Below are 57,671 nucleotides of genomic sequence, written 5' to 3'. Positions count from 1 at the left end.
TTAAAACAAATGGTAGAGAGTGAAGCATCGGATTTATTCGTGTCTACATTCTTGCCTGTAAGTGTAAAAGTTAATGGCGAACTTCGCCCGATTGGCCATTCAGATTTAACTGAAGAAGAAGCGTTAGAGCTCGTTGAATCGGCAATGACCGGCAAGCAGAAAACCGAATTTCACGAAACCAAAGAATGTAACTTTGCGATCGCACGTGATTCGGGTCGTTTCCGTGTTTCGGCTTTTTGGCAGCGCGACAAAGCGGGCATGGTTGTTCGTCGTATCGTAACTACCATTCCGGAAGTACACGACCTTGGCTTACCACCGGTTTTAACCGATGTGATAATGTCAAAACGTGGCTTAGTCCTGTTTGTGGGTGGTACGGGTACCGGTAAATCAACCTCACTTGCGGCACTGTTAGGGTATCGTAACCGCAACCAGCGCGGTCATATCTTAACTATTGAGGACCCGATTGAATTTGTTCATGAACACCAAAAGAGTATTGTAACGCAACGCGAAGTGGGACTGGATACTGAAAGTTTCGAATCGGCACTAAAGAGCTCTCTACGTCAGGCTCCTGATGTAATTTTGATTGGTGAGATCCGCTCGCAAGAAACTATGGAATATGCGCTTTCATTTGCTGAAACAGGTCATTTGTGTGTGGCTACACTGCACGCAAACAACGCGAACCAAGCAATCGACCGTATTATGCACTTAGTGCCAAAAGAAAAGCACGACAAGTTAAAGTACGATTTAGCACTTAACTTGCGTGCTATCGTTGCACAGCAACTTGTGCCGACCAGTGATGGTCATGGTCGTGCAGCAGCAATTGAAATATTGCTTAACTCGCCAATGGTGGCAGAACTAATAAAACGTGGTGAAGTAGGGGCAATTAAAGAAACCATGTCTAAATCGCGCGAAATGGGTATGCAAACCTTTGACCAAGCGCTCTTTGACCTTTATCAGCAGCATCGCATTAATTATGCCGATGCACTACACCATGCTGACTCACCGAACGACCTGCGCTTAATGATTAAATTACGCAATAATGAGCAACAAGGTGCAGGCTTTTTACAAGGTGTTACGGTTGATGGCCTTGATGGAGACAAAAACCAGTAGTAAGTGATACGCTTATGTTGAAGTTAAGTCGTTTTAAAATTTGTTTTTGTGTATTAGCGAGTATGTTATTTGGTTTTGCGGCGAACGCTGCGAATTCAAGTAACACCGTTGATATGTATATTCGCGATGATGTGTATGTTGATTTTCAGGCTTTTCTAGCTGGACGTGATGTACATCAGATTACCTCGTTTAGCGGTTATCGCATGCGTCGCGACGTAGTGGATATGGTGCTTGCCTTGCAAGCATTAAAACTCGGTGGTTTTGATAAAACATTCAACTACCAAGTGGGTAAAGTAACGCTGCGCAACACCAATATTTTAGAGCGTGGTAAGCAATTACTTAGCTTTGACACATACTGGTACGCAGATGCAGAAAAAATAGCAGAGCACGCTTATATTTCTGCAGCTGTGTTTAACAAAGGTGAGTACCTAGCAGGCGTATTCGCTCATCCTGAAAACCGAAAAGTCTTTGCAATTGACAGCCTAGATGATTTTTCTCAATTCACATCGATTTCAACTCCCCGTTGGCACGCCGACTGGCAAACTCTTAAAAGCTTAAAGTTAAAAAAGCTGTACAAAGATGATGAATGGTTACAGCAAATTCGTGCAGTTGATAAAAAGTGGGCGGACTTTGCTTTGTTGCCGTTTATGCCTGCTGTTAACAACCACTACAAACTGCATTCGTTAGAGTTACTTGCTGTGCCGGGCATTGCACTTACATTTGATGATAGTCGTCATTATGTGGTGAGCAAAACCCACCCTGACGGTAAGGCGGCGTTTGACGCGTTACAAAAAGGGTTAGCAATACTCGCAGCGCAAAAACGCATTAAATCGGCATATATTGAAGCGGGTTTTATTCCTGAAAAGGGCAGTGTGAAAGTGCTAAATAGTGAGTTAATTAGTAAAGACTAAGCGAGGCGCTTAGTCTCCATACAAGCTTTCAAAATAGCTTTCTAAGATAATTTGTGCCGACATGCTATCTACTTTATCTTTAGCTAAATTTCGGTAGCCACCGTGATCAAACAAGCGTGCTTTTGCATCCGTTGTGGTAAGGCGTTCATCTTGCACTTCAACTTGATAACCGAACATGCCATGCAATCGTTTTGCAAATTTTTTGGCTTTAAAGGTTACTTCTTGATTGGTGCCATCCATATTGAGCGGTAAGCCGACTATTAATAAATCAGGTTGCCATTCATCGAGAATTTTTTTTACGTTGTCCCAGTTTGGAATACCGTCTTTTGCAGCGACAGCGCTCAGTGCGGTTGCCGTACCTGATATTTCCTGACCTACGGCAATGCCAATACTTTTGGTTCCAAAATCAAAACCAATTAGTGTACGTTGCCCGATAGGGTTTTTACTCATTTACGCATTTCCTGAATAGAGAGAAAGTTTATCGATATCAATACCTAAACTCTCTATTGCTTTTTGCCAACGCAAGTGCGCTGGCGTATTAAAAATAATCTCAGGGTCAGCAGGTACGGTAAGCCAAGTATTTTCAATCAGCTCTTTTTCAAGTTGACCGGGATCCCAACCTGCGTAGCCTAAGGTAATCAGAAATTGATCTGGTGCTTCATGGCTTGTCAGCTCGTGAAGCACATCTTTTGAGGTAGTGATCATAATATCAGAACTGATATTCGAGCTTGAACTATAACCCGGCTTAGTACTGTGTAATACAAACCCGCGATCAGTGTGAACTGGACCACCTGACATTACCGCAACACTGCTGTTACTAGCCATTTTGTTATTCTCGATATCGATTTGGTCGAGTAATTCGCCTACTGTAAGATTAGTAGGTTGATTAATAACAAGGCCCATTGCGCCTGATTCATTGTGCTCACAAATGTAAGTCACGCTGTGTTTAAAGCGTGGGTCGGGCATGTTTGGCATTGCAACTAAAAAGGTATTTTGTAATGACTGGGTTTGATTACTCATTGATTGCACCTTTTGTATTATCTTCAGCTTTAAGTATGCGCCACTTTTTGCTCAATTGCGTCGAATAACTTACCGGTAATAGAAATATCAAATGCCGCTTCAATTTCTTTTACGCACGTTGGCGCTGTGACATTAATTTCGGTGAGCTTGTCGCCAATAATATCAAGACCGACAAAAATTAAGCCTTTTTCAATTAATGTTGGCGCCACTGCTTCGGCAATTTTGCGTTCTACATCGGTAATAGGGCGCGCTTCGCCTCGACCGCCGGCAGCTAAATTACCGCGGGTTTCGCCACCTTGTGGAATACGCGCTAAGCAATAGGGAATAACTTCACCGTTAACCACTAATACGCGCTTATCGCCATCTTTGATCGCTGGAATGTAATTTTGTGCCATTGCATATTGGCTGCCGTGTGCTGTTAGTGTTTCGCAAATAACGCCAATATTTGGGTCATCTTGTTTAACGCGGAAAATTGACGCGCCGCCCATTCCATCAAGGGGTTTTAGAATAATGTCTTTGTGTTCTTCTAAAAACGCGCGGATATGTGACTGCTCACGGGTGACGAGAGTGTCTGGTGTATGTTCATTAAACCACGCAGTAAATAGTTTTTCGTTAGCGTCACGTAAACTTTGCGGTTTGTTAATTACGAGTGTACCCGCTTGCTCGGCGCGCTCTAACAGATAAGTCGCGTAAATATATTCAGTATCGAATGGTGGATCTTTACGCATTAAAATCACGTCTAAATCAGCTAGAGCAATGGTTTGCTTGTCTTCAAGTTCATACCATTTTTCTGTATTATCGAACACGGTAGCAACAGATGACGTTGCGAAACTTTGCCCACCACGTAAAAACAAGTCATTCATTTCCATGTAATGAATTTCATAGCCGCGTTTTTGCGCTTCGAGCATCATGGCGAAGCCGGTGTCTTTTTTGATATTAAATCCAGCAATAGGATCAGAAATGATGCCAAGCTTAATCGTCATGTTAGTTTCCTTTATTTTCAACTCTCTATGTTATGGGGATGCTTGCAGCTTAAATCAAGCTAAATCACCGTAGACAAGCTGCAGCGCAGAGAGCACAGTAAGTGCTGCAGTCTCAGTACGCAGTACACGTGGTCCCAACTTAATATCAACAAAGTCTGCGGCTTTTGTTGCAGCAATTTCGGCATCGGTAAATCCGCCTTCTGGGCCGACCACAAAGCGCATTGCTGTTGCATTAAAACTCGCAAGTTTATCGATGGTTTTAATGCTGTGCTCAGCTCGCGGGTGCAGGGTTAGCTTAGTTTCGTCGCTTGGCTGGGTTAGCCATTGCTCTAATTTTATTGGCGGGTGAACAACGGGTACAAAGTTACGACCTGATTGCTCTGCCGCCGCAATTGCGATTTTTTGCCATTGCTGGTGTTTCTTTTCAAGGCGTTCACCTTGTAATTTAACACCGCAGCGCTCGCTAAATAATGGGGTGATTTCAGTAATGCCAAGCTCCACTGACTTTTGAATGGTGAATTCCATTTTTTCACCGCGCGAAATACCTTGCCCTAAGTGGATTTTTAGCGGTGACTCACTGGTGACATCGTGAAATTCATCAACGCTAACGTATACATTTTTTTTACTGGCTTGTGAAATGGTGCATAAGTATTCGCCACCTTCACCGTTAAATAAGCTAACCTGTTGACCTGGTTGCATTCTTAGAACGCGGCCTATGTGTCCTGCGGCATCATCGCCGAGTTGTAATTCTGTGCCGACTTCAATTGTGCCAGCTTGGTAGATATGGGGAATGCGCATAATGACTCTCAGCGATTAATATGCTTATATGGTATGAAAAGCGCAATAACAAAGGCAAGTAATAAAGGTAGTTATGACAACAATTCTTGAGGTTAAGCAGCTTAGTAAGCATTTCTCAGACTTTTGTGCAGTCGATAAAATTGATTTCAAAGTGACTAAAGGTTCGTGTTTTGGTTTGTTAGGACCAAATGGTGCGGGAAAAACCACTACCATTGAAATGCTTGAAGGGATTTTAACGCCAACATCCGGTGACATTTTATTTAATGGTCAGGGCATTACACGAGAAGATTTTCAAAAGCTGGGTATTCAGTTTCAGCATACCGCGTTGCAAGATTATTTAACGGTACGAGAAACGCTAAATTTGTTCTCGTCGTTTTATAAAAGGACGGTGCCAATCGATGACCTTATTACGCAATGTCAGTTAACTGACTTTATTAATGTTGATCACCGAAAATTGTCGGGCGGGCAAAAGCAGCGTTTGCTATTGGCGCTGGCATTAATTAATGACCCAGAGCTAATTTTTTTAGATGAGCCAACCACCGGACTCGACCCCCATAGCAGGCGTTTATTTTGGGATTTAGTAAATGATATTAAAGCGGCGGGCAAAACCATCTTATTGACGACTCACTACATGGACGAAGCCGAGTACTTATGCGACCAAATTGCGATTATGGATAAGGGTCAGATTATCGCGATGAATAGCCCTGAAAACCTATTGAGGGAACATTTTAAAGGTTCATTAATATCGTTACCAAAACAGAATGTAGCGTCACAAATTTCGTTCGCGAATGCCCATTACAGCCAAGACAGTGTGCTTATTCATAGCGATAATACCGAGGCCACATTAGCTCAGTTGTTAACGGAGCAAATTTCATTGCAGGGACTGCAAGTTAAGTCGGCTAATTTAGATGATTTATTCCTAAAGTTAACAGGTCACGCATTACACACTAACGAGGAAAAAACAGATGTTTAAACGATTTTTTGCTGTTTTGGTGGCGCGTAATTTAGAGTTCTTCCGCGACCGTTCGGCGCTCGGTTGGAATTTAGCATTTCCTATTTTGTTAGTGGTTGGTTTCGCCTTTATCTTTAAAAATGATAACCCGACACTGTTTAAAATTGGCTACGTAGGTGATTTACAGCAACACAATATTAGCCAATATAAGCATTTAGAATTTATTGAGTATCAAGATGAAAGTGTGGCAATCGAAAAACTACGCCAACATAAACTGGATTTACTGGTGAGCTTTGATGCAAAACAGTATTGGGTAAATTCAAGTTCTGCCAACGGTTATATTGCAGAAAAATTGCTACTTGCTGATACAACACAAGCAACCGCGCCGTTTGTAAAAGAGGCGATAGAAGGCCAAGAAATCCGCTACCTAGATTGGGTTGTGCCCGGAATTTTAGCGATGAATATGATGTTTTCTTGTTTGTATGGTGTGGGTTATGTGATTGTACGTTATCGTAAAAACGCGGTGCTAAAGCGTTTAAGTGCCACGCCATTAAAGCCGGTAGAATTCCTAGCAGCGCAAATCGTTTCGCGTTTATTGATTGTTGTGGCATTAACGTCTGCCATATTCGTAGCCTGTCATCTTATTTTTGATTTTTATTTAATCGGCAGTATGTTGTGGTTATTAGTGCTGTGCGTACTCGGTGCGTTTTCACTAATTTCGCTATCGTTACTGATCGCGTGTCGTTCTGAGTCGGAAGAATTTACCGGTGGCATTCTCAATTTAGTGTCATGGCCTATGATGATGTTGTCGGGAGTGTGGTTTTCACTTGAAGGCAGCCCGGCATTTGTACAGGTAATTTCTCAGGTATTTCCGCTTACGCAAATGTTGATTGGTGCGCGTGCCGTGATGTTAGAGGGGGCAGGGTTTGTTGAAATTGCACCACAGCTGTTTATTCTCATCGGGCAAAGTGTGGTGTTTCTATTGCTTGGCGCTCTATTCTTTAGCTGGAAAGGGCAAACGCGATAAACCGCGCTTGCTCAAATTCCAATTAAAGCAGATGTTACAGCGAGAACAAACGCAGTAGTAAAATTCCTATAGCAATATGAACAGCAAGCTCAATACTGGCGATGCCGATGTTGTCTTGTTGTTCCACTTCAATGTTGTTTTGTACTTTTGGTAGCGCCAGTTTTAATACCAATAATGCGGTAATTTGGTGCAGTGCAACAAACACAACTACGTTTAATAAAATCATAATGATATTGTCGATAAAGTTACCGGCAATAAACTGAATGCTGGCAAGTGCCGCAAAAATTGCTAGCGATAATGCAATCATGCGTGACGCAAAGCGCAAGCCTATTGACGTGTTGTCGTAGGCAAAATAAGTTTGCATTGAAGCGCCTTGATTAGTCGCGGCAAAGCGTTTTTCTTGCCAGCGAGTATGCAGCAAAATAATAAATTGAATGGCAATAAACGCGATAATATCAATCAGTAAAGTATTAAAGTTTGTCGCTTTAGACCATTTGTAAAGACCAAGCACAATGATTGAATTTGCCAGCAATACGCCGGTATCGATGAGTGCTGCGCATACATTGCGCTTTTCTATTGCCCTTGCTTCATTAAAATCTCTTAGAATGAGGCGGTTATGGATCCACTTGCCAAACCAAATAAACACTAATGCGAGCGCGAGTGCGAGTGCCATGTGCGGTAAACTTTCTTGCCATTGCGACAAGTCAAATTCCCTTGCAATAAAACTAACAACTAAAATAATGCTGAAAATAGAAGACGCATAACTAATGCCCATAGCAAAGTTATCTTTTTTCGCTAATTCATCCATTAAATCATGTTCGCTGCTGTCGGCTTGTAACTGCTTTTTAACCACCATTAAGACAACCAAAACCAATAGTCCGGTGATGGCGAATGCGACTAAAAGATCGTTAGATAGACTGATATAAGACATAAAAATAGCTTTCTTTTTTGCTAAGATACTGGATAGCTTTAGAATTAAGTTTAAGAGTGTAAGTAAGTTATGGAGTTAGCACAAGGTTTACAACAACTGGGGCAGCAGCGATTTAATGAGATTTTTGCTGATAAGCAAGCTGAACCAAATGTAGTGGCACTATTAGCGTTGAGCGACTTTGCTTTTCGTATATTGGCGCAGCATCCACACTTTATCGACTATTTACACAATGACCAATGGCTTGCATCACGCGATACCAGCGCTGTTTTTGATACGCAGTCACTTGCTAAGATTGCAGAAAGTGATGCATTTCAAACGCTCAGAGAGTATCGCAACTTGCATTGGTTAAAGCTCGCATACCTTGATCTTGTGCTTAAAAATGATATTCGCGACAGCATTAGTTACACCTCTCAATTAAGTGAACAGTTAATAGATTCAGCGTATCGCTGGGCATATGCCCAGGTTACTAGCGTTTGGGGTAAGCCTACTGATGACAAAGGGGATGCCATGCCGATGCTGATTTTAGGCATGGGCAAGCTGGGCGGTTATGAGCTTAATTACTCGTCAGATATCGACCTGATTTTTACCTATCCATACCAAGTTGAAACCCAAGGTGGACGTAAATCGTGTGAAGCGCAGGTTTTCTTCACTAAAGTAGCGCAAAAAACCATTGCCGCATTGAATCAGGTCACACCTGAAGGGCAAGTTTTCCGCGTTGATATGCGCCTTCGACCGTTTGGCGACAGTGGCCCATTAGTTATGAGCTTTAATGCAATGGAAGAGTATTACCAAGAGCAAGGTCGTGATTGGGAGCGCTATGCCATGTTAAAGGCGCGGTTACTTGGCACTGAATCAAGCTATTGGCAGGAGTTTTACGATTTACTAAGGCCTTTTGTTTATCGTAAATACATAGATTTTTCGGTGATTGAATCGCTTCGAAAAATGAAAGCACTTATCGCACAAGATGTGCGTCGTAAAGGGCTTACTGAAAACATTAAACTTGGTGCTGGTGGTATTCGTGAAGCCGAGTTTGTGGTGCAAGCACTGCAAATGATCCGAGGAGGGCGCGAGCCAAGTCTACAGGTGCAATCATTTTGTAAAGCGCTGGAAGCATTAGCAACGCTTAACGAAGTACCACAAGACGTTGCCAATACATTAACTGACGGGTATTTGTTCTTACGCCGTATTGAGCAATATTTACAGCAGTTTGATGACAAACAAACACAAACATTGCCACAAGATGACCTTGGCCAAATGCGTTTAAGTGCGTTGTTAGAAACGTCAAATTATGGTGATGCAACAGCATTGATTAACCAACAAATGCGACTTATTCACGATGAGTTTAATGCCATGATAGGCGCGGAAGATGACGATGAACAAGATGTCGATTCGCGCTATGAACTGTTGTGGGAAAAGCCAAGTATCGAGGTGATTAGTTCGCATTTGTTGTTTGGACAAAATACCGAGTTTTTTAATATCGTTTATGATTTTAAAGTGTCGGGAACCAAGCGCAAACTGGGCGGGCGCGGGCGCGATGTGCTTGATAAATTGATGCCGCTATTACTACAGCAAGCAGATAAATGCGGTTGTGAACCGAGTATTCTTAAGCGCGTACTCGCTGTGGTAGAGAAAGTGATTTCACGTACAGCCTATTTGGAGTTATTACTAGAAAACCCAGGGGCACTCAATCAGCTATTTAAACTCTGTGCGCATAGCAAATGGATAGGTGAACATTTAGCTTGTTATCCTATTTTGCTGGATGAATTAATTGACCCAGCCCAGCTTTATAAAACCTTGCCATTAAGTGGCTATGAGCAGGAAATCCGTCAGTACTTTTTACGTATCGATGAAAATGACTTAGAGCTGCAAATGGAAGCATTGCGTCAGTTTAAACAAACGCATCAATTACGTATTGCTGCGGCAGATGCCACCGGTGTGCTCGATGTTATGAAAGTAAGCGACCACCTTACGGCATTATCAGAAGCGATAGTAGCTCAGTGTGTAAATCTGGCTTGGCAGCAAATGGTAACGCGTTTTGGCTATCCACCTGAGGCTAGTGATGATGAAAAAGGCTTTGCAGTTATCGCGTATGGCAAAGCGGGTGGGGTAGAGCTAGGCTACGACTCTGATCTTGATTTGGTATTTGTGCATAACTGTGATGGTGTTGGGCAAACTAATGGCGATAAACAAATCGATGCGCGCCAGTTTTATTTGAAGTTAGCACAGCGTTTATTGCATTTATTTAATACTCGTACCGCTTCTGGCATTCTTTATGAGCTTGATACACGCTTACGCCCAGAAGGGGCGTCTGGCTTATTGGCTATTAATATTGAAACTTTCCGTGAATATCAGTTAAAGCAGGCGTGGACATGGGAACATCAGGCGCTGGTGAGAGCGCGCATGACCTATGGGCAAGCGTCGTTACTCGCACGTTTTAATGAAATTAGAAATGAAGTGCTGTCGCGTCAGCGTGATGAACAAAAATTACGTGAGGACGTCGTAAACATGCGACAAAAAATGCGCGACCATTTAATTAAAGCCAGTGGTGCTGAGTTTGATATTAAACAAGGCGTAGGGGGCATGGCGGATATTGAGTTTTTGGCGCAATATTTTGTCTTAAAAAATGCCTATGCTCAGCCAAAAATAACTCAGTATTCCGATAATATACGTATATTTGCCAGTGCAGCAGAGCATGGGTTTATTGAGCCTATTGAAATGCAGCAGCTAACATCAGCATATTGCGATTATCGTGAACTGTACCACCAAGTGAGTTTACGCCAAGAAGCGAAGCTAGTGAGCCTTGAAAGCGTGCAAAACGATGTGAACGCCGTTACGACAATTTGGCAAAAGTATTTAGCTTAGAGAGTCGCTTTCACGCAGTTATCACGCACATAGCGAGTTGGATTTTCAGTGATAACTGCGGTGCTGTGTTTGTAACAGAAAAAGCCGTACACCGTGTTTTCGAAGTCACTGTCGATGGCTTTAGAAACTTGGTACAGGGTTGTTATAAAGGTTTCGTCTACGCGAAAGTTATCTTTAATGACGTAATCTTTGTTGAGATACCACAAAAACTCGATGCCTTCTTGCTTGGCAAAATCTGACATCACTTCTTTTAATGTATCGCCTTTCGCGAAGCGGCGCGCTTTAATTTCACCGCGCCAATGCGCTGGAATTTTGTTTGAGGTACGACGTTGCCTTAGTTGCTCAGCTAACGAGCTGTCGGGTTCGTCTAATTGAATGACGTATTTCTCGCGTTCAGTCATCGAGCTTAAGGTACTGCGAAAGCTATTATAGAAGTTAGATAAGCCCTCTGCTGCTGCATTTGATTTGTTAGCTTCTAATACAGGCCCTTTGCCAAGTAGAAGATACAGTGCGGCCGCAATTAAGATAAAACCCAAAGATAAATGTTTAATCCAAAACCACACAACGACACTCACAATGATTAAATATAAAGCAAGTCAATAATAGCTGTAACCTAATACTAATTTGCATAATACTTAATTCGTATTTTTAGGTGATAAGTTAACACTGATAACACTTTATCTGTTTTTGACAGAGTTAAATGACAAGCCGCTTTACAATTTGAAGCGTAAAGCGGCTATGTATTATTTTTTATAGTACGACTGAGCGTTTGGATCTTTTTGCGTTTTAAAGCGACGGTGAAGCCACAAATATTGTTCAGGTGCTTTGGCTATAGCCTCTTCCATAGCCTGGTTGACACGTGTTACATCGTCAATATCGTTCCCGGTTGGGAAGTTTTCAAACACTGGGCTGACGTCAAGATAGTACTTATTATCCTTACGGTAGGTAGATAGTGCGACGGTTTCACTTTTCTTGCTGCTGGCAAAAATAAGCGTGCCAGTTGTAGTACACGTTTCTTTAACCGCGAAAAACGGTACAAATTCAGAACGTTTGCGGCCATAGTCTTGATCAGGCAAGTAATAGCATAACTTTTGTTGGCTTAATGCTTTTAATAAGCTCTTTACATCGCGCTTTGTCACCAGTGCTTCACTAAAGCGTAGGCGACCATTGACAATAATGTATTCCATTAACGGGTTATTGTGAGGGCGATAAAATCCAACTCCGTTGTTTTGTATTCCCATCATGCGGCCCGCAACTTCTAAGTGCATCATATGAGGAACCAGCAACAATACGCCTTTGCCATTATTAATCGCTTTTTCAATATGGTGATAACCAGTAATGCCACCAAAGTGCTTTTTTGCACGCCACTGAGGCCACCACCACGCCATACCCGATTCAAAAATCGCAATGCCGGTATTTTCTAAGTTCTCTTTTACTAATTTTGCCTGCGCTGCTTTGTCTAGTTCGGGAAAGGCTAACGCAATATTGACTTCGGCGATTTTACGGCGTTTTTTTACAAACCTATAAACTAGGCGACCTAATAATTTACCCAGCCAAATTTGTAGTCGATACGGTAACCAAGACAGAAGATACAAAATCAGCACACTTAACCAAGTAAGCCAATATTTTGGAGCAAGAAAAGAATATGAAAATGGCGCTTTAGTGATCACAATATTCGAAGGAAAAAGTAAAAATTAGCGCGAGTATAACAAAAAGAGAGGAAAACGTGGGAATTGATTTATTCCCACGTGGCATTACATCACCGAGATTAGTTTAAACCGCGGTTAATTGCTTCGATATCACTGCGCGACAGTGTACCTTCAGCAAGTTTTAAGCCCAGTGTAGAAACTACGTAACGGTAACGTACCGCAGATAAATTACGGCTCGCGTCATATAAGTTACGTGTACTTAGCAATACGTCAACGATAGTACGTGTACCTACTTCAAAACCTGCTTCAGTTGCTTGTAATGCACTTTCTGCTGAAACAACCGCTTGCTCAAGGGCGCGGTAAGTAGCGATATCTGACACTACTTGGTTGTAAGAAGTACGTACTTGCTTATTTACATTGCGGTATGCGCTTTCAAACTCTTGGCTTGCAGCAACAAAGTACTCAGATGCTTGGTTTACAGCAGCTTGTGTACCGCCACCTTGATAAATCGGCACAGTGAAGTCTAGACCAACTTTTGTTTGGTCAACACGGGGGCCAGTTTCACCTAGTCCATCACCATAAGACGCTGATAACGTAAGCTTTGGATAATGCCCCGCTTTTGCTTGTTCAATTTGCTCTTTCGCAATATCTACAGAAACGCGTGACACCTGCAGTGAAATATTGTTTTCTTTTGCAGATTCAACAAACTCAGTGCTCTTACGCGCTGGTTTTACCGTTGAGAACTTGTCTGTATTAAGTGCGTTAAGCTTTTCGTGATATTTACCCGTGATTTCACCTAGTTCTTCACGTGCTGTCTCAACATCGTTAAGCGCCACAATTTCTCGGGCTACTGCGTTATCGTATTGTGCTTGCGCTTCGTGTACATCAGTAATAGCTGTTAAGCCTACCGCGTGACGTTGTTTTGTTTGCTCTAACTGACGCTCAATCGCACGCTTTTCAGCGCGCACAAACTCTAAATCATCTTGGCGTGCTAGTACGTTAAAGTAAGCATTTGATACGCGTACAATCAGGTTTTGCTGCGCTAATCGGTAGCTTGCATCAGCTTGTAGCGCTTGCTTTTCTGCTATGTTTAGTGATTTCCATGAGCCTAAGTTGAATAGGTCTTGGTCTAGTCTAACGCCGCGGCTAAACGTATCAGAATCGCCAGCATCGCCATCAACTTTTTCATAACCCATTGATGCGCCAATTTGTGGTAATAAACGCGCCATTGCGATGTCAGTGTTGTAGTCTTGTGCATCACGTGTTGCTTTTGCTTTTAGTACAACAGGATCGTTTGCAAGTGCAATTTCGTATACTTGCATAAGGTCTTCTGCATTAGCGTTTGTAACTGAAAAGCCACAGCTTAATGCAACAAGCGCAGATAGTAATTTCTTTTTCATAGTGGTTGTCATCCCCAGACAATTTTTGAAAGCATCTTAGCGTGTTTTTTTATTGATTAGAAAAACAATACAGTAAAACAAAGTATTCAAGTGTAACAGAATATGAAAAATTCGTTTTATTCACTTTATCAGCTAAAATACCGAAAATTCGATAGATTATCGAATAGATTTTAAACTAATTAATCACCTTTTATATGGCCAAAATTACAAAATTCAAGCAATCAGACGTAGAAATCGTCGCGAAAAAGCGCACTTTTAACGGTTTTTTTAAAATTGATGAATATCACTTTCGTCACGCATTATTTGCCGGTGGGCAATCCGATGTGATTGTGCGAGAAATATTTGAACGCGGTGATGCAGTAGCTGTCTTACCTTATGATCCAAAATTGGATGCGGTGCTGCTTATCGAACAAATACGCATTGGTGCATTTAACGATGATAAATCGCCATGGTTGCTTGAAGTGATTGCAGGTATGACTGATGGCATTAAAGATTACGAAGCCGTGGTAAAAAAAGAAGCGAAAGAAGAGTCTGGCATAACACTTGATAATATTAAGTTTATGCTGTCGTATCTTTCAAGCCCCGGCGGAACATCAGAGCGTTTATACTTATATTATGGTGAAGCGGATTTATCGCGAGCTGGTGGCATTTATGGCGTACCTGAAGAAGGTGAAGATATTAGGGTACATGTAATCCCAATAGAAAAGGCGTTTCAATTACTTGATGAAGGTGAAATGGATAATGCAGCCACCGTAATTTGCTTGCAGTGGCTTAAATTAAATATTGATGCAATAAGAGAGAAGTACAGTACGTGTTAGCACAGGCTTATCGACAAAATTTACCTAAGTACATTCGTTTATGTGAGCAAAACTATGCACGCATAAACCGCCTGATGCCAAAAGAAAATGATAGAGGGGCGGTGAATAAGGTATTGGTAGGTGGTTTTGAGTTTACGCTTACCGTATTAGAAGCATCTCCTTATACTAATTTAGTCTCGCTTAAACAAACAGACCACCAAGTGATAGGGTTTACGCGACCTGATTTAAACGTGCGTGTCTATCACGATGCCAAAGTTGCAGAAGTAGTATGTAAATATTATCCCAAACGGGTTAAACCGGCCTATGGTTACCCAAACCCTGATATGCATCAAAAAGATGAAAAATATCAATTGAATGCATTTTTAAAAGATTGGTTAGAATACTGTATTAACCAAGGGCGTAGCACTTTCCACTGGGATACCGATCATGACATGGTTTAGCCAACGCGAACACTTTGATAAAGCGCAATTAACACTGGTTCATATCACCGATAGTCATGTTTTTGCAGAACCAAATGGTGAATATTTTTGTGTAAATACCGCAAATAATTTAGCAAAAACATTGGCGTGTATTAAATCAATTGAATGCGATGCTATTATTTTTGGCGGAGATTTAACACAAGATCACAGTGAAGCGTCATATCACTTGTTTGCTCACTTGGTACAACAAGCAGGCCTCGCTGATAAGTTGTTTTGGCTACCGGGCAATCATGACGAAATAGATATTTATCGCGAGATTTTTAGTCAGTATGGCATTCGCGACAGCAAAGTGTTGGAAAATGATCACTGGCAAGTGCTATTGGCTAATTCTAAAGGGCCAACGCCTGCAGGGTGTGTAAGTGAGATGCACCTCAACGAGATAAAACATGAGTTAACGGGTAATACCAAGCATGCTTTGCTGTTTACTCATCATCACCCAATCCCTATTCAGGGTTACCTTGATAAACATATGTTGGAAAATGGCGAAGCACTGCTTTCACAATTAACCCAATTTAAAAAGGTGAAAGGGTTAATCCATGGTCATGTTCACAACGAATATAGCTGGTTGTTTAACGAGTTTGCAGTATTTGCTACGCCTGCCACCTCGATACAATTTGAAAAAAATACCAGCGATTGGCAACAAGTCGACTTAGGTCCTGCCTTTCGTATGATACGATTACAGCAAAATGGCAGTTTAAACACTCAGGTAGTATGGCTAAACAACGCGTAATATATATTCATGGTTTTAATAGCTCACCAGAATCATTCAAAGCACAACAATTTGGTCAGTATTTAGCGAAATATCATGATGTTGAGTATTTAGTACCAAAACTAAACCATGAACCGCGTGAAATTTTGCTGACGCTCGAAGCGCTAATAACGGCCAATACTAAATTGATTGGTAGTTCATTAGGCGGATACTTTGCGACTATTTTATCCGAGCGCTATCAACTGCCAGCGGTGGTTGTTAATCCGGCGGTTGCACCATTTGACCTAATGCATGATTACCTAGGTACGCAGTACAACCCATATCAAGATTACTATTACGTTGTGACTGAACGTCATGTTGACCAGTTAAAGCAGTTTTACATTGCTAACTTGTCACAGCCTGAGTTGATTTTACTTTTACAACAGATGGGTGATGAAGTATTAGATTTTTCACAGGCGGTCGATTATTATAAAAACTGCCGTCAGCACGTTGAATTTGCTGGCGATCACAGCTTTATAGGGTTCGAACGTTATTTTCCTGTTATTGTAGATTTCCTGAAAATATCGTAAAACAATAGTGATAAGGGAATAACCTATAAAAACGCGCTAAAACCTAGTAAAAAAATACCCAGAAAAGGGCAGCTAGGTATCAAAGATAATTAATATAAAAGAACCGCATTTCATGACGACACAAGATTATAATGCAGAAGCCATTGAGGTTTTAAATGGACTCGAACCGGTAAAGCGCCGTCCCGGCATGTATACCGATACCACACGTCCAAACCACCTTGGCCAAGAAGTTATCGATAACAGTGTGGATGAAGCCTTAGCTGGGCATGCATCGAAAATTGATGTGATCCTGCACGAAGACAACTCGCTGGAAGTAGTCGATGATGGCCGTGGTATGCCAATCGATATCCACCCCGAAGAAGGTATTCCAGGCGTTGAGCTTATTCTTACCAAACTTCACGCCGGTGGTAAGTTTTCAAACAAAAACTATCAATTCTCAGGTGGTTTACACGGGGTAGGTATTTCCGTTGTAAATGCCTTATCAACGCGTGTATTAGTTACCGTACGACGCGATGCAAAAGTGTATGAAATTGCGTTTGAAAACGGTGATAAGGTACAAGATTTAACCGAGGTCGGTACCGTGGGCAAGCGCAACACCGGTACGTCAGTACACTTTTGGCCTGATCCAAGCTACTTCGACTCGGCAAATTTCTCGCTATCAAAGCTCAAGCATTTATTAAAAGCCAAAGCGGTTCTGTGTCCTGGCTTAAAAATCCGTTTTATCAATAAACAAACTAAAGAAACCATTGAATGGTTTTTTGAAGATGGCTTAAAAGATTACCTTGCTGATGCGTTAAAAGAATACGAAGTCTTACCGAAACAACCATTTACCGGTGAGTTTGCCGGTTCTACTGAAGGTGTTGATTGGGCGGTATTATGGTTGCCTGAAGGCGGCGAAGGGGTTTATGAAAGTTATGTAAACCTTATTCCAACAGCGCAAGGTGGTACCCATGTAAATGGTCTGCGCCAAGGTTTGCTAGAAGCAATGCGCGAATTTTGTGAATTCCGCAATTTATTACCGCGTGGGGTAAAACTAACACCTGACGATATTTGGGACCGCTGTAGCTATGTGCTCTCGGTTAAAATGCAGGACCCACAATTTGCAGGTCAAACTAAAGAAAAATTATCGTCACGTGCAACCTCAGCATTTGTTTCGGGTGTGGTAAAAGATTCGTTTAGCTTATGGCTTAATGAGCATACAGATATTGCAGAGTTGCTTGCCGAAATTTGTATTAGCAACGCGCAAAAACGTATGCGTGCGGCGAAAAAAGTAGTTCGTAAAAAAATCACCTCAGGCCCAGCGTTACCCGGTAAATTAACCGACTGTAGCACGCAAGAAAGCGAGCGCAGTGAACTCTTTTTAGTAGAGGGTGACTCGGCGGGTGGTTCAGCTAAACAAGCACGCGATCGTGAGTTCCAAGCGGTAATGCCACTGCGCGGTAAAATTCTTAATACGTGGGAAGTTGAGTCAGGGCAAATTCTTGCGTCGCAAGAAGTGCATGATATCTCTGTGGCGATTGGTATGGATCCAGATTCAAAAGATTTAACTAATCTACGCTATCACAAAATTTGTATTTTAGCGGATGCGGATTCCGATGGATTGCACATTGCAACCTTGTTGTGTGCGCTGTTTGTAAAACACTTTCCAGTGTTGGTAGAGCAAGGGCACGTATATGTAGCAATGCCACCGCTTTACCGAATCGATGTGGGTAAAGAAGTATTTTATGCCCTTGATGAAGATGAAAAGACCGGCATTTTAGACCGTATTGAAGCAGAGAAAAAGCGTGGCAAGGTGAATGTGCAACGCTTTAAAGGCTTGGGTGAAATGAACCCAATGCAGCTGCGCGAGACGACAATGGATCCAAATACTCGCCGCCTAGTGCAATTAAGCTTAGAGGGCGACGAAGAAACGTTGGAAGTAATGGATATGTTACTTGCCAAGAAGCGCTCAAGCGATCGTCGCGAGTGGTTAGAAACCAGTGGCGACCAAGCGGATTCATGGAACTCATAACTAGCATTAAAAAATTTAGGTAAACGAGCATGTCAGATCTCGATACCCTCGCGATGCAAGGGATAGAAAAACAAACAATGGCGCAGTTTACGCAAAGCGCCTATTTAAATTACTCAATGTACGTAATTAAAGACCGTGCCTTGCCACACATTGGCGACGGTTTGAAACCAGTACAACGTCGTATTGTTTACGCGATGAGTGAACTAGGCCTATCGGCAGCGGCAAAATACAAAAAATCAGCCCGTACCGTGGGTGATGTACTTGGTAAATATCACCCACACGGTGATAGCGCCTGTTATGAAGCCATGGTACTTATGGCGCAGCCGTTTTCTTACCGTTATCCGCTGGTGGATGGTCAAGGTAACTGGGGTGCGGCAGATGATCCTAAGTCTTTTGCGGCAATGCGTTACACCGAAGCGCGTTTATCTAAGTTCTCTGAGGTTTTATTAAAAGAACTAGGCCAAGGCACAGTCGATTGGATCCCTAACTTCGATGGCACCATGAAGGAGCCGGAAGTACTGCCAGCACGTTTACCGCATATTTTATTGAATGGTATTACCGGTATTGCAGTAGGTATGGCAACTGATATTCCGCCGCACAATGTACGCGAAGTGGCAGATGCGTGTTGCACATTACTGGATAAACCAAAAACCGAACTTGAAGAGCTACTTGATTTAGTACAAGCACCGGATTACCCAACGGATGCGGAAATCATTACGCCTAAGGCTGAAATTCGCAAAATCTACTCAAGTGGTAAAGGCTCTATCAAAATGCGCGCGGTGTATACTGAAGAGCAAGGTGATATTGTCATTACGGCGTTACCTCATCAGTGTTCTGGTGCGAAAGTGTTAGAGCAAATAGCTACGCAAATGCGCGCTAAAAAGCTACCTATGGTGGCCGATTTACGTGATGAATCCGATCATGAAAATCCAACGCGTATTGTGATTGTACCGCGTTCAAATCGCGTTAAAGCTGAGCCACTTATGGCACACTTATTTGCGACCACCGACCTTGAGAAAAACTACCGTGTTAACTTAAACATGTTGGGCCTAAACGGCCGTCCTCAAGTAAAAGACTTAAAAACAATTCTATCTGAGTGGTTAGTGTTTAGACGCGAAACGGTTCGTCGCCGTTTACAATACCGCTTAGACAAAGTATTGGCACGTTTACATATTTTAGAAGGCTTATTGATTGCCTTTTTAAATATCGACGAAGTAATTGAAATTATCCGCAGTGAAGATGAACCAAAGCCCGTTTTAATGGCGCGTTTTGGTATCACTGAAACGCAAGCGGAAGCAATTTTAGAACTTAAACTTCGCCATCTTGCTAAATTAGAAGAAATGAAAATTCGCGGTGAGCAAGACGAGCTTGCAAAAGAGCGCGATAAGCTTGAATTAACCCTTGGTTCAGAGCGTCGTATGTCGACGCTACTGAAAAAAGAAATTCAAGAAGCTGCTGAGCTTTATGGTGACGACCGTCGTTCGCCTGTAGTTGAGCGCGGCGAAGCTAAAGCCTTAAGTGAAAAAGACTTAATGCCATCAGAAAGCGTTACTGTTGTGCTTTCTGAAAAAGGCTGGGCACGTTTTGCTAAAGGCCATGATATTGACGCGGAAGGCCTGAGTTATAAATCAGGTGACAGCTTTAAGTCTCTTGCTAAAGGGCGCAGCAATCAGCCGAGTGTATTCTTAGATAGCTCTGGCCGAGCATTTGCAACCGATACCCATAGTTTACCTTCTGCCCGTAGCCAAGGTGAACCAATGACAGGGCGCTTTAATGTGGCACCTGGAGCGAACCTTGAACACGTGGTTATGGGTGAAGAAAAAGCCAACTTCCTGATGGCATCAGATGCAGGTTATGGCTTTATTACCGAGTTTAACGACTTGGTGAGTAAAAATAAGAACGGTAAAGCACTGGTAACGATTCCAGAAGCTGCATTATTAATGACACCACAGCCAATTCACGACATTACGACAGATCGCTGTTTAGCAATCTCCAACGAAGGTCGCATGCTGATCTTCCCAATTCGTGATTTGCCAAAACTAGGTAAAGGTAAAGGAAATAAGATCATTTCCATTCCGAGTGCCCGTGTTAAATCACGAGAAGAGTTTGTTAAAGTGCTGGGCATCGTGCCAGATGGCGCGTCTGTTACCTTACATGCAGGTAAGCGTAAACTAACGTTAAAACCAAGTGATTTAGAACATTACTACGGCGAGCGTGGCAGACGTGGTAATAAGTTACCGCGTGGTTTACAGCGTGTAGACTTAATGGAAGTTGAGTTTACTGCCGCACAAGAATTGATCGACGATGCTATTGATGCGGAAAATAGCGAAGATTAGTGCTTCTTTGCGTCGAAAAGCGTTAAAATAACGAAAACCAGTCTCAATATGCGGCTGGTTTTTTTATAAACCGTGTTTTTTAGCTTACACATGTTAGCTAAAATTCGTATAATGGCGCGCTTAGTTATTGGAGACGTTATTTTGATATTTGCTGTTCGCTTAGTACTACTTGCGATTTTTATCTTTTTTAGTGCGATCTTTGGCTTGCTATTATGTTTAGTGATGCCGTTTAACCGCAACCATGTTCATCGTTTTGCTTCTTGGTATGGCAGCATGCAGGTGTTATTGGGCGCAAAAGTTGAAGTGAAGGGATTAGACAAACTGGATAAAAGTAAATCCTACGTCTATGTTTCAAACCATCAAAATAACTATGATTTGTTTACGGTTACCAATGCGGTACCAGAAAATACCGTAAGTATTGGTAAAAAAAGCATTCGCTTTATTCCATTTTTTGGCCAGCTGTACTGGTTATCAGGCAATATTTTAATTGATCGCAATAATAAATCGAAAGCAAAAGGCACAATTGATAAGGCCGCATCAAAAATTAAAAACGATAAGATTTCTGTGTGGTTATTCCCTGAAGGTACGCGCAGTTATGGCCGCGGTTTATTACCATTTAAAACAGGCGCGTTTCACACGGCTATGCAAGCCGGTGTGGAGGTTGTGCCGGTTTGTATGAGTACAACAACAGGGCGTATTAAATTAAATCGTTGGGCTAACCCAACCATTTATGTTGAATTACTTGATCCGATTTCGTTGGAAAAGGATGTATCGGCAAGAGAGCACGCAAAGCGAATTCATGCTATGATGCAGAGTAAAATTGAACAGCTAGATGCTAAAGTAGAGAGCGATTGTGGAAAACTGGCGCGAAATAAGTGAAGACATTGTTGAGTCGTTATTAGAAGACGGCTCAAACCCAGACAAACTGTACGAAGTAGAACACCACTTTGTATGTGAAGATTTTGATAAGCTAGAAGAAGCGGCGCTTGCTGCATTCAAACTTGGTTTTGACGTGGAAGACCCAGCTGAACTTGAATTAGAAGATGGCAGCAAAATTTGGGGCTTTGACGTTGTAGTTGAATGTGAACTTGACGCAGAACTTATTCTTGAAGATGTAGATAAACTTATCGATCTTGCTGCAAAAGCTGGTGTGGAATACGATGGCTGGGGTACTTACTTTCAAGAGTAAGCTTCTGTGTTGTATTGACAAATCGAGTACCAAAAAATAGCGCCAAATGGCGCTATTTTTTATTGCGGCTTATCTTGTGAGAGTTTGAACGGGGAGAACAATAAGACAGGCACTAAAATCAATGTGTGAATTGATAACCAAGCAAGGGTTCCTTCATATACGCCTAACGCTGTAACTGCTGTAAATAGGGCTAGTGCAGACGATACGACCGCCAGCAGCCAATAAAGACCTATCGGACTATTGCTATCAAAGCGAATACTTTCAGCGCATTGGTTACTTTTGAAATAGCACGACATTGCAATAATTACCGTAATAAATGAAAAAGCAATCAAAATAACTTCCATGGTTTTTCCCTGCTAGGTTTACATGTTGGTTAGATTATACTGCGCAGAATTGCAAGTCAATAAAAATGATAATGATTATCAATTAATTCGATCGTAAATGTATAAGTGCCAATAATCATAAAGTCTTTTGTCTTTTAAGGCGTATAGTTTAGTGAGTGTAGTGGCAAAGCTGTCAAACTCTCAACACTCCACGTTTTTAATGAAAATAATGATTCAATATTTGCAGGGTTAAAGACGTGTATAAGGCTGCGTTTTTTAACAGGTAACAATGGCGATAGAAGTTGTACAGACTGTGAAAGATGTTAAATCTATACAGTCGCAATAAACACAAAAGTTGTTTTGGCTACATTTGATGAAAAAAAGGTTAACAAAGGAGGAATTGGCAATGCTAAAAATGACTTGTGCGAATGAGCTTCAAGATCACAATAAATAGAAAACACGCTTTAGCGCGTGTTGGTCACCTCAAAACGAGGTTGCGATTTTAAACACTTTACCTGCAGCTAACTTTTGCTGCGATATTGAAACCGTCTAATCGTTTAACACCGATAAATGTTCAAGCTCACGATAAAGCTCTTCTTCATCTCCCATATTGAGTTCGATAAGGCGTTTTAAATGCGTCACACTGTCAATTTCAATTTGCTCACAGCGTAGCCCCAATTGGTCACTTTCAACATGTGCCAGCGACACCAGCATCTCAATCGCAATATCGCTGTTAGAAAGTTGAAACACTAACTTGGCGTGATGCGAAAGATCACACGCAGTAGGCCAGTTATCAGGCTTATTTAAAAGTGCACCTTTAAGCGATAAATCAAGGATTTCAGCGTTATACTCTACGCCCATAAAGGTTAATTTTGCAGGCGTGCGGTAAATAATACGAGTGAAATGTCGTCTTTCTTGCATTAGGAGCGCTCCTTATCGTCATCTTTAAAGCATAGCCGATTAACAAAAAATATTAAATATTTTCATGCTGATATGTTTAAATAGCGGGCGCCACTTATGGAATTTATTTTTAAAGGGAAAAACAATGCCAGAACACGCAGAAAAACAAAAGATTGATCACGGTGAATTGAAAAAAACCGGATTTTGGTTAAATCAGGCGTTTATGATTGTATCGACAATTGTTGGTGTATATTTAGCTGCACAAAGCGGTCTTGAACAAGCGCTAAAATTCGATACGTTAAGCAAAATGGAAGATAACTATTATCTGCGCATGTCGTTATACGATGAATTAGATGACGCGGTTAAAGAAATTGAAACGTACGCAAAAGTCCTCGCCAAAAGCCCGCCAAAAGTAGTGATTACAGAGCAGCGTCCAATGCTCGACAAATACGTTTGGCAAACCATGAAGTACAATCCCACTACCTTGGAAACGCCGAGTGAAATTCTTTCTGAAGTGCGCCGCTTTTACGGTAAGGCTGACCGCACCATCGATCAGGTAGGTCGCTGGGCCATTGGTTCACGCCATGCATCAAAATTATTGTTAGAACAAACGGAATATTTTAAAAATGGTCCGCTGTTAAAACTTAAAGACAGTGCTGATGAGCTAAAACGCTTATTAGCGAAAGAAGATATTCAAATTGGCGTATTAAAAGGAGAGTAATGAGCCATGACCAAACGTTGTCCAAAGTGCGTTAATGTAGCACTAGAAGTTACCCATTATTGCGGTGAAGAAATTGATGTTTGCCGTCAGTGCGGCGGTTTATGGTTTGAGAAAAACCAAGTTAATCGCATGATTGAAGAGATTAATGACGGCCCGATTGGCGAGTGCTATAGCCATCACTTTGGTGAGCCTCAAGGTAGCACAGAATTAAACTGCCCTGATTGCGGCAGCCATTTAGAAGCGGTGCACTTATTAAAAGATTATCAAACTGAACTGGATATTTGTCGTAAGTGTGATGGTAGCTGGATTGATAAAGACGAACTTACGTCAGTGGAGAACAGCCCTGAGTTACGCGGTGCACTTGATGAACTAAATAAAAAAGTATCTTGGAAAACTTACTTATTCCAATTCTTAACGCAAATGCCAGTGGAATATAACTTAAAAACCAAGTCAAAACCTTGGGTAAACTGGTCTTTAATTGCGATTAATATTCTGATTTTCTGTGCGTATTTCTTTAATATCGAGAGCTTTGGTTTTGTATTAGAAAACTTTGCACTAAGACCTGCAGATGTTAACAACGGCCAAGAGATTTGGACTTTATTAACGTGCGTTTTTTTACATGGCTCTGTGATGCATTTAGTCGGAAATATGTATTTCTTATACATTATTGGCGATAACTTAGAAGATGCGCTCGGCCATAAAAAATACCTTATGTATTATTTAATATGCGGCATAGGTGCATCGCTGTTTAGCTTAGTTATGTCACAAGACCCGAATATTCCATCGGTTGGCGCCAGTGGTGCAATTGCAGGATTATTTGGCATGTACTTAATGTGGTTTAGACACGCTAGCTTAACCTTTATGTTTGTTATTTATCAAAAGAAACTAAGCGCGGTGTGGTTCTTTGCGATCTGGATAGCAATTAATATTTTCGGTTTAATTGTATTACAAGATGGTGTTGATTATGGCGCGCACATCGGTGGTTTTGTTGTTGGTTTAGTGATTGGTTACTTCTTAAAAGAGAAAGTGCTTGCTGAAAACCCATTAATCAAACTGCTCAATCAGCCAGAAGCTGTGCTAAAACGTTAATAACGCTTATGCATTAAAAAGCCCGCACATTGCGGGCTTTTTTGTATAGTGTGAAAATCAATTAACCGATTTTCTTGTACTTAATACGCTTAGGTTGCGCCGCTTCTGCACCAAGCGTTTTCTTAAGCCATGCTTCGTATTCTGTGTAGTTACCTTCGAAGAAGTTAACTTGACCTTCATCACGGTAATCAAGAATATGCGTAGCAATACGGTCAAGGAACCAACGGTCGTGCGAGATACACATTACACAGCCTGGGAATTCTAAAATCGCATTCTCAAGGGCACGCAGTGTTTCAACGTCGAGGTCATTGGTAGGCTCATCGAGTAAGATCATGTTGCCGCCAGCTTTTAACAGCTTAGCTAGGTGAAGACGGTTACGCTCACCACCTGATAAGTCTTTCACGTATTTTTGCTGGTCGTTACCTTTAAAGTTAAAGCGCGATACATAAGCACGGCTAGCAATTTCAAAGTTACCAATTTTCAATACGTCTTGGCCTTCAGATAATTCTTGGAATACGGTGTTTGAACCATCTAAATCGTCACGGAACTGGTCAACTGTTGCAAGTTCAACGGTTTCACCTAGTTCAAATGAACCTGCATCTGGTGTTTCTTGACCGCCTAGCATACGGAATAAGGTTGATTTACCAGCACCGTTAGCACCGATAATACCAACGATTGCACCTTTTGGTACTGAGAAGCTTAAATCATCAATTAGTACACGGTCGCCGTAGCCTTTTTTGATGTTGTTTACTTCTAGTACTTTATCACCTAGGCGAGGACCTGGTGGAATAAATAGCTCGTTGGTTTCGTTACGCTTTTGGTAATCAGAATGTTGTAGTTCTGAGAATTGTGCCATACGTGCTTTCGATTTAGCCTGGCGGCCTTTCGGGTTTGAACGTACCCACTCAAGTTCTTGCGCAATTGATTTCTGACGTGCTTTTTCCGCTTTTTCTTCTTGCTTCAAACGCGCATCTTTTTGCTCAAGCCATGATGAGTAGTTACCTTCCCACGGAATACCTTCACCACGGTCAAGCTCTAAAATCCAACCTGCCACGTTATCTAAGAAATAACGGTCGTGGGTAATCGCCACAACAGTGCCTTCGTAATCGTGTAAGAAACGCTCTAACCAAGCTACTGATTCAGCATCTAAGTGGTTAGTTGGTTCGTCGAGTAATAGCATGTCTGGCTTTTCAAGTAATAAACGACAAATTGCAACACGGCGACGCTCACCTCCTGAAAGTACTTTAATTGGCGTGTCCCACTCTGGTAAACGAAGTGCATCGGCAGCACGCTCTAGTGCATTATCTAGGTTGTGACCATCGTGCGCCTGAATAATTGCTTCAAGTTCACCTTGCTCTTTTGCCAATGCGTCAAAATCTGCACCGTCCATTGCGTATTCAGCGTAAACTTCATCTAAACGTGCAAGGGCATTCGTTACTTCAGAAAGGGCTTCTTCAACTGTTTCACGTACTGTTTTGTTTTCGTCTAGTACAGGTTCCTGTGGTAAGTAACCAATTTTTGTATCAGGGAACGCGCGCGCTTCACCTTCAAACTCAGTGTCAACGCCCGCCATAATACGAAGCAAGGTAGATTTACCTGCACCGTTTAAACCAAGCACACCAATTTTTGCGCCAGGGAAAAATGAAAGCGAGATATCTTTTAAAATAGTACGCTTTGGCGGCACTACTTTACTTACACGATGCATCGTGTAGATAAACTTATCCGGTAAAGGCATGAATAATCCTATAGTGATTTTAATAATGTAATTGCTGCATATTGTAGTGTGATAAATGGGGGCATTCAATGTCGTAGTAGATTTAAAATGTCATTCTGTTAAGTTAAGGTAAAGTCACATAAAAATAATAGTAATTGCTTACCTATGCCGGCGCTAAATAAAACCTCTCTTTATCTTTTATTTTGTTCAATATTGATGAGTTTTGAACTAAGTGCATCGAATCAGCCAAAAATAGGTTTAGTGCTCGGTGGTGGCGGCGCCAAAGGCGGCGCGCACATTGGCGTGTTAAAGGTACTTGAAGCGAATAATGTAAAAATCGATTATATCGCCGGTACTAGCATTGGTGCTTATGTTGCAGGTATGTATGCCTTGGGATATTCAGCAAGTGAAATTGAAAAATTTATGCTTAATGAAGATTGGAACCAAGGTTATTCAGATGATATTCCAAGAGAAGTATTACGCTATCGCGATAAAGAGTTACGCGATAAATATAATCTACAACTGAATTTTGGTATTCGTGACGGTGCATTGCGCTCATCTAAAGGTTTGCTTGTCGGGCAAAGTATGAGTCGTTTATTGCGAAACTCAACGCGTTCAGTGCATTTGTTTGATGATTTTGACCAGCTGGCAATCCCGTATCGCGCAATTGCGACCGATTTATCGACCAGTGAAGCCGTGGTAATTTCATCTGGTAGTATTGCTGAAGCAATGCAAGCTTCGGCCTCGGTACCCGGGGCTGTGCAGCCGACCGAAATTGATGGTCGCTTGCTGGTTGATGGTGGCATCGCCAATAATTTGCCGGTTGACGTAGTAAAAGAGATGGGCGCAGATATCGTTATAGCCGTAGATATAGGTGCATCACTTGCTCAGTCGAATGAGTTCACATCAACCATGGAAGTACTTGGCCAACTTTCTACCATTTTGACCAATGCCTCAACACAATGGCAAAAACGTTTGCTAAGTGAAAAAGATATTTATATTCGCCCCGACATTGATGACTTAAGCACCACCGACTGGGCTGATTTAGAAGAGTCGTTAGTGCGCGGCCTTGCCGCTGCAAAAATCGCAGAACCAAAACTGCAATCCTTAGCTATTTCACCGAGTGCATTTGAGGCGTATCAAGTCGCTAAGCGCGAGCGCAGCCAAGTGTGGTTTCAGCCAATTTATAACCCAGTACTTGCGATTTCGTTGGATAATTTGTCAGATGTAAATAATAAATTGATACTCAAACACTTTTCGATTAACCCAGGAGACACTCCGTCAGAGCATGATGTGCAGCAGGCGGTAAATCGCGTTTATGCGCTCAATGAATTTGAGCGTGTTGAAACCGAGTTTAAAGATACCGAGCAAGGGCGAGTGTTGGTATTAAAAACAATTGGTAAATCGTGGGGGCCAAACTATTTAGATTTTGGCGCTAATTATCAAAGTGACGTGACAGTAAACTCGGTGCTCTCAATTGATATGGCGTTTACGCGCGGCAATATTAATCGCTATGGAGGGCTTTGGCGCAATGAGATCTCGCTTGGTTTTGAAGAGTATATCGCGACCGAATTTTATCAACCACTAAACGCAGAAGATGACTATTATGCGAGTGCTCGCCTCGCGTTTATCAAAGACAGATACAAGCTACAAACGGTAACGCAAGCGTACTTTGATTTAGAAAAGAATCACCTACGTGGTAATTTGGCGCTCGGTTACAACATTAATAATTTTTGGCGATTTGAGTTTGGCACAATACGTGATGTAGGCGAACTTGAACAAAAATCATTGATAAATGATAAATTCCCCTTTGATCAAACGGGGTTTTACAGCAGTTTGATGTATGACACCTTAGATAGCATTAGTTTTCCAACCCAAGGTAATCGACTACGTGTTTATTATGGGCGTTTTAAAGAAGCGTACGATGATCGCCTGGACCCAATCGACAGTCGCTATGCCAGTAAATACAAAATTGATTGGCGCGGCGCTTTTTCTATTCGCCACCACGGCTTAGTTGGCACAGCATCGTATACCAGTTATGAATCAGACGGTACATTTACCGTTAATACTGAGCGCTTGGGTGGTTTTTTAAACTTATCAGGTTATGGCAAAAACGTGTTAAACGGTCCTAAAAAAACGTTTGGCGCAGTGATTTATCAATACGATTTAGGACGCGATATGCTTAATATGACCAGCATGCCACTTTACCTTGGTGTGAGTGCTGAAGTAGGTAATGTGTGGGATATTCAACAAAGCGTCGATTTATCTGAGCTTATTTTTGCCAGCAGCTTGTTTGTTGGCACCGATACACGCTTTGGCCCAGCTGCATTTGGTTTTGGCGCAACCGACGATGGCGAATCCAGCTTTTTTGTATCATTAGGCAAACACTGGTAGTTGCATAATTAAATTTAATGGATGGTTTGTGTTGTATTTTAAATATTTATATTTCGATTTAAAAATATCATTAAAAATACACTGTGAAAAATTTTCAATCCCTGTTTAAATAACTTCACATATACAAAGTAGGCAAGGGCGCTTTTTAAGCGTACAATACGCCCTTTATCCCACAACCATCTTCTATTTAGGAGTAACCATGTTAGAACGTAGCATGAATATCTCGGATTTTGATCCAGAACTATTTGGCGCAATGGAAAAAGAAAAGCAGCGTCAAGAAGAGCACATCGAACTTATCGCGTCTGAAAACTACTGTAGCCCGCGTGTACTTGAAGCACAAGGTTCTCAGTTAACTAACAAATACGCGGAAGGTTACCCTTACAAGCGTTACTACGGTGGTTGTGAGCACGTTGATGTTGTTGAGCAATTAGCAATTGATCGCGCTAACGAATTATTCGGTACAGATTACGCAAACGTGCAACCGCACGCGGGTTCGCAAGCAAACGCGGCAGTATTCCAAGCGTTACTTCAGCCGGGCGACACAGTTTTAGGTATGAGCCTTGCACACGGCGGTCACCTAACTCACGGTTCACACGTAAACTTCTCAGGTAAAACGTACAACGCAGTTCAGTACGGCCTAAACGAAGAAACTGGCGAAATCGACTACGCACAAGTTGAAGCGCTAGCACTAGAGCACAAGCCTAAAATGATTATCGGTGGTTTCTCAGCATACTCAGGTATTGTTGATTGGGCTAAATTCCGTGAAATCGCAGACAAAGTAGGTGCTTACCTTCTAGTTGATATGGCACACGTTGCTGGCCTTGTTGCTGCAGGCGTATACCCAAGCCCAGTGCCATTTGCACACGTGGTTACGACAACAACACACAAAACACTAGCGGGTCCTCGTGGTGGCTTAATCGTGTCTAACTGTGGTGACGAAGAGATTTACAAAAAGTTAAACTCTGCGGTATTCCCAGGTGGTCAAGGTGGTCCTTTATGTCACGTAATCGCTGCTAAAGCGGTTGCATTTAAAGAAGCACTAGAGCCAGAGTTCAAAGCATACCAAACACAAGTTGTTAAGAATGCGCAAGCTATGGTTGAAGTATTTAAAGCACGTGGTTACGACGTTGTTTCTGGTAAAACAGACAACCACCTATTCTTACTTGATTTAATCAACAAAGATATCACAGGTAAAGATGCGGACGCAGCACTTGGTAATGCTTACATTACAGTTAACAAAAACTCAGTACCAAACGACCCACGTTCTCCGTTTGTAACGTCTGGTCTGCGTATCGGTTCTCCTGCAATCACGCGTCGTGGTTTTAAAGAAGCAGAAGCAAAAGAGTTAACTGGCTGGATCTGTGATGTGCTAGACAACATCGAAGATACAAAAGTACAAGATGAAGTACGTGAGAAAGTAAAAGCAATTTGTGCGAAACACCCTGTTTACGCATAATGTTTTCTCATTGTTAACATGATATGATAAGGCCGCTTTTTTGCGGCCTTTTTTCTTTCGAGAGTTGTTTATGCATTGTCCTTTTTGTACAGCCAATGACACCAAAGTTATCGATTCACGCTTAGTAGGTGGTGGTCATCAGGTTCGCCGCCGTCGCGAATGTAATGAATGTCACGAACGTTTTACTACCTTTGAAGGTGCTGAGCTTGTTATGCCACGCGTAATCAAGCAAGACGGCAGCCGAGAACCGTTTAATGAAGATAAACTTCGCAATGGTTTGCATCGTGCGCTAGAAAAACGCCCTGTCAGTACAGAACAAGTAGAAGAAGTAGTACACCAAATTAAATCGCAATTGCGTGCAACAGGTGAGCGCGAAGTTGACAGTAAAACGGTCGGCGAATTTATTATGGAAGCGCTGAAAAAACTCGATAAAGTTGCTTACGTACGTTTTGCATCTGTTTACCGCTCATTTGAAGACATTAAAGAATTTGGCGAAGAAATCGCACGCTTAGGTGAGTAATCTGATGCACAACAATCGCTTTTCTGAATGTGATCACAAATATATGGCGCGCGCTATCGAGCTTGCTAAACGCGGTCGATTTACCACCACGCCTAACCCCAACGTAGGTTGCGTTTTAGTTAAAGATAATCAAATCATCGGTGAAGGCTTTCATATTCAAGCAGGTGGTCCTCATGCCGAAGTGCATGCACTGAAAATGGCAGGTGACAATGCTAAAGGGGCAACCGCGTACGTCACGCTAGAACCGTGTTCGCATTATGGTCGCACGCCGCCATGTGCTGAAGGCCTAATTAAAGCAGGCGTTAGCCGAGTTGTCGCTGCTATGGTGGATCCAAACCCAGAAGTCGCAGGTCGCGGTTTAAAAATGCTCGAAGATGCCGGAATCGAAACCGATTTTGGCTTATTAAACGATGAAGCCGAAGCACTCAATTTGGGCTTTTTAAAACGCATGCGCACCAACTTGCCTTTTGTACGCTGTAAATTAGCGGCAAGCCTTGATGGCAAAACGGCACTTGAAAATGGTGAAAGTAAATGGATTACCAGTAGTGAATCGCGCCGCGCAGTGCAAGATTTACGGGCAGAAAGTTGTGCGGTACTGTCAGGGGCAGATACCGTTATTGTCGATAATGCGAAATTAAATGTCCGCCCTGATGAATTGACAGATACTGATGCAAAACACAGTACTCGCCAGCCAATCCGCGTGATTATTGATTCGCAAAATCGACTAACGCCGGATCTCGCGTTATTTCAGCAACCATCTAAAATAATTATTGCACGTACAACACTTGATAAATCGCACACTTGGCCGCATTTTGTTGAACAAGTAGTGGTTGAGCAAAACAATAGCAAAGTAGATTTACGCGCTTTATTGTTATTATTAGCCGAGCGCGGCGTTAACTTAGTACTGTTAGAAGCGGGCGCAACCTTGGCAGGTAAAATGTTTGAACAGCAGCTGGTCGATGAACTTGTTCTGTTTATGGCGCCTAAATTGATGGGGCACAGTAGTAAGAGCTTGATTAACTTGCCAACATTTACAACCATGTCTCAAGTCCCTGAACTTGAAATAAACACACTCAAGCAAGTTGGACAGGATATCTGTCTACATGCATTAGTAAAAAGAAATTAATATGTTTACAGGCATTATAGAAGCAACCGGAAACGTTGCGGCAATTGAAATGATTGCTGGCGACATGCGCGTTACCATTAACTCAGGCAAACTTGATTTGGCTGATGTTAAATTAGGTGACAGCATTGCAACCAATGGCGTATGTCTAACGGTTATTGCTTTAACAGGCCACGGCTATGTAGCCGATGTATCAAAAGAAACCCTATCGTTAACCAACTTTGAAAGCTACCAAGTTGGGCAAACCGTTAACCTTGAAAAAGCGTTAATGCCACAATCGCGTTTAGGCGGTCATTTAGTTTCTGGGCATATAGACGGCATTGCAACCGTAACCCGTATTGAAGCCAATGCCCGTGCAACCGATTATTGGCTTTGTGCACCAGCGCAATTACTCAAGTATATCCCGTATAAAGGCTCGGTTTGCATTGATGGCATTAGCCTTACGGTAAACGAAATAAACGACAACGAATTTAAGCTAACCATTGTGCCGCACACAGCAGGCGAAACCACGATTAGTGGCTTTAAAGTAGGTAGCAAAGTGAATTTAGAAGTGGATCAGCTCGCACGTTATTTGGAGCGTTTAATGATGCCACAGCAAGATGCAAAACCAACCAGTTCTCTCACTCATGAGCTTCTAGCGCAAGCTGGCTTTATGAATCGATAACCAGTCGCAAGCAAAGGTAACAAAATGGGCTTACACACTGCAGCAGAAATTATTGAAGATATCCGTCTAGGCAAAATGGTCATTCTGATGGATGACGAAGACCGTGAAAATGAAGGCGACTTAATTATGGCATCTGAGCACATCAGTGCCGATGCAATTAACTTTATGGCGACACATGGCCGTGGTTTGATTTGTTTAACGCTAACACAAGAGCGTTGCCAGCAACTTAACTTACCACTAATGGTAAGCAATAACGGCGCACAGTTTTCTACCAATTTTACCATGTCGATTGAAGCGGCAAAGGGTGTAACAACGGGTATTTCAGCAGCAGACCGTGCACGCACAGTACAAGCTGCAGTGGCAAAGGGTGCGGTACCTGAAGATATCGTACAGCCAGGTCACATTTTTCCAATTATGGCGCAACCGGGTGGTGTATTGACTCGTGCAGGACACACAGAAGCCGGTTGTGATTTAGCGCGCTTAGCAGGCTGCGAGCCATCTTCAGTGATCGTTGAAATACTCAATCCAGATGGCACCATGGCGCGCCGTCCAGACTTAGAAATTTTTGCTAAAGAGCACGGTTTAAAAATGGGTACCATTGCGGATTTAATTGAATACCGCAACTTAAATGAAGCCACTATTGAACGTGTAGCAGAATGTAAATTGCCAACTGAACACGGTGAGTTTGACCTTGTGACCTATAAAGACACAATTGACGGTCAACTTCATTACGCAATGAAAAAAGGTGATGTAAAAGAAGATGACGCAACCTTAGTACGTGTTCACTTACAAAGTACGTTTAACGATATTTTATTGTCAGATCGCGCATCCGATCGCAGCTGGACACTGTCAGGTGCGATGAAGTACATCGCTGAAAATAACGGTGTATTAGTTATTTTAGCGAAACACGAAAACCCAGAAGAACTTGAACACCTGTTTAAAGCGTTTGAAGCACAAGACAAAGGCGAAAGCCCGAGCGTGCGAAAGTTCCAAGGTACATCGCGCACCGTAGGCGTAGGCTCACAAATTTTGGCTGATTTAGGCATTCATAAAATGCGCTTAATGAGCATGCCGAAGAAGTACCATGCGATTTCAGGTTTTGGCTTAGAAGTAGTGGAATACGTTGAGCCGCAATAGGCTCAACCACAAGCCTAAAAATAAGCCTAAAAAAATTTAATTTAGTATGATAAAATTCGCGCCTTTGCGATTGCGCGATAAATGAATTAGCCAAAGAGAAGGGCATAAAATGAAAGTGATTGAAGGTAAATTAAACGCTCAAGGGAAAAAGTTTGCTATCGTTATTTCTCGCTTTAACGATTTCATTGGTAAAAGCTTACTTGATGGTGCAGTTGATACCTTAAAGCGTATTGGTGATGTAAATGACGACGATATTACCGTTGTTTATGTGCCGGGTGCTGTAGAGCTTCCTCTAGCAGCTAAGCGCATCGCAGCAAAGAAAGAATTTGATGCAATCATTTCACTTGGTGTGATTATTCGTGGTGGTACGCCGCACTTTGACTTAGTTGCTAATGAGTCAAATAAAGGCCTAGCAAGTGTATCGCTAGACTACGATATTCCTGTAGCGTTTGGTGTTTTAACAACTGAAAACATCGAGCAAGCAATTGAGCGTGCGGGCACCAAAATGGGCAACAAAGGTGGCGAAGCTGCTTTAGGTGCGCTAGAAATGGTTAACCTGTTAGAACAAATTTAAGGGTACTTAATGAAACCAGCAGCTAGACGTAAAGCTCGTAAACTGGCGTTACAAGCAATTTATTCATGGCAAGTAAGCGGTAATCCGGTTGCAGATATCGAACAACAAATGCTTGTTGAAAACGATGTAAGCAAAATTGATGTGGATTATTTTAAAGACTTAGCACGTGGTGTTGCAGTCAATCATAAGGCACTAGATGAAGCTGTTACGCCGCATTTAGATCGTCCTTTTGAAGAAATCGATTTAATCGAGAAAGCGATTTTGCGTCTGTCTTGTTATGAACTTAAGTTCCGCGAAGACGTACCTTATAAAGTTGCTATCAATGAAGGTATTGAGCTGGCAAAACTATTTGCTGCTGAAGATAGCCATAAGTTTGTGAATGGGGTGCTAGATAAGACCCAGAATCAGCTTAGAAAGAAATAATTGGAGAGCCGGCTTTAGGCCGGCTTTTTTGTGCATGCAAGAATTTGAATTAATCTCTCACTTTTTCAAAGGCCGCGGTGTCGCACGTAAAGATGTCTCATTGAGCATTGGTGATGATGCAGCACTGATAAACGTTCCTGAAAACTGTCAATTAGCCGTGACCACAGACACCCTTGTTGAAGGTGTTCACTTTTTTAAAGATATTGACCCAAAAGCACTCGGTTACAGAGCACTTGCCGTAAACTTAAGTGATTTAGCTGCAATGGGCGCAGAGCCAGCGTGGATTTCTGTGGCGCTTACGCTGCCAAACGCCGAGACAAGATGGCTTGAGCAGTTTACCCAAGGAATGCATGAAATTGCTGAGTACTATAATGTGCAAATTGTCGGTGGTGACACTACACAAGGTCCATTAACCATTAGTATTTGTGCCAAAGGTTTTGTGCCAAATGGCTGTGCGTTAACACGCGGTGGTGCAAAAAATGGTGATTGGGTGTTTGTTACGGGGTCTTTAGGTGATGCAGGGCTCGCAATTGATAGCAAGTATGGCAAAGTATCGCTTACTGAGCAGCAGTTTGCCAATGCCAATAAAGCGTTTGATTACCCCACACCGCAAGTTGCAGCAGGGCAAATGTTACGTGGCAAAGCAACCAGTTGTATTGATATTTCGGATGGCTTAATTGCCGATCTCGGCCATATTTGTCAGATGTCGGGCGTTGGCGCAAAATTGTTTGCTGAAAATATCCCACTGGCGGCAACAATAAAAGACGTATTGCCATTAGAGTCAGCGCTTAATTATGCCTTAACCTATGGTGATGAATATCAGCTGCTATTCACGTTACCGGAAGAACGTCGTACCACAGTTGAAATGACGCTCAAACAGTATGGCGTTGCTTTGTCGTGTATCGGTCAAATCAATAATAATGTTGGTAAGGTTGAATTGACGCTTGAAGGTAAACCGTTAACATTAACGCAATGTGGCTTTGAGCACTTTAATGCAGAATAATCGGAGTGTGCGTGGCACAATTTAACTTAAAAAAATTTACACATTTCTGTGCGCTGGGTTTTGGTTTAGGGCTGGCGCCTAAAGCACCTGGCACCTTTGGTACCTTAGCGGCAATTCCGTTTATTTTCCTTACCATGATGGCGCCGCTGTGGCTACAGTTGGTTGTTGCGATTGCAATTTGCGCTATTGGTATTTGGTTTTGTGACGTTGCAAGCCGCGATGCTGGCGTACATGATCACCCTGCCATTGTTTGGGATGAAGTGGCGGGTTTTTATATCACCATGATTGGCGCAGCGATTTCGTGGCAAACCTTACTGGTTGGCTTTATCTTATTCCGCTTTTTCGATATTGTTAAACCTTGGCCGATCACACTGCTCGATAAACATGTAAAAGGTGGCTTTGGCATTATGGTTGACGATATTCTGGCAGGGATATTTTCACTTATATGTTTACAGCTAGTTGTTTATTACGGGCTAATTTAATAATGAGATAAACCGTGCTGTTTCGCTTAATATTGTTATTTACAGTTGTATTACTTAGTACACTCAAACCGACATACGCTTCGCTTGATGACTATGTGGTAAAACAATGGCATATTCAGCACGGGCTTGCATCACAATCACTTAAAAACATTGTACAAGACCAACAAGGTTACTTGTGGATTGGCTCCCAGTTTGGCTTGAGTCGTTTCGACGGTAATCGCTTTACTAATTTTAATGTCAATAACAGTGATTTTTTGCCAAGCAATGCAATTAACAGTTTGCTTATCGATAACGACGGTTTTTTATGGATCGGCACCGATAACGGGCTAGTAAAATTTAGCCCAAGTGAGCTGACATCAGAGCGCTTTAGTTTAAACGGCCCAGTACGTGATATCGCACAAGACAACAACGGCCGTATCTGGATTGCATCGAACAGTCTTTACCTTTACTCCAACCAAAAACTCAATACCATTTCTCAGCTGCTTGGCGTAAATGACACTAATAATAACTTTAGCAATAAACGAAATGCCTTAGTGAAACTGATTGGTGAAGTGCGCAAAATGGCACTGTCGCCTGACGGTATTTGGTTGATTAACGATCGTTTTTTACTGCATTTACAAAGTTTAGCGAATGAAACTACCGGTAAAATCCGCTTTGAAATTACCGAACGTATTTCATTGCCGCAGCGCTTAGCACAATCGGTATTATACGACTTAGCGTGGCTGGAAGGGGACTTATTTATTGCCTCTGAAGTTGGCGCTTACTTTCTCGATATTGACCAAGAGTTGAGACCTTTTTCATTACCTTATGCCAATAACGCCACAGTATATAAATTTATGTACGATTCAGATGGTTCATTGTGGGTTTCGACTAAAGGGCGATTATTGTATCGCGATAGCAGTGGTATTTGGCAGTGGATTGAGCAATCAGACCTTGAACAAACGGTTTGGTTTTCAGATATTTTCAGAGGGCAAGACGACATTATTTGGCTTGCAAGTTTAACAGAAGGATTGTGGCAAGCGCGCCCTAGCCAAGTAAAGCGTCATCGCGATAGTAAAGGCTTAAATCAATCGGTTACTACGCTAAAATATGGAGAAGATCAGCGTTTATGGCTAGCCACCAAAAATGGTATTGGTTATTTAGATGAAAGCGGTTTATTTAACGTAGAAATCGCGGCGGCAAAACTCGGTGGTTTGACCGTTCATGATTTACATTTTCAGGGCTCGCGTTTATTTATCGCAACCAACCGTGGGGCCTTTGTTTACGATGGTAAAGAATTACTTAAACTTGATGCCGCAACCTTACGTGCAACAGCCGTGTTTGCTATAGAAAGTGCAGAGCAAGGCGGCGTTTGGTTAGCCACAGATCGTGGTTTATATCGTTTGGCGTTTAACGGTTTACGCTCGTTTGTTTATAACTCGTTTCTTGATAGTAAATACATTACCTTTATCGATGAGCAAAATGGCAAAGGTTACTTAGGCACTTCGCGCGGCGCTTATTTTTTCAGTGAGCGTGGTATCGAGCGTTTAGCCATGGGCAGCGCATTAGCTGAATCAAATATTAGTTTTATTCTTCCCGTTGAAAATAGGCTGTTTGTTGCAACGCAAAATAATGGCTTATTTTATCGCAGTGAAAAAGGCGTTTGGCGTCAGTTAGATGTATCTAATGGCTTGCCTTACGGACCTATTTTAAGTTTGCATTTTGATCAAGTCCTGAATTATTTGTGGGTGAGCACTAGCAAAGGTGTCTATCGCTTGCCGCTTAAACAGTTTGAAGAAGGCATTCAATCGCTTGAAGTTGAACAGGTTATCTCGCCTTACAACAAACAGCTTGATGGCAAAACCAGCCAGTGTTGCTCGGGTAATGCGCTTGGTGCAATTGCCCGTATCGGTTCGAGCTTATGGTATCCAAGTAAATCTGGTTTAGTTGAAATTCCAACCAATATTCGGTTGTTTAGTGAAAGTGATATTCGCCCGATTATTGAAACGGTCACGGCCGATAACGGGGGCGAGAAAAATACCTATTCAGTACCTGAGGTCGATACCCTTACTCTGCAAACAGAGGAGCGAAATTTAACACTGGGTTATACTGCAATTAACTTCCAAACCGCTTCTGAAATTGATTTTCGCTACCGCCTTGTTGGCCTTGATGGGGTATGGCGTGAAGCAAATAATAGCCGTGAAGCAAACTATGCAAACTTACCAGCTGGACAGTTTATTTTTGAACTGCAAGCAAAACGACGCGGACAAGAGTGGAGTAGTGCCGATACGATTTCACAAACCTTGATTATTCCAAAAGCCTTCGATGAAACTGTGGTGTTTCGTTTAATCGTTGTGATGTCGTTTATTCTTGCCCTGTATATTGTGTTTTTGTTCTATCGCAATCAAGAAAGGCGAAAACAAGAAGAGTTAGAACGCTTAGTTGAAACGCGTACTCAAGCGCTTATCTCTGCGAACGAGCAACTTAATAAAGCTAACGACAGGCTCAAACTGGTAAGTCACTCAGATGAGCTTACAGGCCTTCGCAGCCGTCGCTTCTTATTTGATCAACTACCGAAAGACATCGAGCATTTCCAAAGTAACCGCGAAAGCCTTGAAATTCAGGGTAAATGTATGGCACTGCTGATTTTGAACTTAGACAAGTTTAGCCGCGTTAACGATGTGTTTGGTTCGTTTGCTGGCGATAACTGTTTACAGCAAATTGCGTCCTTGCTGACAGAGCAGGTACAAGGTGCCGACTATGTGGTACGTTGGAGTGGCGATGAGTTCTTGATTTTATTAAGGGATATGCAAAAGAGCGCCGTACATCAGTTTGCGCGCAGTATTAGTCATCAGCTTGCTGGGCAAAATTTTGTTATGCCTGATGGCCGTAAAACAAAACTAACAGGCTCGGTTGGTTGGGCATTTTACCCACTACCGTTACTTGGCGGACAAATTATTAGCTGGGAAACATCTATTAAAATTGCTGATATTGCACTGCAAAAAGCAAAGGCGAAAAAACCGGGCAGTGTGGCTTACTTTAGCTTTTCAGATAATATCGATGCGTTTGAATTTGAAGACAGTGAACGTGTTGCTCAGCAGTTAGAATCGTTATTAGATTCTGAGCAAGCTAAACTGCATATTTCCGAGATATAAAAAAGTTAAGTGTAAAGATTTAGAATTCAGATTTCAGTAAGTTGCTGAAACCTGAATTCTTAAGGCATGCGCTATTTGGCTAAGTACGTTTCGATACTCTTTTGAATACCGTCAGCGTCAAGGCCGAGCTCTTGATGGATCTCTTGCTGCGTACCGTGTTTAATAAACACATCAGGTAAGCCTAAGTTAAGTACTGGAATGCTTAACTTTTCTGCCATTACAAATTCGTTCACAGCAGAGCCTGCACCGCCCATAAGCGCGTTATCTTCAAGGGTAACTAAGGTGCTGTGAGAAGCTGCAAGCTGTTTAATTGCCGTTTCGTCAAGTGGCTTAACAAAACGCATATCAAGTAGCGTCGCGTTAAGCGCTGCAGCCACTTGCTTTGCTTCGTCAAGCAAGGTACCAAAGCTTAAAATTGCTGTGTCCTTACCTTCACGAATAACCTTAGCTTTACCAATCTCAAGTGCGCTCATCGCATCATTTGGCATAATTTCGCCTGCGCTGCCACGAGGGTAACGTACCGCGCTTGGTCCTTGATGAAGATGGCCGGTGTAAAGCATTTGACGACATTCGTCTAAATCACTTGGTGCCATGATCACCATATTTGGAATACAGCGCATGTAGCTTAAATCGTATGCACCTTGGTGAGTTTCACCGTCTGCACCCACCACGCCTGCACGGTCAATGGCAAACATTACTGGTAGGTTTTGTAATGCTACATCGTGGATAAGTTGATCGTAACCACGTTGCAAAAAGCTTGAGTAAATCGCCACAACTGGGGTAAGCCCTTCACAGGCTAAGCCTGCACCTAAGGTTACCGCGTGTTGTTCGGCAATTGCCGCATCATAATATTGGCTTGGGAACTCTTTTGAAAAGCGCACCATGCCTGAACCTTCACGCATCGCAGGCGTAATTGCCATAAGTTTCGGGTCTTTTGCGGCCATATCGCATAGCCAATCGCCGAATACTTTTGAGAAAGTAGGTGCGCTCGGTTTTGACTTTGGCAAGCTGGTTTCGCTTGGGTCAAACTTTGGTACGCCGTGGTAGCCAATAGGATCAGCTTCTGCTGGTTTATAACCTTTACCTTTTTGCGTGCGTACGTGAAGTAATTGCGGACCCTTTAAGTTACGCATATTACGTAAGGTGTCGGTTAGCATGCCAACATCATGGCCATCAATTGGCCCAATGTAGTTAAAGCCTAATTCTTCGAAAAACGTACCTGGGATCACCATACCTTTAAGGTGTTCTTCCATACGACTTGCCAGCTCTTTTACCGGTGGCATGCCTGACAGTAGCTTTTTACCGCCTTCACGAATGTTGGTATAAAAGCTACCTGACAGAATACGTGCAAAGTGGTTGTTGAGCGCGCCTACGTTTTCTGAAATCGACATTTCGTTGTCGTTCAGAATAACCAGCATATCGGGATTTAAGTCACCGGCGTGGTTCATTGCCTCAAATGCCATACCCGCAGTAATCGCACCATCACCAATAACGGCAACAACTTTACGGTCTTGGCCTTCTTTTTCAGACGCCAGCGCCATACCAAGTGCCGCAGAAATTGAGGTACTTGAATGACCTACGCTAAAGGTATCGTATTCACTTTCTTCACGGAAAGGGAATGGGTGCAAACCATCTTTTTGGCGAATGGTATGCATTTGCTCACGGCGACCTGTTAAAATTTTATGTGGATATGCCTGATGGCCAACATCCCATATCAAACGGTCAAATGGTGTGTTATATACGTAATGCAACGCCACAGTTAGCTCAACGGTGCCAAGACCTGAGGCGAGGTGCCCACTACTTTGTGATACCGAGTTAAGTAAGTACTCTCTCAGTTCATCGCTTAGCTCAGCCAAGTTTTGCTGCGGTATTTCACGCAGTTGCTCTGGCGTATTCGCTAAGCTTAATAATGGATACTTGCTACTATCAAATGTCATGATGTTTTAAATTCTATCCTAAAAATGAGTCGCCAATTTATTGTTATCGCTTATTTGGCGCACTAGGGATCAGTGATCTCTAGCAATTATATATTCTGCAATCGCTTTGAGTCGACCTGTATCGGCATCTATTTCAGACAAAGCGTCAATTGCTTGGTTCACAAGATTTTGCGCTTTCTCTTTCGCGCCTTCAATGCCTAGTAAAGCAGGGTAGGTTGCTTTGTTGGCTTCGATGTCTGACCCTTGTGGTTTACCTAAGGTGTGCGTATCACCTTCAACATCAAGAATGTCGTCTTGAACTTGGAATGCAAGGCCAATTGCTTCAGCATAGCGTGCTAGTGCCGCAATTTCTAATTCGTTGGCATTACCGGCAAGAGCGCCCATCTTTATTGCCGATTTTAGCAGTGCACCGGTTTTTAATTTATGTACTTGCTCAAGTTGAGTTAGGGTAATTACCGAATCAGTTGCCGCAATATCAAGTGCTTGTCCGCCACACATACCCAATAACCCAGACGCATTGGCGAGGGTGTTCACGATTTTTAGCTGGTTGTTAACAGTAGTGCAATTGAATTGAGATTCAGTAATGGTTTCAAATGCTAAACACTGTAGTGCATCGCCTACTAAAATTGCAGTCGCTTCATCGTAAGCTATGTGACATGTCGGTCTGCCGCGGCGCAGTTCATCATCATCCATCGCCGGCAGGTCATCGTGCACTAACGAATAGCTATGAATACACTCAATTGCACATGCAATTCGGTCTAGATCGGCGTTGTCGGCGTTAAATAATTCACCTGTTAGGTAAACCAAAATCGGTCGTAAACGTTTTCCACCATTTAATAAACTGTAGCGACATGCGGCTACGAGTTTTTCATCCGTGTGATGTGACGCTGGGATCAGCGCACTCAAATTTTCTTCAATGCGCGGCAAATACGCAGAGATTATAGAGTCGACAGAATTCAATTGAACGCCTATTGGTTAAAATCCACAAGTTGGGCATTGTCATTTTGCCCCATCAAGATTTGCACTTTTTGTTGTGCTTGCTCAAGCTTTTGTGATGAAGCCGAGGCGAGGGCAATACCACGCTCAAATTGCTTTAACGCTGTTTCGAGAGGCAAATCACCGTGTTCCATTTCAGTTACAATTGTTGAAAGTTCTGAAATGGCTTCTTCGAAGCTTAAATTTTCAGGCTTTTTGCTCGCCATAAGTTACCTGCCACGCAAAGTAAAAAAGAATTGGCTAATTTTATGGTTATTGCCGCGCTAATTCAATTTAACTTGCTAAATATCCTAACGAATGTGCTTTAACGCTTTGTTTTACTCCTATTTGAGCTAAATTAATTTGTTAAAGGTTGGGTTAGCGCGCATAAATTTGTCATAAATGCAGCTAAACTTTATTGCTAGCAGTATTAAGGTGATTCTGTCTGGGGCTGATATCATGTCACTGTTTTTATTGAAAGCTAAGTTGATGTGTGCAAAATAAATTACTAATACTTTGCTAGCGCTTGCCGATAAATAAAAGTAAATTATTATAATAGTTACGGTATCTTGTCTTCACGCAAGCATATTGAGCCTCAAATTTAAAACCCAAACTTGGTTTATAAGTATTACAACTGGGAGTCAAAGTGGATTTAGCAACGGTTATAGGCATTGTCGGTGCAATCGGTTTCATTGTGATGGCAATGGTCATGGGTGGTGATATTGGCATGTTTGTCGATGTGCCCTCAGTACTCATTGTATTTTGTGGTTCATTATTTGTTGTACTCTCTAACTACACTATGGGGCAATTTTTTGGCATAGGTAAAGTCGCCGGTAAGGCCTTTATGTTTAAAATTGAAGCGCCTGAAGAACTTATTGAAAAATCAGTAGAGCTGGCAGATGCAGCCCGTAAAGGCGGCTTTTTAGCACTAGAAGAAGCTGATATCCCTAACCCTTTTATGCGTAAAGGCATTGATATGCTTGTGGATGGCCATGACGCTGATGTAGTGCGTGCCACATTGCAAAAAGATATAAGTTTAACCACAACACGTCATGAAGCTGGTGCTGGATTATTTAAAGCACTGGGTGATGTTGCGCCTGCGATGGGCATGATTGGTACCTTGATTGGCCTGGTAGCCATGTTATCGAACATGGATGACCCCAAAGCCATCGGTCCTGCGATGGCGGTTGCCTTACTTACAACACTTTATGGTGCATTCCTTGCGAACGTAATTGCCATTCCAATTCAAGCTAAATTAGAAAACCGCAAAGACGAAGAGCAACTCAATCAGCGCTTAATTTTAGACGCTATTTTAGGTATTCAAGATGGCCAAAATCCAAAAGTGATCGAAGGTATTTTGAAAAACTATTTAGCAGAGTCTAAACGCCAAGTGGATACTGAGGGGTAGACGATGTCGGACGAAGCAGAAGAGTGTAAATGCCCGCCTCCCGGATTACCGGCGTGGATGGGCACCTTTGCTGATTTAATGTCGCTATTAATGTGCTTCTTTGTATTGTTATTAGCTTTCTCAGAAATGGATGTACTGAAGTTTAAGCAGATTGCAGGCTCGATGAAGTTTGCATTTGGTGTACAAAATAAGATTGAAGTTAAAGATATTCCAAAAGGTACTAGCGTAATTGCTATGGAGTTTCGTCCAGGTAAGCCCGACCCAACGCCGATAGAAACAATTCAGCAGCAAACTGTCGAGATGACTCAGCAAATGCTTGAATTTCAAGCTGGTGAAGAGGACAGTGCAGGTGGCAGACAAGAGCAACGCGGTAATCGCAGAGGTGGCGAATCGGCAAGTACCTCTAAACAAACCGCCAGCGAAGCGCAGCAAGAAAAAACCAACGAGCTACTTAAAAAAATCGCGCAGCAGCTGGAGCAACAAATTATTGATGGCGCAATTGAATTAGAATCGCTCGGTCAGCAAATTGTGATCCGTATTCGGGAAAATGGCTCGTTTCCATCGGGTAGTGCATTTTTACAACCACAGTTTAAGCCAATTATTCAAGAAATAGCGGCATTACTAAATGATGTGCCCGGCGAAATTACGGTATCGGGTCATACCGATGATTTTCAAGTGAGCAACGAACTTTACACTAATAATTGGGACCTTTCTGCTAAGCGCGCTGTTGCGGTAGCAACGGAAATGCAAAAAGTACCGTCGTTTGACAAAGGTCGCATGGTGGTAATTGGTCGAGCAGATACCAGACCATTAGAGCCGAATGTTGATGAAGAGTCGCGTCGCCGCAACCGTCGGGTTGAAATATCGATTATGCAAGGTAAGGCTAAAGAATCGACACCAATTGATTTGCAGTCCAATTAGACCACAAAGGTCAACGTTTTCAATAAAAAAACCCCGCAACTGCGGGGTTTTTTATGGTTATTTTTATTAGAAGCGATACGTGATTGAGCCACCAAATGTACGCGGGTCAACAACCGCGGCATAACCATCGGGTAAACGGCCACCGGGTTGAACTGGTTGGTAAACCGTAACCGCTTTTTCATCAGTTAAGTTATTGATAAACGCATTGATGATCCAGTTTTCAAGCTCGTAGTTAAGCGAGACACGTGCTACCGTGTAATCGCCTGCGATACGTTCCTCTGTATTTGATGTTTCACCGTAATAATCATCAACAAATGAAATGGATGCTTTGGCAGATAAGGCATCGGTAAACCAGTAACTTGCGCCTAAGTTGGCTGTAATACCGGGTGCTGAACTGAGTTCGTTACCATTAATGCTTTCGTATCCTGGACTATCATCTTTTATTTCTGAGTTCATTAAGCCAAGGCCTGCGTTTAAGCGAAGATCTTGCGTTACCATCGCGCTTATTTCGGTTTCTAAACCGTATGTAACGACCGAGTCGATATTTGAAATACGGCGCTGTAAATTAGTTGCTTGGTAATCTGAATAGTCATTGTAGAAAAGGTTAGCGCTTACGTTAATATTGCCATTATTTAGGCTAGAGCGAATACCTGTTTCAAAGGTATTAACCGATTCAGAATCATAATAATAGTATTCACCCGCAAACCAATCGAGTGCACCGCCCGCTGAGTTATAGCCTTTACGTGCGCTCACTGTTGCTGTTGTCGCATCTGAAATGGCGTATTGCAGTACCAGTTTTGGCAGAGTAATGGTGTTGTCTTGGTCAAGTACCGATAGCTTTTTCCCAAAATAATCGCGATACTGTGATTCTTTTTCCACACGACCGCCTGCAATCAGAGTAAAGTCATCAGCAAAAATATAGCTCACTTCACCATAAATGGCTTTAGAGTCACTTTCATCATGGCCATGATATTCTGACCCGCCAACACTCTCATAATCTTGTTCACGCTCAAAATAGGCTAGTCCAACAAAACCATAAAGCGCATCATTGTTTAACCCAAAGCGCATCTTGCCGTCGATAGTAAGGTTTTGTTCTTCGGTTGTAAGTATTTGACGGTCTTCAACTTTTGAATCATAAGTCTCAAAGCCCCATTGATAATCCATGCCCGCAATTAATAGATCAAATGCAATATTATTTGATGCTTTATAGTCAAACTTAGCGCTTACTGTTGTGCTGTCTGTATCCATATAACGTTGACCTGTAGGAATATAATCCCAAGGATTAGCAGCTTTAAAATATTTACGGCCGGTATCGCCTTTTTCACTGTTATCTGAAATGGTTAACAATGCTGAAAAATCATCTAATGCTGATGGTTCCCACAGTAATTTTGCTTTTAGCCGTGTTGTTTTAAGTTCGTCTAAATCAAATGTTGGATCGTGGTCTTCATAAATTACGCTGTTATCGTACGATTCACCGCTCAGTAACTGGCCTGTAAAACGAAACGCAAGCTGTTCGTCGATTAATGGACCGGAAGCCATAACTGACGTATCAACATATTGATCTTGGTTGCGATAGCCAACCCGTGCTGCACCTTCCCAATCGTAGCTAGGATCTTTGGTTTTAATGTAAATTAAGCCACCTAAGCTGTTACGGCCATTACTGGTAGACTGCGGACCACGAAATACTTCAATTTGTTCAACGTCCCAAATACCACTATCACCCGTTAAATCAGCCATAAAGGGCTCGGCAACGCCGTCAATTAATGTTGAAACGCGAGCACGAGCCCCGCCAGTTACGCCATTAAAGCCACTTGCTGAGCCGTTACCAGATACACCTCGAATATCAGGCACTGCACCAGTTAATGTAACCACATTTGGAATTTCAGATACCGCCTGACTGACCGTAATGTTTTGTATTGAACGCAGCGTTTCTTCGGTAATAACAGACACACTAGATGCAGTGTCTTTTAAGGTGCGGTCGGCTTTTTCACCAATCACAATGATTTTTTCGATTGATTCTAATTCTTGCTCATCTTCTGCAATGGTGAAGCCGGAATATAAACTTGCTGAAATAACTAACTTAAGGGTACTAAGTTTAAAACTAGCAATTGACTTTGCTGTAGGCATTTGTGGGATTTCCTTTGTAAGATATTAATAGTATTATGAATACGGATTGAATTCTAAATGCAAATAATTATCACATCAATTTAAATTTACTTAATTTTTAGACTAGTTTAATGGGGCGTTTAATGAGTTATTTTATTGTGTTGCCTGCAACAATCATGTTGTTTGCAGTTGGCTTGTTGTATTTATCAAATAAACATCAGCTACTACGTGTTAAACCGCTTGCAAAAAAATTGCGTCCAATCGCCTACCTTATGTTGCTATTTGCTTTTGTGCTAATGGCAGCTAAATACGCTGTTAGTGCCTCGCTATTTATTGGCCTGATGGTGATTATGCTGTGTGTGATTGCTTTGCCATTGATGGCGTTATTTTTAAAGGGGAATAAAACGTGAGTGAACAACTTAGTCGGCAGCAAAATAAGATTCAGCCTGACTGGTGGTCAAAAACACTGGCGGGCGTGATATTGGGGCTTTTCTTAAGTTATGGGCTGGTAGCACTTTTTGCATGGTTTGGCCCTGATAATCTGACAACAAGCTTATCAAACGAGCGCGCATTGTGGCGTGTGCAATTTAATATGTGGTTAATTACGCCAATTTGGTTGTGTGTTATTGCCTTTGTGTACTTATTCAAAAGTGGCAAAGTAGCTTGGCTTAAACTAGGCCTAGCGAATGTGTTTATTTATAGCGTTTGGGTATTGCTAAGGAGTACGCTATGAAAGTAAGAAGTTATATTTTAAGGGTTTATCAAAACGTTCATACATGGACGGGCATTATTGCAGGGCTGTTTTTATTTATTGGTTTTTTTGCTGGCAGCATTACTATGTTTCGAATGGCCATTGATGATTGGGGCACACCACCAAGTGTAAAGCTTGAACAAGTCGAGTTTTCAAAAATTGAGTCGGCACTTCCAAAGCTTTTAGCGCAGCACGAGCAAGCACAAAAAGAACTTACTATACGTTTTGATGAGGCTCATTCGCCATTTCAATGGTATAGCCAAGGTCAAGGCCGCGGTTTACGGCTTGATGACAAAGTGGTTAATGCCAGTGTTGATCAAAATGGCGAGATAATCACACAAGATGCTAATGTAAATGAGCTTTCGGCACTGGTTGATATGCTCCATAGAACTGGCGGTATTTTAGGCGATGTAGCAGGGCACCATATCCTTGGTGAGTTTATAATGGGTTTCGCTGCATTTTTATATTTTGTTGCCTTAGTGTCTGGGGTGATTTTTTTATTGCCTACATTAACTAAAAGCTTTTTCGCACTGCGCACAAAAAAAGGCGCGAGCCGCTTTTGGCTAGACACCCATAATTTAGTCGGCATCGCGAGTTTACCTTTTCATATCATTATTGCATTCACTGTGGTGGTGTTTGCGTTTCACGATTTTTTGTATGCGGGACTTTCAAAAGTATATGGCGATAAGCCTATGTTTCCATCTGATCCTCCAAGCAAGGTGGAATATTCCTTGGCTGAATTACCGACTTTATCAGATTACATAAATAAGGCTAAGGCATATGCCCCCGGTTATTCTGTGAGTGAAATTCGCTTGTCGGGTTTAAGCGGTACACGCGCCAATGCGGCTGTTTCTTTGGTTAATGAAAATCAAGTTATGCGAGGACCAAATAACGATTTTATTTTTATGCACCCGTATACACTTGAAATACAAACCAGCAGTGTCGCAAACGGCGATCAAGGTGTTTGGGGCAGTGCCGTAAGTACGTTCTTTGCTCTGCATTTTGGCAGCTATGGTGGCAATTTTGGACGCTGGCTTTACTTTATTATGGGCTTAGCGGGTGCGTTGTTGTTTTACACAGGCAACTTGTTATGGCTTGAAAAACGTCGCCAAAAGCAAGGTGGGCAAACAAAGTCGGTTTGCTTTATGGCAAACCTAACTGTTGGTGTGTGTTTGGGGTCATTACTTGGTGTAATAAGCTGTTTTGCGGCCACCAAATGGTTGAGCATTGGCAGCATTAACATTAATGTGGCGTATATGTGGGTTTACTACAGCTGCTTTATTGGTGCGCTGTGTTTTAGTTTTTACAAAGGTGCAACGAGCGCCGCAATGGTATTGATTAAATTGAGCATTATTGCCTGCCTTTGGGTGCCGCTAACGTCGATTATTGCATTAGTGATCCCCACATTGGGTTTATGGCCGGCAACTGGATTGTCGCAAATAACGCTCGAAGTATGCGCATTAATAACGGCATTTGTTTACTTTAAAGCATATCAACGTCTTGAAAAACGCGCTTACTTTGGTGACCAAGAGAGTATTTGGTCACTCGATAAATCAAAGCAACTAAGCGTTGAAGGCACTGCAAGCATCGCAAAGTAAACAATTACTTGCATAGAGACTGAACAAAGAGGTGTTTGTTTTATAGGCAAACACCTCTTTGTCATAACATGAAATAATTTTTCATGAAAAAGTACTTGTGTTTTTTAGTAATTTCAGTAATTTGAAAGGTGCCTTAAGGCAAAACAACTACAAGGAGATAATTATGAAAACAGTAGATAAATTTTCTTATATGCCAGGTACCGGTGGCGGCGGCGGCGGTACTGATGATGAAAATAAAAAATAGCATTCGCTAATGCCTATTAAAGAGCTGCTTATAATTTTAAGCAGCTATCAAACCTTACTTGTTGTTATTTCTTTTTTACTTCTTGTTGTTTTAAAGCAACGACAAGGAGCGATTTTTGCTGGCACCACCACATTCTTTTTTCTACTCGCCAATTTTTACTTTCCTTATTTAATTGAATGGGATTCTGAAAACCTTTATCGCTATTTTATTTGGCTGCTCCATGATTTAGCATGGATGGGCTGTATTGCTTATTTAGGTTTAAAAGATAAAGTCTCTTGGCGTCAATCAGTACTTGGCCAACTTTTTTGTATTCCAATTATCTGCGTAAATGCATTTCGTGCAATGGATATGGGCTTTAATAGCTTTGACTTCTCATTGGCACCCTATCAATTTATATACCCTGTGTTTGAAACTGCGATTGTTGCACTTTGTTGGATGCCGATTTTTGTTTATTTAAAAAATAAATTCTTTGTAAAATCGCAACCTGCATAATTCTTTATTAGCATTTACTTCATAATACGATATAGTTAACTGTAATTATATACAGTTGTTTGTTTTGATTTGAAACTTTATATCGCAGAAAAACCATCATTAGGGCGTGCTATTGCCGATGCACTGCCAAAGCCTCATAAAAAAATGGATAGCCATATTATTGTGGGTAATGGTGATGTGGTGTCGTGGTGTATTGGCCATTTGCTCGAACTTGCAGAACCCGACGAATACCATGAACGCTATAAAAAATGGAACTTGGGCGACTTACCCATAGCGCCTGACACATGGCAATTAAAAGCCAAAGCCAAAACCCGCAAACAACTCACCTTGCTAAAAAAGCTCATAAAACAAGCTAGCCAACTTGTGCATGCAGGTGACCCTGACCGTGAAGGACAATTGCTGGTGGATGAAGTAATTAGTGAAGCGAAAGTATCAAAAACAAAACTTGATAATACCGAGCGCTTGCTGATTAGCGACCTTAACTTAAACGCCGTTAAAAAAGCGCTTGCTAATTTAAAATCAAATCGTGATTTTATACCGCTGTCTGTCTCTGCGTTGGCGCGCTCTCGTGCCGATTGGTTAATTGGCATGAATTTAACTCGTGCTTATACCATTAAAGGTAAACAAGGCGGCTATACCGGAGTGCTCTCGGTTGGCCGGGTGCAAACGCCTATTTTAGGTTTAGTAGTACGTCGCGATTTAGAAATCGAAAACTTTGTCAGCCGCCCATTTTTTGAAGTTATTGCTGAGAATATCACAGAACAAAGCGAGCAATTTCAAGCTAAATGGCTGCCGAGCGAGGCGTGCTTGCCATATCAAGATGAAGATGGCCGTGTGTTGCATAAAGGCCTCTGTGAAAATGTTATAAGCCGCATTACGGGGCAACAAGGGCAGGTGTTATCTGTTGAGGAAAAAACCAAAAAGCAAGCGCCGCCATTACCTTATAATTTATCGGCACTGCAGATCGATGCGGCAAAGCTATTTAAAATGCCCGCTAAAAAAGTGTTGGATATTTGCCAAAGCTTGTATGAAAAGCACAAGCTGATTACGTACCCACGTTCAGATAATCGCTATTTACCCAATGAGCACTTTTTTGAAGCACCACAAGTGCTTAGCGCGATAGAAAATAACAAAGGGCAAACTAGAGAATTAATTGCTAACGCCGATACGTCACGCAAGCATAAATGCTGGAATGATAAAAAAGTGGAAGCGCACCACGCGATTATCCCCACCACTAAAAAGCTTAAAAGCGCGAGTTTAGGTTTTGAAGAAGAAAAAATTTACGGCCTTATTTGCCGCCAATATTTAGCACTGTTTTACCCTGATTATATTTATCACGACACAACCGTGTTGGTAGAAATTGCCGGCGGTAAGTTTAAAGCGACTGCAAAACGCGAAAGCCAGCTAGGCTTTAAAGTGCTGATGGGTAAAAGCGAATTAAAAGACGAAGTAACTTTACCCGCGCTTTCAAAAGGGCAATCATTTACCTGCCAACAAGGGCGCTTAGTTGAAAAACAAACTGAGCCGCCACAGCATTTTAATGATGCCTCTTTGTTAAGTGCCATGACCGGAATTGCGCGCTACGTGGATGATGCTGAAATTAAAAAAATTCTGCGCGACACCGACGGCTTAGGCACCGAGGCCACCCGTGCGGGCATTATTGAATTACTATTTAAACGCGGTTTTTTACAGCGCCAAGGTAAACACATATTAGCCACCGAAACTGGCAAAGCCTTAATCAATGTATTACCTGAAAAACTAACAAAGCCCGATATGACCGCGCTTTGGGAGTCGCAGCTGACTCATATTGCTGAAAAGCACGGTAGTTACAGCAGCTTTATGACGCCATTACTCAATGAGCTACAAGGTCATATTGCGTTGGCGAGCAAAACACCCGTCACTGGATTTAGTAATTTACCCCCGCCCAAACAAAAGCCGTTTAAGCGCCGATACAAATGTAAAGCAAAAACAACCAGCTAAGCAAAAAGCCACATCCCAATTTTGGGATGTGGCTTTTTAAACGTCATCCCAAAAGTGGGATGTGATAGAAGCCTTAAAATTGCGATTTTATAATAACCTATTGTTATTATTTGTTTTTATTGTTTGGCACGCTCTTTGATATAAGTCTATTACCAATGCAAACATGATTAGGCATTTAAAATGGACATTATCAAAACTAAAAAAACACCGTTTTACAAAAAGAAAGCTGCAGTATTTTCTGTGGCAGCAGCGCTTTTCGCAGGTGCCGTCTATGGCGTTGCTCAAGTGGATTTTGCAAGTGCAACGGTTAAGCGTTCTAACTTACTAACAGCAGAAGTTAAAGCAGGCGAATTTACAATTAAAGTGTCGGGCCATGGTGTGTTAGCACCGCGCGATGTGCGCTGGGTAGCCAGTAATGTTGAAGGTAAAGTAGAAAAAATTCTTATGAAGCCAGGTGCAGCGGTTAATCAAGGTGACTTAATTGTGGAGCTTGCTAATCCTGAATTAAAGCAAAAAGTGGAAGAACTACAGTGGGAACGCACAGCGCTTGAAGCTGAGCTAGCTGCACTAAAAGTAAGCCAACAAACTAAATTACTTGATATGCAAGCAAGTTTGCTACAAACCAAAATGGCCTACGATAAAGCCAATATGCGTTTGCAAGCAGAAGAGCAGTTAATTCAAAAAGGCAATGCAACGGTGTCTCGTCTTGATTACGAAAGCTCAAAACTGACTGTGTCACAACTAAAAGAAACCCTTGCGATTGATAAACGCCGTGAAATGCAACTTGGCGAAAACTTAAAAGCAAACCTTACCGCGCAGCAAGCGCGTCTGGAAAAGCTCAACAAAACCATTGAGCGTGCCGAATTTCAACTTGCATCACTAAAAGTAGTGGCGCCAGTTTCCGGGATTTTACAGGCAATGCCGCTTGAGTTAGGTCAGCGTGTATCACTTGGTAGTAATGTAGCTAAATTTGCTAAGCAAGATGATTTAATTGCCGAATTAAAAATCCCCGAGCTTAAAGCGTCCGCTATCGCGCTTGGGCAAAGTGTCGCGATTGATACCCGCTTTAACACCATAATGGGTAAAGTTAAACGAATCGACCCTGCAGTTGTAGAAGGTACTGTGCAAGTGGATGTTGAGCTTGAAACACCATTACCGCAAGAAGCGCGCCCCGATCTTTCTGTTGATGGCGACATTATAGTCGCTAAAAAAAGTAACACCTTATATGTTCGTCGCCCAGCCTTTTCGCAAGCTGAGCGCACCCTAAGTGCTTTTAAACTGGTTGAAAATGGCCGTTACGCTGAAAAAGTGGCGGTGACCTACGGTAAAGCATCAAGTACCGAAATTGAAATTGTAACTGGATTAGCCGTGGGTGATCAGGTGGTCATCTCTGAGCAAAGCGAATTTTCACGTCATGCACGTGTTGCGCTGAACTAATCCAAAACCACATTAATAACGAATTTTGAAGGAATAATCATATGAATACATTAATTAAACTAACAAACCTAAAAAAAGTATTTGCTACCGATGAAGTTGAAACTCACGCCCTAAGCGAGATTAATTTAGATATTAAACAAGGCGAGTACGTATCAATTTCAGGCCCTTCAGGTTGTGGTAAATCAACCTTGCTATCAATTTTAGGTTTACTGGATACCTGCTCGGGTGGCAGCTTTGAATTAAATGGTCATCAGGTTGCAGGGCTTGATCACAAGCAGCGCGCATATATTCGTAACAAAGAAATCGGTTTTGTATTTCAGTCGTTTAACCTGATTAGTGATTTAACGGTAGAAGAAAACGTTACTTTGCCACTGACTTACCGCAAAGACTTAACTAAAGCCGAGCGTAAGCAAATGGCAATGGCAGCGCTAGAAAGAGTTGATATGAGCCACAGAGCAAAGCATTACCCAGCGCAACTTTCTGGTGGTCAGCAGCAACGTGTTGCAGTAGCGCGAGCTATTGTTGGTAACCCTTCAATTATTCTAGCGGACGAACCAACCGGTAACCTTGATTCTAAAAATGCCGAGCTAGTGATGGCGTTACTGGACAAGCTACATGCAGAGGGCACCACCATTTGTATGGTTACTCACGACCCCCGTGGTGCAAAACGTGCTGAGCGCATTGTTGAAGTATTTGATGGTCGTATTGTTGGTGATACGCAAGCGCAAGTTGCAGTAGCATAAGGAGAAATACTATGTTAGACGATATCTTATATGCTGTGCGTGGAATGCTTAAAAATCCACGTTTTGCAGCGCTAACCACTTTTGTTATGACCATTGGTTTAAGCTTATGTATTTATATGTTCAGTTTTATTTTCAATACGTTAAGCGGCACTATCCCACTTGAAGATGGCGAGCGTTTACGTAAGGTTACCACGGTAGTAAACGGTGTAGCGTACGATGGTACGTCGGTGCGTTACCAAGAGTACCTCGATATTGTTAATCAACAAACCAGCTTTGAGTTTTTAGATGCTTACGATACTTACACTGTAACCGTTTCAACAAGCGACCGTGCTATTCGCTATTCATCACACTTTGTCAGTGAAGAATTCTTTAAAGTGTCGGAAGCAAAACCAGCGCTTGGTCGTTTATTAACAAAAGCAGACTCTACCAGCAATGAGCGTGTAGTAGTGTTAGGTGATTTTGTATGGCGTGAAATGTTTGCGTCTGACCCAACAATTGTCGGTCAAAAAATACGTATCGATGGCAAAAACCATACAGTAGTAGGGGTTACAGCGCCTGGTTATCGCTTTCCAGATTTTGCACAAATGTATATGCCGTTTAAAGTTGAAAGCCAAGGTATTGCGCGAGAAGATTCTAATTACGTAGCAGTTTACGGCTTGTTAAAAGAAGGGGTGTCTGAACAGCAGGCAAATCGCGAAATGGAGACCATTTTTGCGGAGTTTGCTCGCCAGTATCCAGAGCTAAACTCAACAAAAATTGGTTTTGTTTGGACTTTCCAACTGGAAAAAATTGGTAAAGGCGGTGATGCGCTGGTACTTGCTATGGCGTTAGCGGTGTTGTTTATTTTAGTTCTTGCGTGTGTAAACGTAGGTAACTTGTTGTTATCTCGCGCGATTGAACGCAATAAAGAAAGTGCCATTCGTACAGCGTTGGGTGCACCACGCTCAGTACTTATTCGCCAATTAATGTGTGAAAGCTTAATTATTAGTGTGTTATCTGGCTGCTTAGCAGTATTAATTGCAGGCTACGGGTTAGATTTAACGTTTGACTACTTTTTAAATTCGCTGCCAATTGAGCCCCCGTTTTGGTGGCAAGCAGGGCTTACGCAAGCAAGCTTAATTATTACTGTGGTAACGGTATTAAGCACCATACTAATTACAGGTGGCTTACCGGCATGGCGTGCAACTAAAACCGATATCAACGCAGTGCTGCGTGATGGTACGCGTGGCGCGCAAAGCAAAACGGCAGGTCTACTTAGCAAGGTAATTGTTGGTTTAGAAGTAACTTTATCGTGTGCACTTATTATGCTTTCAGCGGCGATGCTTAACTTAGTGAGTAAGATGAATGATGCTGATTATGGTGTTGCAATTGATAACCGCGTTGCAGCGCGTATTGCACTGCCAAGTGAACGCTATGGAAAAGAAAACATTGAAAGAGCAAAACAGTATTATCAAACACTTGAAGAAAAGCTAACAGCAAATCCAGCGATTGAAAGTGTTACGTTTAGTCAGTCATTACCGCATACATGGGGCATATTCCAAAATATCTCGGTTGAGGGTGTCGATTACGGCAACAACCCAAGTTACCCAGGTTCTAATGTGAACATTGTTATGAATAACTACTTTTCAGCAATGGAGATGACATTATTGGAAGGGCGCTTATTCAATAACACTGATTCAGCAGGAACCAGTCTAAATGCAGTTGTTACTAAAAACTTCGCTGAAAAACACTTAGCGGGTGAAAACCCAATTGGCAAGCGTATTAAATTAATGGAAATGGATAATGCGGTAGTGACTATTGTTGGCGTTACTAACAATGTCATATTCGGCCAACCATTTGATCATAATAGTGATAAAGCATCGATGTTTTTGGCTTACGAGCAATTCCCTCGCTTACATATGAAAGCGGTAATTAAAAATGCGCCTACAGCAACTGCAATGCATAATCCTGTAAGCTTATTAACTAAAGCTGCGGTTGAGTTAGATGCCGATGTTGCACCTTACAGCATCACTGACATTCAAGCGGGTATCGACAGTCGTTTATCGGGTATGAACTTTATTGCTAATATCTTTATCTTATTCGCTATCTCGTCAATGGTAATTGCATTTAGTGGTATTTATGGCGTTATGGCTAACTCGATTGTGCAAAAAACACAAGAAATCGGTGTTCGCCGAGCGCTTGGCGCAGATAACAGTAATGTGTATAACCATTACCTAATGCAAGCGACAAAACAGCTAGTGGCTGGCTTAATTTTAGGTATTCCAGCTGGTGTGCTGTTAGTAAAAATGCTAGAGCAAGGCAGTATGGCCGAGGGCTCACTGCTTGTTTATATTGGTGTACCAGTATTAATCAGCTTAGTAATTATTCTTGCGGTTGTGCTACCAGTTCGTAACACACTTAATATGGAACCATCAAGTGCACTTAGGCACGAATAGATAAAACTTAAAAAGCCAGTGCTTGCACTGGCTTTTTTCAATCCTAATTATTTATAAGGATTGGTATTATTTATTGATTTAACGAAAGTTAACTTTTACCCTAAAACCACTATCGGGCATTACACTTAGTGCCTTTGTTCTCTTATAAGCAAACACGAATTAACGCAGTAAAGGATAAATTGTGTCTCATATTTTAATTGCTGATGACGATCCCAGTATTGTTGCCGCACTTCGCCTATTTTTAAAAAGCGAAGGGTTTAAAGTCACTACAGCAAGTTCACCAGCAGAAGCGCTTTTCTTTGTTAAACAAAACGACATTGATCTCGCTTTAATCGATTTAAATTATCACGCTGATACTACCTCTGGTCAGGAAGGTATTAATCTTACCGAACAGCTCGCAGCTCTTGATGAAAGCTTAGCAATCGTGTGTATGACTGGATGGGCAAGTGTTGAAATCGCCGTTGAGGTAATGAAAGCCGGAGCGGGCGATTTTGTCGAAAAGCCGTGGGAAAACGAACGCTTATTAACAGTCATCACCAATCAGCTTAAATTGCGCGAGCAAAAACTGCAAAACCAAGTGCTTAACCAAGAAAACCAAAACTTAAAAAACGAACTAGCACAAAGTGAAGGTGAGTTGATTGTTGAATCTGCACCGATGAAAGCCCTGCTTGCACAACTAGCGCAAATTGCCAAAGCTGATATCAATGTGCTGATCACCGGGCCAAATGGCACCGGTAAAAGTTTACTTGCGCAGCATATTCATACGTTGAGCAGCCGTAATAACGAACGCTTTGTTTCGGTAAATATGGGCGCAATCAGCGAAAGCTTATTTGAGTCTGAACTATTTGGCCATGTAAAAGGCGCTTTTACCGATGCCAAGGAGAATCGTATTGGCCGCGTTGAACTTGCCGAAAAGGGCACCTTGTTTATGGACGAAATTGGTAATATTCCACTGCCACAGCAAGCAAAGTTACTGCGCTTATTAGAAGAACACCAATTTGAAAAAGTTGGTTCAAGTAAAACTCAAACTGCTAATATTCGCCTAATTTCGGCAACCAATGCCAATTTAGATGCAATGGTAGAAGATGCTACGTTTCGCCAAGATTTACTTTATCGGTTAAACACGTTTGTAGTGCGTTTACCAAGTTTAGCTGAGCGCAAAGACGACATCTTGCCAATGGCAAATAACTTTATTGCTAAAGCGGCCAAACGTTTTAATAAACCAGCGCCAAG

The 57,671-nt window shown here is 42.1% G+C and carries 53 protein-coding genes (2 of these 53 running past the window's edge); 38 read left to right on the top strand and 15 right to left on the bottom strand.

The features are described 5' to 3' along the window. A protein-coding gene (locus PSPO_RS10460; RefSeq protein ID WP_010561718.1) for a PilT/PilU family type 4a pilus ATPase crosses the window boundary here: on the top strand, positions 1 to 1,110 show its 3' portion. Its footprint begins 21 nt before the window's first position; only the last 1,110 of its 1,131 coding nucleotides appear in the window; its start codon lies beyond the left edge, outside the window; the stop codon is at positions 1,108 to 1,110. Between the two features lie 14 nt (positions 1,111 to 1,124). After that, positions 1,125 to 2,021, top strand: coding sequence for a hypothetical protein (locus tag PSPO_RS10455; protein WP_010561717.1), 897 nt, complete (start codon positions 1,125 to 1,127; stop codon positions 2,019 to 2,021). A gap of 9 nt (positions 2,022 to 2,030) precedes the next feature. Here the strand turns inward: PSPO_RS10455 and ruvX are convergent, their stop codons facing one another. The 4 genes from ruvX to rsmE are packed head-to-tail and all read right to left on the bottom strand — an operon-like array spanning position 2,031 to position 4,822. Beyond that, the gene (gene ruvX, locus PSPO_RS10450) at positions 2,031 to 2,471 is read right to left on the bottom strand and encodes a Holliday junction resolvase RuvX (protein WP_010561716.1); all 441 of its coding nucleotides are present in this window, start codon (positions 2,469 to 2,471) and stop codon (positions 2,031 to 2,033) included. Further along, positions 2,472 to 3,041: a YqgE/AlgH family protein gene (locus PSPO_RS10445; protein ID WP_010561715.1), complete on the bottom strand. Its 570-nt coding sequence runs from the start codon at positions 3,039 to 3,041 to the stop codon at positions 2,472 to 2,474. Positions 3,042 to 3,070: 29 nt separating this feature from the next. Beyond that, positions 3,071 to 4,024, bottom strand: a complete 954-nt coding sequence (gshB, locus tag PSPO_RS10440; RefSeq protein ID WP_010561714.1) for a glutathione synthase — start codon at positions 4,022 to 4,024, stop codon at positions 3,071 to 3,073. A gap of 54 nt (positions 4,025 to 4,078) precedes the next feature. Further along, positions 4,079 to 4,822 (bottom strand): 16S rRNA (uracil(1498)-N(3))-methyltransferase, encoded by a 744-nt coding sequence (rsmE, locus tag PSPO_RS10435; protein ID WP_010561713.1) that lies wholly within the window; start codon positions 4,820 to 4,822, stop codon positions 4,079 to 4,081. A 73-nt stretch (positions 4,823 to 4,895) separates the two neighbouring features. Here rsmE and PSPO_RS10430 point away from each other — a divergent pair, with 73 nt between their 5' ends. After that, the gene (locus PSPO_RS10430; protein ID WP_010561712.1) at positions 4,896 to 5,795 is read left to right on the top strand and encodes an ABC transporter ATP-binding protein; all 900 of its coding nucleotides are present in this window, start codon (positions 4,896 to 4,898) and stop codon (positions 5,793 to 5,795) included. Beyond that, the gene (locus PSPO_RS10425) at positions 5,788 to 6,801 is read left to right on the top strand and encodes an ABC transporter permease (RefSeq protein WP_010561711.1); all 1,014 of its coding nucleotides are present in this window, start codon (positions 5,788 to 5,790) and stop codon (positions 6,799 to 6,801) included. The genes PSPO_RS10430 and PSPO_RS10425 overlap by 8 nt, the downstream gene beginning before the upstream one ends. 34 nt (positions 6,802 to 6,835) lie before the next feature. Here PSPO_RS10425 and PSPO_RS10420 read toward each other — a convergent pair whose 3' ends face one another. Further along, positions 6,836 to 7,732 carry a DUF350 domain-containing protein gene (locus tag PSPO_RS10420; protein WP_040641991.1) on the bottom strand — a complete coding sequence of 299 codons (897 nt, stop codon included), beginning with the start codon at positions 7,730 to 7,732 and terminating at the stop codon, positions 6,836 to 6,838. Between the two features lie 69 nt (positions 7,733 to 7,801). Here PSPO_RS10420 and glnE point away from each other — a divergent pair, with 69 nt between their 5' ends. Further along, a complete protein-coding gene (gene glnE, locus PSPO_RS10415) occupies positions 7,802 to 10,594 on the top strand; it encodes a bifunctional [glutamate--ammonia ligase]-adenylyl-L-tyrosine phosphorylase/[glutamate--ammonia-ligase] adenylyltransferase (protein ID WP_010561709.1) in 2,793 nt (930 codons plus the stop codon). Here the strand turns inward: glnE and PSPO_RS10410 are convergent. From PSPO_RS10410 to tolC, 3 genes are all read right to left on the bottom strand, one after another. Then, positions 10,591 to 11,157: a TcpQ domain-containing protein gene (locus PSPO_RS10410; protein WP_010561708.1), complete on the bottom strand. Its 567-nt coding sequence runs from the start codon at positions 11,155 to 11,157 to the stop codon at positions 10,591 to 10,593. The two genes, glnE and PSPO_RS10410, sit on opposite strands and share 4 nt — an antisense overlap. 180 nt (positions 11,158 to 11,337) lie before the next feature. After that, the gene (gene lpxL, locus PSPO_RS10405; RefSeq protein ID WP_010561707.1) at positions 11,338 to 12,264 is read right to left on the bottom strand and encodes an LpxL/LpxP family Kdo(2)-lipid IV(A) lauroyl/palmitoleoyl acyltransferase; all 927 of its coding nucleotides are present in this window, start codon (positions 12,262 to 12,264) and stop codon (positions 11,338 to 11,340) included. A 98-nt stretch (positions 12,265 to 12,362) separates the two neighbouring features. Further along, positions 12,363 to 13,643 (bottom strand): outer membrane channel protein TolC, encoded by a 1,281-nt coding sequence (gene tolC, locus PSPO_RS10400; protein WP_010561706.1) that lies wholly within the window; start codon positions 13,641 to 13,643, stop codon positions 12,363 to 12,365. A gap of 194 nt (positions 13,644 to 13,837) precedes the next feature. Between tolC and nudF the strand changes: the two genes are divergently transcribed. The 8 genes from nudF to rraB all read left to right on the top strand — a co-directional run bounded on the left by nudF (position 13,838) and on the right by rraB (position 21,754). Further along, positions 13,838 to 14,461: an ADP-ribose diphosphatase gene (gene nudF / locus PSPO_RS10395; protein WP_010561705.1), complete on the top strand. Its 624-nt coding sequence runs from the start codon at positions 13,838 to 13,840 to the stop codon at positions 14,459 to 14,461. After that, entirely contained in the window at positions 14,455 to 14,901 is a 447-nt protein-coding gene (locus tag PSPO_RS10390; protein ID WP_010561704.1) for a DUF1249 domain-containing protein, read from the top strand. The genes nudF and PSPO_RS10390 overlap by 7 nt, the downstream gene beginning before the upstream one ends. Further along, the gene (locus PSPO_RS10385) at positions 14,888 to 15,670 is read left to right on the top strand and encodes a metallophosphoesterase (RefSeq protein ID WP_010561703.1); all 783 of its coding nucleotides are present in this window, start codon (positions 14,888 to 14,890) and stop codon (positions 15,668 to 15,670) included. Before PSPO_RS10390 ends, PSPO_RS10385 begins: the two co-directional genes overlap by 14 nt. After that, positions 15,652 to 16,218, top strand: coding sequence for a YqiA/YcfP family alpha/beta fold hydrolase (locus PSPO_RS10380; RefSeq protein WP_010561702.1), 567 nt, complete (start codon positions 15,652 to 15,654; stop codon positions 16,216 to 16,218). The genes PSPO_RS10385 and PSPO_RS10380 overlap by 19 nt, the downstream gene beginning before the upstream one ends. 112 nt (positions 16,219 to 16,330) lie before the next feature. Beyond that, entirely contained in the window at positions 16,331 to 18,229 is a 1,899-nt protein-coding gene (gene parE, locus PSPO_RS10375; RefSeq protein ID WP_010561701.1) for a DNA topoisomerase IV subunit B, read from the top strand. Between the two features lie 29 nt (positions 18,230 to 18,258). Next, positions 18,259 to 20,565 (top strand): DNA topoisomerase IV subunit A, encoded by a 2,307-nt coding sequence (parC, locus tag PSPO_RS10370; RefSeq protein ID WP_010561700.1) that lies wholly within the window; start codon positions 18,259 to 18,261, stop codon positions 20,563 to 20,565. A 141-nt stretch (positions 20,566 to 20,706) separates the two neighbouring features. Beyond that, entirely contained in the window at positions 20,707 to 21,444 is a 738-nt protein-coding gene (locus PSPO_RS10365) for a 1-acylglycerol-3-phosphate O-acyltransferase (protein ID WP_040641999.1), read from the top strand. Continuing rightward, positions 21,419 to 21,754: a ribonuclease E inhibitor RraB gene (gene rraB, locus PSPO_RS10360; protein WP_010561698.1), complete on the top strand. Its 336-nt coding sequence runs from the start codon at positions 21,419 to 21,421 to the stop codon at positions 21,752 to 21,754. Before PSPO_RS10365 ends, rraB begins: the two co-directional genes overlap by 26 nt. Before the next feature lie 59 nt (positions 21,755 to 21,813). Here rraB and PSPO_RS10355 read toward each other — a convergent pair whose 3' ends face one another. Next, the gene (locus tag PSPO_RS10355) at positions 21,814 to 22,098 is read right to left on the bottom strand and encodes a hypothetical protein (RefSeq protein WP_010561697.1); all 285 of its coding nucleotides are present in this window, start codon (positions 22,096 to 22,098) and stop codon (positions 21,814 to 21,816) included. 528 nt (positions 22,099 to 22,626) lie between these two features. Beyond that, positions 22,627 to 22,998: a PilZ domain-containing protein gene (locus tag PSPO_RS10350; protein WP_010561696.1), complete on the bottom strand. Its 372-nt coding sequence runs from the start codon at positions 22,996 to 22,998 to the stop codon at positions 22,627 to 22,629. Between the two features lie 124 nt (positions 22,999 to 23,122). Here PSPO_RS10350 and PSPO_RS10345 point away from each other — a divergent pair, with 124 nt between their 5' ends. Both PSPO_RS10345 and PSPO_RS10340 read left to right on the top strand, forming a co-directional pair. Beyond that, a complete protein-coding gene (locus PSPO_RS10345) occupies positions 23,123 to 23,698 on the top strand; it encodes a hypothetical protein (protein ID WP_010561695.1) in 576 nt (191 codons plus the stop codon). 6 nt (positions 23,699 to 23,704) lie between these two features. After that, positions 23,705 to 24,787, top strand: coding sequence for a rhomboid family intramembrane serine protease (locus PSPO_RS10340; RefSeq protein ID WP_010561694.1), 1,083 nt, complete (start codon positions 23,705 to 23,707; stop codon positions 24,785 to 24,787). Between the two features lie 61 nt (positions 24,788 to 24,848). On the opposite strand, the gene ettA is transcribed toward PSPO_RS10340, so the two are convergent. Next, entirely contained in the window at positions 24,849 to 26,522 is a 1,674-nt protein-coding gene (ettA, locus tag PSPO_RS10335) for an energy-dependent translational throttle protein EttA (RefSeq protein WP_040641993.1), read from the bottom strand. Positions 26,523 to 26,717: 195 nt separating this feature from the next. Here ettA and PSPO_RS10330 point away from each other — a divergent pair, with 195 nt between their 5' ends. From PSPO_RS10330 to PSPO_RS10280, 11 genes are all read left to right on the top strand, one after another. Beyond that, positions 26,718 to 28,895, top strand: a complete 2,178-nt coding sequence (locus PSPO_RS10330; RefSeq protein ID WP_148665242.1) for a patatin-like phospholipase family protein — start codon at positions 26,718 to 26,720, stop codon at positions 28,893 to 28,895. 199 nt (positions 28,896 to 29,094) lie between these two features. Beyond that, positions 29,095 to 30,351, top strand: a complete 1,257-nt coding sequence (gene glyA, locus PSPO_RS10325) for a serine hydroxymethyltransferase (RefSeq protein WP_010561692.1) — start codon at positions 29,095 to 29,097, stop codon at positions 30,349 to 30,351. 70 nt (positions 30,352 to 30,421) lie between these two features. Next, positions 30,422 to 30,871 (top strand): transcriptional regulator NrdR, encoded by a 450-nt coding sequence (gene nrdR, locus PSPO_RS10320; RefSeq protein ID WP_010561691.1) that lies wholly within the window; start codon positions 30,422 to 30,424, stop codon positions 30,869 to 30,871. A 4-nt stretch (positions 30,872 to 30,875) separates the two neighbouring features. After that, positions 30,876 to 31,997 (top strand): bifunctional diaminohydroxyphosphoribosylaminopyrimidine deaminase/5-amino-6-(5-phosphoribosylamino)uracil reductase RibD, encoded by a 1,122-nt coding sequence (gene ribD / locus PSPO_RS10315; protein ID WP_010561690.1) that lies wholly within the window; start codon positions 30,876 to 30,878, stop codon positions 31,995 to 31,997. A 1-nt stretch (position 31,998) separates the two neighbouring features. Continuing rightward, complete coding sequence (locus tag PSPO_RS10310) at positions 31,999 to 32,658, top strand: riboflavin synthase (protein WP_010561689.1); 660 nt, start codon at positions 31,999 to 32,001, stop codon at positions 32,656 to 32,658. Between the two features lie 24 nt (positions 32,659 to 32,682). Further along, complete coding sequence (ribBA, locus tag PSPO_RS10305; RefSeq protein ID WP_010561688.1) at positions 32,683 to 33,795, top strand: bifunctional 3,4-dihydroxy-2-butanone-4-phosphate synthase/GTP cyclohydrolase II; 1,113 nt, start codon at positions 32,683 to 32,685, stop codon at positions 33,793 to 33,795. Between the two features lie 109 nt (positions 33,796 to 33,904). Next, positions 33,905 to 34,369 (top strand): 6,7-dimethyl-8-ribityllumazine synthase, encoded by a 465-nt coding sequence (ribH, locus tag PSPO_RS10300; RefSeq protein WP_010561687.1) that lies wholly within the window; start codon positions 33,905 to 33,907, stop codon positions 34,367 to 34,369. 9 nt (positions 34,370 to 34,378) lie between these two features. Then, on the top strand, positions 34,379 to 34,792 hold the full coding sequence (gene nusB, locus PSPO_RS10295; protein WP_010561686.1) for a transcription antitermination factor NusB: 414 nt from the start codon (positions 34,379 to 34,381) through the stop codon (positions 34,790 to 34,792). 34 nt (positions 34,793 to 34,826) lie between these two features. After that, complete coding sequence (gene thiL / locus PSPO_RS10290; RefSeq protein WP_010561685.1) at positions 34,827 to 35,795, top strand: thiamine-phosphate kinase; 969 nt, start codon at positions 34,827 to 34,829, stop codon at positions 35,793 to 35,795. Between the two features lie 11 nt (positions 35,796 to 35,806). Then, on the top strand, positions 35,807 to 36,277 hold the full coding sequence (locus PSPO_RS10285; protein ID WP_010561684.1) for a phosphatidylglycerophosphatase A family protein: 471 nt from the start codon (positions 35,807 to 35,809) through the stop codon (positions 36,275 to 36,277). A gap of 14 nt (positions 36,278 to 36,291) precedes the next feature. Continuing rightward, positions 36,292 to 39,411 (top strand): ligand-binding sensor domain-containing diguanylate cyclase, encoded by a 3,120-nt coding sequence (locus PSPO_RS10280; protein ID WP_010561683.1) that lies wholly within the window; start codon positions 36,292 to 36,294, stop codon positions 39,409 to 39,411. Positions 39,412 to 39,482: 71 nt separating this feature from the next. On the opposite strand, the gene dxs is transcribed toward PSPO_RS10280, so the two are convergent. From dxs to xseB, 3 genes are all read right to left on the bottom strand, one after another. Further along, a complete protein-coding gene (gene dxs, locus PSPO_RS10275; protein ID WP_010561682.1) occupies positions 39,483 to 41,348 on the bottom strand; it encodes a 1-deoxy-D-xylulose-5-phosphate synthase in 1,866 nt (621 codons plus the stop codon). A gap of 69 nt (positions 41,349 to 41,417) precedes the next feature. Next, entirely contained in the window at positions 41,418 to 42,275 is an 858-nt protein-coding gene (ispA, locus tag PSPO_RS10270; protein ID WP_267890928.1) for a (2E,6E)-farnesyl diphosphate synthase, read from the bottom strand. 41 nt (positions 42,276 to 42,316) lie between these two features. Then, on the bottom strand, positions 42,317 to 42,550 hold the full coding sequence (gene xseB / locus PSPO_RS10265; protein ID WP_010561680.1) for an exodeoxyribonuclease VII small subunit: 234 nt from the start codon (positions 42,548 to 42,550) through the stop codon (positions 42,317 to 42,319). Positions 42,551 to 42,969: 419 nt separating this feature from the next. Here xseB and pomA point away from each other — a divergent pair, with 419 nt between their 5' ends. After that, positions 42,970 to 43,731, top strand: a complete 762-nt coding sequence (gene pomA / locus PSPO_RS10260; protein ID WP_010561679.1) for a flagellar motor protein PomA — start codon at positions 42,970 to 42,972, stop codon at positions 43,729 to 43,731. Positions 43,732 to 43,734: 3 nt separating this feature from the next. After that, a complete protein-coding gene (locus PSPO_RS10255; RefSeq protein WP_010561678.1) occupies positions 43,735 to 44,652 on the top strand; it encodes a flagellar motor protein MotB in 918 nt (305 codons plus the stop codon). A gap of 66 nt (positions 44,653 to 44,718) precedes the next feature. Here PSPO_RS10255 and PSPO_RS10250 read toward each other — a convergent pair whose 3' ends face one another. Next, positions 44,719 to 46,779, bottom strand: coding sequence for a TonB-dependent receptor (locus PSPO_RS10250; RefSeq protein WP_010561677.1), 2,061 nt, complete (start codon positions 46,777 to 46,779; stop codon positions 44,719 to 44,721). A gap of 122 nt (positions 46,780 to 46,901) precedes the next feature. Between PSPO_RS10250 and PSPO_RS10245 the strand changes: the two genes are divergently transcribed. The 10 genes from PSPO_RS10245 to PSPO_RS10205 all read left to right on the top strand — a co-directional run. Beyond that, positions 46,902 to 47,168, top strand: coding sequence for a hypothetical protein (locus tag PSPO_RS10245; RefSeq protein ID WP_010561676.1), 267 nt, complete (start codon positions 46,902 to 46,904; stop codon positions 47,166 to 47,168). Further along, positions 47,165 to 47,491: a hypothetical protein gene (locus tag PSPO_RS10240; RefSeq protein WP_010561675.1), complete on the top strand. Its 327-nt coding sequence runs from the start codon at positions 47,165 to 47,167 to the stop codon at positions 47,489 to 47,491. The genes PSPO_RS10245 and PSPO_RS10240 overlap by 4 nt, the downstream gene beginning before the upstream one ends. Then, positions 47,488 to 49,107, top strand: coding sequence for a PepSY-associated TM helix domain-containing protein (locus PSPO_RS10235; protein WP_010561674.1), 1,620 nt, complete (start codon positions 47,488 to 47,490; stop codon positions 49,105 to 49,107). The genes PSPO_RS10240 and PSPO_RS10235 overlap by 4 nt, the downstream gene beginning before the upstream one ends. A gap of 97 nt (positions 49,108 to 49,204) precedes the next feature. After that, positions 49,205 to 49,351, top strand: a complete 147-nt coding sequence (locus PSPO_RS21650; RefSeq protein ID WP_158523443.1) for a hypothetical protein — start codon at positions 49,205 to 49,207, stop codon at positions 49,349 to 49,351. Between the two features lie 9 nt (positions 49,352 to 49,360). Next, positions 49,361 to 49,843 carry a hypothetical protein gene (locus PSPO_RS10230; protein ID WP_010561673.1) on the top strand — a complete coding sequence of 161 codons (483 nt, stop codon included), beginning with the start codon at positions 49,361 to 49,363 and terminating at the stop codon, positions 49,841 to 49,843. Positions 49,844 to 49,912: 69 nt separating this feature from the next. Next, on the top strand, positions 49,913 to 51,823 hold the full coding sequence (locus PSPO_RS10225; RefSeq protein ID WP_010561672.1) for a DNA topoisomerase III: 1,911 nt from the start codon (positions 49,913 to 49,915) through the stop codon (positions 51,821 to 51,823). A 180-nt stretch (positions 51,824 to 52,003) separates the two neighbouring features. Next, on the top strand, positions 52,004 to 53,260 hold the full coding sequence (locus tag PSPO_RS10220) for an efflux RND transporter periplasmic adaptor subunit (RefSeq protein ID WP_010561671.1): 1,257 nt from the start codon (positions 52,004 to 52,006) through the stop codon (positions 53,258 to 53,260). Positions 53,261 to 53,301: 41 nt separating this feature from the next. Further along, complete coding sequence (locus PSPO_RS10215; protein ID WP_010561670.1) at positions 53,302 to 54,003, top strand: ABC transporter ATP-binding protein; 702 nt, start codon at positions 53,302 to 53,304, stop codon at positions 54,001 to 54,003. 11 nt (positions 54,004 to 54,014) lie between these two features. Next, positions 54,015 to 56,438, top strand: a complete 2,424-nt coding sequence (locus tag PSPO_RS10210; protein WP_010561669.1) for an ABC transporter permease — start codon at positions 54,015 to 54,017, stop codon at positions 56,436 to 56,438. A 181-nt stretch (positions 56,439 to 56,619) separates the two neighbouring features. Next, positions 56,620 to 57,671: the 5' portion of a sigma-54-dependent transcriptional regulator gene (locus PSPO_RS10205; protein WP_010561668.1), read on the top strand. 325 nt of this gene lie beyond the right edge of the window; 1,052 of the gene's 1,377 nt are visible here — the first part of the coding sequence; it begins with the start codon at positions 56,620 to 56,622; its stop codon lies beyond the right edge, outside the window.

Origin of the sequence: Pseudoalteromonas spongiae UST010723-006, from assembly GCF_000238255.3 — a bacterium.
GTDB classification, from domain to species: domain Bacteria; phylum Pseudomonadota; class Gammaproteobacteria; order Enterobacterales; family Alteromonadaceae; genus Pseudoalteromonas; species Pseudoalteromonas spongiae.
The sequence above is the reverse complement of the archived record's forward strand: the minus strand, read 5'-3'. Positions and strand labels throughout refer to the sequence as shown.

What these genes read in the sequence shown, in the direction of transcription:
- PSPO_RS10455 (WP_010561717.1), top strand. Translation starts at nt 1,125, where the DNA reads ATGTTGAAGTTAAGTCGTTTTAAAATTTGTTTTTGTGTATTAGCGAGT.
- ruvX (WP_010561716.1), bottom strand. Translation starts at nt 2,471, where the DNA reads ATGAGTAAAAACCCTATCGGGCAACGTACACTAATTGGTTTTGATTTT.
- PSPO_RS10445 (WP_010561715.1), bottom strand. Translation starts at nt 3,041, where the DNA reads ATGAGTAATCAAACCCAGTCATTACAAAATACCTTTTTAGTTGCAATG.
- gshB (WP_010561714.1), bottom strand. Translation starts at nt 4,024, where the DNA reads ATGACGATTAAGCTTGGCATCATTTCTGATCCTATTGCTGGATTTAAT.
- rsmE (WP_010561713.1), bottom strand. Translation starts at nt 4,822, where the DNA reads ATGCGCATTCCCCATATCTACCAAGCTGGCACAATTGAAGTCGGCACA.
- PSPO_RS10430 (WP_010561712.1), top strand. Translation starts at nt 4,896, where the DNA reads ATGACAACAATTCTTGAGGTTAAGCAGCTTAGTAAGCATTTCTCAGAC.
- PSPO_RS10425 (WP_010561711.1), top strand. Translation starts at nt 5,788, where the DNA reads ATGTTTAAACGATTTTTTGCTGTTTTGGTGGCGCGTAATTTAGAGTTC.
- PSPO_RS10420 (WP_040641991.1), bottom strand. Translation starts at nt 7,732, where the DNA reads ATGTCTTATATCAGTCTATCTAACGATCTTTTAGTCGCATTCGCCATC.
- glnE (WP_010561709.1), top strand. Translation starts at nt 7,802, where the DNA reads ATGGAGTTAGCACAAGGTTTACAACAACTGGGGCAGCAGCGATTTAAT.
- tolC (WP_010561706.1), bottom strand. Translation starts at nt 13,643, where the DNA reads ATGAAAAAGAAATTACTATCTGCGCTTGTTGCATTAAGCTGTGGCTTT.
- nudF (WP_010561705.1), top strand. Translation starts at nt 13,838, where the DNA reads ATGGCCAAAATTACAAAATTCAAGCAATCAGACGTAGAAATCGTCGCG.
- PSPO_RS10385 (WP_010561703.1), top strand. Translation starts at nt 14,888, where the DNA reads ATGACATGGTTTAGCCAACGCGAACACTTTGATAAAGCGCAATTAACA.
- PSPO_RS10380 (WP_010561702.1), top strand. Translation starts at nt 15,652, where the DNA reads ATGGCTAAACAACGCGTAATATATATTCATGGTTTTAATAGCTCACCA.
- parE (WP_010561701.1), top strand. Translation starts at nt 16,331, where the DNA reads ATGACGACACAAGATTATAATGCAGAAGCCATTGAGGTTTTAAATGGA.
- parC (WP_010561700.1), top strand. Translation starts at nt 18,259, where the DNA reads ATGTCAGATCTCGATACCCTCGCGATGCAAGGGATAGAAAAACAAACA.
- PSPO_RS10355 (WP_010561697.1), bottom strand. Translation starts at nt 22,098, where the DNA reads ATGGAAGTTATTTTGATTGCTTTTTCATTTATTACGGTAATTATTGCA.
- PSPO_RS10350 (WP_010561696.1), bottom strand. Translation starts at nt 22,998, where the DNA reads ATGCAAGAAAGACGACATTTCACTCGTATTATTTACCGCACGCCTGCA.
- PSPO_RS10345 (WP_010561695.1), top strand. Translation starts at nt 23,123, where the DNA reads ATGCCAGAACACGCAGAAAAACAAAAGATTGATCACGGTGAATTGAAA.
- PSPO_RS10340 (WP_010561694.1), top strand. Translation starts at nt 23,705, where the DNA reads ATGACCAAACGTTGTCCAAAGTGCGTTAATGTAGCACTAGAAGTTACC.
- ettA (WP_040641993.1), bottom strand. Translation starts at nt 26,522, where the DNA reads ATGCCTTTACCGGATAAGTTTATCTACACGATGCATCGTGTAAGTAAA.
- PSPO_RS10330 (WP_148665242.1), top strand. Translation starts at nt 26,718, where the DNA reads ATGAGTTTTGAACTAAGTGCATCGAATCAGCCAAAAATAGGTTTAGTG.
- glyA (WP_010561692.1), top strand. Translation starts at nt 29,095, where the DNA reads ATGTTAGAACGTAGCATGAATATCTCGGATTTTGATCCAGAACTATTT.
- nrdR (WP_010561691.1), top strand. Translation starts at nt 30,422, where the DNA reads ATGCATTGTCCTTTTTGTACAGCCAATGACACCAAAGTTATCGATTCA.
- ribD (WP_010561690.1), top strand. Translation starts at nt 30,876, where the DNA reads ATGCACAACAATCGCTTTTCTGAATGTGATCACAAATATATGGCGCGC.
- PSPO_RS10310 (WP_010561689.1), top strand. Translation starts at nt 31,999, where the DNA reads ATGTTTACAGGCATTATAGAAGCAACCGGAAACGTTGCGGCAATTGAA.
- ribBA (WP_010561688.1), top strand. Translation starts at nt 32,683, where the DNA reads ATGGGCTTACACACTGCAGCAGAAATTATTGAAGATATCCGTCTAGGC.
- ribH (WP_010561687.1), top strand. Translation starts at nt 33,905, where the DNA reads ATGAAAGTGATTGAAGGTAAATTAAACGCTCAAGGGAAAAAGTTTGCT.
- nusB (WP_010561686.1), top strand. Translation starts at nt 34,379, where the DNA reads ATGAAACCAGCAGCTAGACGTAAAGCTCGTAAACTGGCGTTACAAGCA.
- thiL (WP_010561685.1), top strand. Translation starts at nt 34,827, where the DNA reads ATGCAAGAATTTGAATTAATCTCTCACTTTTTCAAAGGCCGCGGTGTC.
- dxs (WP_010561682.1), bottom strand. Translation starts at nt 41,348, where the DNA reads ATGACATTTGATAGTAGCAAGTATCCATTATTAAGCTTAGCGAATACG.
- xseB (WP_010561680.1), bottom strand. Translation starts at nt 42,550, where the DNA reads ATGGCGAGCAAAAAGCCTGAAAATTTAAGCTTCGAAGAAGCCATTTCA.
- PSPO_RS10255 (WP_010561678.1), top strand. Translation starts at nt 43,735, where the DNA reads ATGTCGGACGAAGCAGAAGAGTGTAAATGCCCGCCTCCCGGATTACCG.
- PSPO_RS10250 (WP_010561677.1), bottom strand. Translation starts at nt 46,779, where the DNA reads ATGCCTACAGCAAAGTCAATTGCTAGTTTTAAACTTAGTACCCTTAAG.
- PSPO_RS10245 (WP_010561676.1), top strand. Translation starts at nt 46,902, where the DNA reads ATGAGTTATTTTATTGTGTTGCCTGCAACAATCATGTTGTTTGCAGTT.
- PSPO_RS10235 (WP_010561674.1), top strand. Translation starts at nt 47,488, where the DNA reads ATGAAAGTAAGAAGTTATATTTTAAGGGTTTATCAAAACGTTCATACA.
- PSPO_RS10230 (WP_010561673.1), top strand. Translation starts at nt 49,361, where the DNA reads ATGCCTATTAAAGAGCTGCTTATAATTTTAAGCAGCTATCAAACCTTA.
- PSPO_RS10220 (WP_010561671.1), top strand. Translation starts at nt 52,004, where the DNA reads ATGGACATTATCAAAACTAAAAAAACACCGTTTTACAAAAAGAAAGCT.
- PSPO_RS10215 (WP_010561670.1), top strand. Translation starts at nt 53,302, where the DNA reads ATGAATACATTAATTAAACTAACAAACCTAAAAAAAGTATTTGCTACC.
- PSPO_RS10210 (WP_010561669.1), top strand. Translation starts at nt 54,015, where the DNA reads ATGTTAGACGATATCTTATATGCTGTGCGTGGAATGCTTAAAAATCCA.